Origin of the sequence: Agromyces sp. NPDC058104 (assembly GCF_042884835.1) — a bacterium.
GTDB lineage: Bacteria > Actinomycetota > Actinomycetes > Actinomycetales > Microbacteriaceae > Agromyces.
Genome location: NZ_JBHVTD010000003.1, coordinates 238,697 through 292,560 on the forward strand (window position 1 = coordinate 238,697; position 53,864 = coordinate 292,560).

The 53,864-nt window shown below is 70.7% G+C and carries 55 protein-coding genes, 2 tRNA genes and 2 pseudogenes (2 of these 59 running past the window's edge); 25 read left to right on the forward strand and 34 right to left on the reverse strand.

Annotation, left to right across the window (positions count from 1 at the left end):
• The 7 genes and pseudogenes from ACFVTH_RS14945 to ACFVTH_RS14975 all read right to left on the reverse strand — a co-directional run.
• On the reverse strand, positions 1-187 hold the beginning of the coding sequence (locus tag ACFVTH_RS14945) for a methyltransferase domain-containing protein (protein WP_387092487.1). The gene continues 497 nt to the left of window position 1, outside the view; the window shows 187 of its 684 coding nt (coding positions 1-187); the start codon lies at positions 185-187; its stop codon lies beyond the left edge, outside the window.
• A 54-nt stretch (positions 188-241) separates the two neighbouring features.
• Positions 242-970: a methyltransferase domain-containing protein gene (locus ACFVTH_RS14950; RefSeq protein WP_387093649.1), complete on the reverse strand. Its 729-nt coding sequence runs from the start codon at positions 968-970 to the stop codon at positions 242-244.
• 48 nt (positions 971-1,018) lie between these two features.
• Positions 1,019-1,141 (reverse strand): annotated as a pseudogene (locus tag ACFVTH_RS14955) (putative RNA methyltransferase); the annotation flags it as partial.
• Between the two features lie 32 nt (positions 1,142-1,173).
• Positions 1,174-2,781 (reverse strand): cytochrome bc complex cytochrome b subunit, encoded by a 1,608-nt coding sequence (locus ACFVTH_RS14960; protein ID WP_387092489.1) that lies wholly within the window; start codon positions 2,779-2,781, stop codon positions 1,174-1,176.
• A complete protein-coding gene (locus tag ACFVTH_RS14965; protein WP_387092492.1) occupies positions 2,778-3,854 on the reverse strand; it encodes a Rieske 2Fe-2S domain-containing protein in 1,077 nt (358 codons plus the stop codon). Before ACFVTH_RS14965 ends, ACFVTH_RS14960 begins: the two co-directional genes overlap by 4 nt.
• A 37-nt stretch (positions 3,855-3,891) precedes the next feature.
• Positions 3,892-4,686: a c-type cytochrome gene (locus ACFVTH_RS14970; RefSeq protein ID WP_386941780.1), complete on the reverse strand. Its 795-nt coding sequence runs from the start codon at positions 4,684-4,686 to the stop codon at positions 3,892-3,894.
• Positions 4,687-4,734: 48 nt separating this feature from the next.
• A complete protein-coding gene (locus ACFVTH_RS14975; protein ID WP_386941781.1) occupies positions 4,735-5,370 on the reverse strand; it encodes a heme-copper oxidase subunit III in 636 nt (211 codons plus the stop codon).
• 138 nt (positions 5,371-5,508) lie between these two features.
• Here ACFVTH_RS14975 and trpD point away from each other — a divergent pair, with 138 nt between their 5' ends.
• A complete protein-coding gene (trpD, locus tag ACFVTH_RS14980; RefSeq protein ID WP_387092495.1) occupies positions 5,509-6,561 on the forward strand; it encodes an anthranilate phosphoribosyltransferase in 1,053 nt (350 codons plus the stop codon).
• A 66-nt stretch (positions 6,562-6,627) separates the two neighbouring features.
• On the opposite strand, the gene glpK is transcribed toward trpD, so the two are convergent.
• Together glpK and ACFVTH_RS14990 are read right to left on the reverse strand one after the other, a co-directional pair.
• Entirely contained in the window at positions 6,628-8,142 is a 1,515-nt protein-coding gene (gene glpK, locus ACFVTH_RS14985; protein WP_387092498.1) for a glycerol kinase GlpK, read from the reverse strand.
• 101 nt (positions 8,143-8,243) lie between these two features.
• Entirely contained in the window at positions 8,244-9,002 is a 759-nt protein-coding gene (locus tag ACFVTH_RS14990; protein WP_387092500.1) for an MIP/aquaporin family protein, read from the reverse strand.
• A gap of 208 nt (positions 9,003-9,210) precedes the next feature.
• On the opposite strand from ACFVTH_RS14990, the gene dhaK reads away from it, so the two are divergent.
• From dhaK to dhaM, 3 genes are read left to right on the forward strand one after another with little or no spacing between them, the layout of a single operon-like run.
• Entirely contained in the window at positions 9,211-10,212 is a 1,002-nt protein-coding gene (dhaK, locus tag ACFVTH_RS14995) for a dihydroxyacetone kinase subunit DhaK (RefSeq protein ID WP_387092502.1), read from the forward strand.
• Positions 10,213-10,235: 23 nt separating this feature from the next.
• Positions 10,236-10,883 (forward strand): dihydroxyacetone kinase subunit DhaL, encoded by a 648-nt coding sequence (gene dhaL / locus ACFVTH_RS15000; protein WP_387092505.1) that lies wholly within the window; start codon positions 10,236-10,238, stop codon positions 10,881-10,883.
• Positions 10,880-11,605: a dihydroxyacetone kinase phosphoryl donor subunit DhaM gene (gene dhaM / locus ACFVTH_RS15005; RefSeq protein WP_387092507.1), complete on the forward strand. Its 726-nt coding sequence runs from the start codon at positions 10,880-10,882 to the stop codon at positions 11,603-11,605. The genes dhaL and dhaM overlap by 4 nt, the downstream gene beginning before the upstream one ends.
• A 58-nt stretch (positions 11,606-11,663) precedes the next feature.
• Here the strand turns inward: dhaM and ACFVTH_RS15010 are convergent, their stop codons facing one another.
• The gene (locus tag ACFVTH_RS15010; RefSeq protein ID WP_387092510.1) at positions 11,664-12,428 is read right to left on the reverse strand and encodes an SDR family NAD(P)-dependent oxidoreductase; all 765 of its coding nucleotides are present in this window, start codon (positions 12,426-12,428) and stop codon (positions 11,664-11,666) included.
• A gap of 59 nt (positions 12,429-12,487) precedes the next feature.
• Between ACFVTH_RS15010 and ACFVTH_RS15015 the strand changes: the two genes are divergently transcribed.
• On the forward strand, positions 12,488-12,823 hold the full coding sequence (locus ACFVTH_RS15015) for a hypothetical protein (protein ID WP_387092513.1): 336 nt from the start codon (positions 12,488-12,490) through the stop codon (positions 12,821-12,823).
• Positions 12,824-12,921: 98 nt separating this feature from the next.
• The gene (locus ACFVTH_RS15020; RefSeq protein ID WP_387092516.1) at positions 12,922-13,503 is read left to right on the forward strand and encodes an RNA polymerase sigma factor; all 582 of its coding nucleotides are present in this window, start codon (positions 12,922-12,924) and stop codon (positions 13,501-13,503) included.
• Positions 13,504-13,524: 21 nt separating this feature from the next.
• Here ACFVTH_RS15020 and ACFVTH_RS15025 read toward each other — a convergent pair whose 3' ends face one another.
• Positions 13,525-13,905, reverse strand: coding sequence for a YybH family protein (locus ACFVTH_RS15025; RefSeq protein WP_387092518.1), 381 nt, complete (start codon positions 13,903-13,905; stop codon positions 13,525-13,527).
• 211 nt (positions 13,906-14,116) lie between these two features.
• Between ACFVTH_RS15025 and ACFVTH_RS15030 the strand changes: the two genes are divergently transcribed.
• A tRNA-Gly gene (locus ACFVTH_RS15030) sits at positions 14,117-14,189 on the forward strand.
• A gap of 41 nt (positions 14,190-14,230) precedes the next feature.
• Positions 14,231-14,707, forward strand: coding sequence for a GNAT family N-acetyltransferase (locus tag ACFVTH_RS15035; RefSeq protein WP_387092521.1), 477 nt, complete (start codon positions 14,231-14,233; stop codon positions 14,705-14,707).
• A gap of 24 nt (positions 14,708-14,731) precedes the next feature.
• Here ACFVTH_RS15035 and ACFVTH_RS15040 read toward each other — a convergent pair.
• From ACFVTH_RS15040 to ACFVTH_RS15050, 3 genes and pseudogenes are all read right to left on the reverse strand, one after another.
• Positions 14,732-15,603, reverse strand: a pseudogene (locus ACFVTH_RS15040) (GyrI-like domain-containing protein).
• A gap of 91 nt (positions 15,604-15,694) precedes the next feature.
• Positions 15,695-16,264, reverse strand: coding sequence for a dihydrofolate reductase family protein (locus ACFVTH_RS15045; protein WP_387092524.1), 570 nt, complete (start codon positions 16,262-16,264; stop codon positions 15,695-15,697).
• Positions 16,265-16,291: 27 nt separating this feature from the next.
• Positions 16,292-16,888: a GNAT family N-acetyltransferase gene (locus ACFVTH_RS15050; RefSeq protein WP_387092526.1), complete on the reverse strand. Its 597-nt coding sequence runs from the start codon at positions 16,886-16,888 to the stop codon at positions 16,292-16,294.
• Between the two features lie 280 nt (positions 16,889-17,168).
• Here ACFVTH_RS15050 and ACFVTH_RS15055 point away from each other — a divergent pair, with 280 nt between their 5' ends.
• Positions 17,169-18,056 (forward strand): metalloregulator ArsR/SmtB family transcription factor, encoded by an 888-nt coding sequence (locus ACFVTH_RS15055; protein ID WP_387092529.1) that lies wholly within the window; start codon positions 17,169-17,171, stop codon positions 18,054-18,056.
• A gap of 89 nt (positions 18,057-18,145) precedes the next feature.
• Positions 18,146-18,562, forward strand: coding sequence for an arsenate reductase ArsC (locus ACFVTH_RS15060; RefSeq protein ID WP_387092532.1), 417 nt, complete (start codon positions 18,146-18,148; stop codon positions 18,560-18,562).
• 91 nt (positions 18,563-18,653) lie between these two features.
• Here the strand turns inward: ACFVTH_RS15060 and ACFVTH_RS15065 are convergent, their stop codons facing one another.
• Positions 18,654-19,979, reverse strand: a complete 1,326-nt coding sequence (locus ACFVTH_RS15065; protein WP_387092535.1) for an FAD-dependent oxidoreductase — start codon at positions 19,977-19,979, stop codon at positions 18,654-18,656.
• Positions 19,980-20,061: 82 nt separating this feature from the next.
• On the opposite strand from ACFVTH_RS15065, the gene ACFVTH_RS15070 reads away from it, so the two are divergent.
• Entirely contained in the window at positions 20,062-20,409 is a 348-nt protein-coding gene (locus ACFVTH_RS15070) for a metalloregulator ArsR/SmtB family transcription factor (RefSeq protein ID WP_387092537.1), read from the forward strand.
• 467 nt (positions 20,410-20,876) lie between these two features.
• Positions 20,877-21,062, forward strand: a complete 186-nt coding sequence (locus ACFVTH_RS15075; protein WP_387092540.1) for a hypothetical protein — start codon at positions 20,877-20,879, stop codon at positions 21,060-21,062.
• Between the two features lie 469 nt (positions 21,063-21,531).
• Here ACFVTH_RS15075 and ACFVTH_RS15080 read toward each other — a convergent pair whose 3' ends face one another.
• The 3 genes from ACFVTH_RS15080 to ACFVTH_RS15090 are packed head-to-tail and all read right to left on the reverse strand — an operon-like array spanning position 21,532 to position 24,766.
• Positions 21,532-22,200 carry a pentapeptide repeat-containing protein gene (locus ACFVTH_RS15080; RefSeq protein WP_387092543.1) on the reverse strand — a complete coding sequence of 223 codons (669 nt, stop codon included), beginning with the start codon at positions 22,198-22,200 and terminating at the stop codon, positions 21,532-21,534.
• Positions 22,197-24,557, reverse strand: a complete 2,361-nt coding sequence (locus ACFVTH_RS15085) for an ATP-binding cassette domain-containing protein (protein WP_387092546.1) — start codon at positions 24,555-24,557, stop codon at positions 22,197-22,199. Before ACFVTH_RS15085 ends, ACFVTH_RS15080 begins: the two co-directional genes overlap by 4 nt.
• Entirely contained in the window at positions 24,554-24,766 is a 213-nt protein-coding gene (locus ACFVTH_RS15090) for a hypothetical protein (protein ID WP_387092549.1), read from the reverse strand. The genes ACFVTH_RS15085 and ACFVTH_RS15090 overlap by 4 nt, the downstream gene beginning before the upstream one ends.
• A 156-nt stretch (positions 24,767-24,922) precedes the next feature.
• Here ACFVTH_RS15090 and ACFVTH_RS15095 point away from each other — a divergent pair, with 156 nt between their 5' ends.
• Positions 24,923-25,525 carry an HdeD family acid-resistance protein gene (locus ACFVTH_RS15095; protein ID WP_386941808.1) on the forward strand — a complete coding sequence of 201 codons (603 nt, stop codon included), beginning with the start codon at positions 24,923-24,925 and terminating at the stop codon, positions 25,523-25,525.
• A gap of 82 nt (positions 25,526-25,607) precedes the next feature.
• On the opposite strand, the gene ACFVTH_RS15100 is transcribed toward ACFVTH_RS15095, so the two are convergent.
• A complete protein-coding gene (locus ACFVTH_RS15100) occupies positions 25,608-26,375 on the reverse strand; it encodes an SDR family oxidoreductase (protein WP_387092552.1) in 768 nt (255 codons plus the stop codon).
• A 140-nt stretch (positions 26,376-26,515) separates the two neighbouring features.
• On the opposite strand from ACFVTH_RS15100, the gene ACFVTH_RS15105 reads away from it, so the two are divergent.
• From ACFVTH_RS15105 to ACFVTH_RS15120, 4 genes are all read left to right on the forward strand, one after another.
• On the forward strand, positions 26,516-26,983 hold the full coding sequence (locus ACFVTH_RS15105) for an NfeD family protein (protein WP_386941879.1): 468 nt from the start codon (positions 26,516-26,518) through the stop codon (positions 26,981-26,983).
• A complete protein-coding gene (locus tag ACFVTH_RS15110; RefSeq protein ID WP_387092555.1) occupies positions 26,983-27,972 on the forward strand; it encodes an SPFH domain-containing protein in 990 nt (329 codons plus the stop codon). Before ACFVTH_RS15105 ends, ACFVTH_RS15110 begins: the two co-directional genes overlap by 1 nt.
• A complete protein-coding gene (locus tag ACFVTH_RS15115) occupies positions 27,969-28,736 on the forward strand; it encodes a glycerophosphodiester phosphodiesterase family protein (protein WP_387092558.1) in 768 nt (255 codons plus the stop codon). The genes ACFVTH_RS15110 and ACFVTH_RS15115 overlap by 4 nt, the downstream gene beginning before the upstream one ends.
• A gap of 87 nt (positions 28,737-28,823) precedes the next feature.
• On the forward strand, positions 28,824-29,189 hold the full coding sequence (locus ACFVTH_RS15120) for an RNA polymerase-binding protein RbpA (protein ID WP_022888234.1): 366 nt from the start codon (positions 28,824-28,826) through the stop codon (positions 29,187-29,189).
• A 47-nt stretch (positions 29,190-29,236) separates the two neighbouring features.
• Here ACFVTH_RS15120 and lnt read toward each other — a convergent pair whose 3' ends face one another.
• The 9 genes from lnt to ACFVTH_RS15165 all read right to left on the reverse strand — a co-directional run bounded on the left by lnt (position 29,237) and on the right by ACFVTH_RS15165 (position 39,157).
• On the reverse strand, positions 29,237-30,787 hold the full coding sequence (gene lnt / locus ACFVTH_RS15125; protein WP_387092560.1) for an apolipoprotein N-acyltransferase: 1,551 nt from the start codon (positions 30,785-30,787) through the stop codon (positions 29,237-29,239).
• 50 nt (positions 30,788-30,837) lie between these two features.
• Positions 30,838-33,261: a DEAD/DEAH box helicase gene (locus tag ACFVTH_RS15130; RefSeq protein WP_387092562.1), complete on the reverse strand. Its 2,424-nt coding sequence runs from the start codon at positions 33,259-33,261 to the stop codon at positions 30,838-30,840.
• 12 nt (positions 33,262-33,273) lie between these two features.
• Positions 33,274-34,071 (reverse strand): twin-arginine translocase subunit TatC, encoded by a 798-nt coding sequence (tatC, locus tag ACFVTH_RS15135; protein WP_387092564.1) that lies wholly within the window; start codon positions 34,069-34,071, stop codon positions 33,274-33,276.
• Between the two features lie 5 nt (positions 34,072-34,076).
• A complete protein-coding gene (tatA, locus tag ACFVTH_RS15140; RefSeq protein ID WP_376945183.1) occupies positions 34,077-34,295 on the reverse strand; it encodes a twin-arginine translocase TatA/TatE family subunit in 219 nt (72 codons plus the stop codon).
• A 104-nt stretch (positions 34,296-34,399) separates the two neighbouring features.
• Positions 34,400-35,410: a helix-turn-helix transcriptional regulator gene (locus ACFVTH_RS15145; protein WP_387092566.1), complete on the reverse strand. Its 1,011-nt coding sequence runs from the start codon at positions 35,408-35,410 to the stop codon at positions 34,400-34,402.
• Positions 35,407-36,399 carry a helix-turn-helix transcriptional regulator gene (locus ACFVTH_RS15150; protein WP_387092568.1) on the reverse strand — a complete coding sequence of 331 codons (993 nt, stop codon included), beginning with the start codon at positions 36,397-36,399 and terminating at the stop codon, positions 35,407-35,409. Before ACFVTH_RS15150 ends, ACFVTH_RS15145 begins: the two co-directional genes overlap by 4 nt.
• Before the next feature lie 76 nt (positions 36,400-36,475).
• Complete coding sequence (locus ACFVTH_RS15155; RefSeq protein WP_387092571.1) at positions 36,476-37,420, reverse strand: FKBP-type peptidyl-prolyl cis-trans isomerase; 945 nt, start codon at positions 37,418-37,420, stop codon at positions 36,476-36,478.
• Positions 37,421-37,463: 43 nt separating this feature from the next.
• Positions 37,464-38,486, reverse strand: a complete 1,023-nt coding sequence (locus ACFVTH_RS15160) for a tRNA (adenine-N1)-methyltransferase (RefSeq protein ID WP_387092573.1) — start codon at positions 38,484-38,486, stop codon at positions 37,464-37,466.
• On the reverse strand, positions 38,483-39,157 hold the full coding sequence (locus tag ACFVTH_RS15165) for an HAD family hydrolase (protein WP_387092576.1): 675 nt from the start codon (positions 39,155-39,157) through the stop codon (positions 38,483-38,485). The genes ACFVTH_RS15160 and ACFVTH_RS15165 overlap by 4 nt, the downstream gene beginning before the upstream one ends.
• A gap of 108 nt (positions 39,158-39,265) precedes the next feature.
• On the opposite strand from ACFVTH_RS15165, the gene ACFVTH_RS15170 reads away from it, so the two are divergent.
• Entirely contained in the window at positions 39,266-40,141 is an 876-nt protein-coding gene (locus ACFVTH_RS15170; protein WP_386941881.1) for a proteasome assembly chaperone family protein, read from the forward strand.
• Between the two features lie 52 nt (positions 40,142-40,193).
• On the opposite strand, the gene ACFVTH_RS15175 is transcribed toward ACFVTH_RS15170, so the two are convergent.
• Together ACFVTH_RS15175 and ACFVTH_RS15180 are read right to left on the reverse strand one after the other, a co-directional pair.
• Positions 40,194-41,012 carry an undecaprenyl-diphosphate phosphatase gene (locus tag ACFVTH_RS15175; RefSeq protein ID WP_387092578.1) on the reverse strand — a complete coding sequence of 273 codons (819 nt, stop codon included), beginning with the start codon at positions 41,010-41,012 and terminating at the stop codon, positions 40,194-40,196.
• A 63-nt stretch (positions 41,013-41,075) separates the two neighbouring features.
• Positions 41,076-42,428 (reverse strand): M20/M25/M40 family metallo-hydrolase, encoded by a 1,353-nt coding sequence (locus ACFVTH_RS15180; protein WP_387092581.1) that lies wholly within the window; start codon positions 42,426-42,428, stop codon positions 41,076-41,078.
• A 245-nt stretch (positions 42,429-42,673) separates the two neighbouring features.
• Here ACFVTH_RS15180 and ACFVTH_RS15185 point away from each other — a divergent pair.
• A tRNA-Leu gene (locus ACFVTH_RS15185) sits at positions 42,674-42,757 on the forward strand.
• Positions 42,758-42,857: 100 nt separating this feature from the next.
• Here ACFVTH_RS15185 and ACFVTH_RS15190 read toward each other — a convergent pair.
• Positions 42,858-43,568, reverse strand: coding sequence for an SOS response-associated peptidase (locus ACFVTH_RS15190; protein ID WP_387092584.1), 711 nt, complete (start codon positions 43,566-43,568; stop codon positions 42,858-42,860).
• Positions 43,569-43,663: 95 nt separating this feature from the next.
• Here ACFVTH_RS15190 and ACFVTH_RS15195 point away from each other — a divergent pair, with 95 nt between their 5' ends.
• From ACFVTH_RS15195 to ACFVTH_RS15210, 4 genes are all read left to right on the forward strand, one after another.
• Positions 43,664-44,416, forward strand: a complete 753-nt coding sequence (locus tag ACFVTH_RS15195; RefSeq protein WP_387092586.1) for a hypothetical protein — start codon at positions 43,664-43,666, stop codon at positions 44,414-44,416.
• On the forward strand, positions 44,413-45,957 hold the full coding sequence (locus ACFVTH_RS15200) for a DNA polymerase Y family protein (RefSeq protein ID WP_387092589.1): 1,545 nt from the start codon (positions 44,413-44,415) through the stop codon (positions 45,955-45,957). Before ACFVTH_RS15195 ends, ACFVTH_RS15200 begins: the two co-directional genes overlap by 4 nt.
• Positions 45,957-49,403 (forward strand): error-prone DNA polymerase, encoded by a 3,447-nt coding sequence (locus ACFVTH_RS15205; protein ID WP_387092592.1) that lies wholly within the window; start codon positions 45,957-45,959, stop codon positions 49,401-49,403. Before ACFVTH_RS15200 ends, ACFVTH_RS15205 begins: the two co-directional genes overlap by 1 nt.
• Positions 49,404-49,477: 74 nt before the next feature.
• The gene (locus ACFVTH_RS15210) at positions 49,478-50,347 is read left to right on the forward strand and encodes a DUF3097 domain-containing protein (RefSeq protein ID WP_386941827.1); all 870 of its coding nucleotides are present in this window, start codon (positions 49,478-49,480) and stop codon (positions 50,345-50,347) included.
• A gap of 21 nt (positions 50,348-50,368) precedes the next feature.
• Here ACFVTH_RS15210 and ACFVTH_RS15215 read toward each other — a convergent pair whose 3' ends face one another.
• The 3 genes from ACFVTH_RS15215 to ACFVTH_RS15225 are packed head-to-tail and all read right to left on the reverse strand — an operon-like array spanning position 50,369 to position 53,047.
• Positions 50,369-51,193, reverse strand: a complete 825-nt coding sequence (locus tag ACFVTH_RS15215; RefSeq protein WP_387092595.1) for an SDR family oxidoreductase — start codon at positions 51,191-51,193, stop codon at positions 50,369-50,371.
• A gap of 41 nt (positions 51,194-51,234) precedes the next feature.
• Positions 51,235-52,296 (reverse strand): sensor histidine kinase, encoded by a 1,062-nt coding sequence (locus tag ACFVTH_RS15220; RefSeq protein ID WP_387092597.1) that lies wholly within the window; start codon positions 52,294-52,296, stop codon positions 51,235-51,237.
• A gap of 10 nt (positions 52,297-52,306) precedes the next feature.
• The gene (locus ACFVTH_RS15225) at positions 52,307-53,047 is read right to left on the reverse strand and encodes a response regulator transcription factor (protein WP_387092600.1); all 741 of its coding nucleotides are present in this window, start codon (positions 53,045-53,047) and stop codon (positions 52,307-52,309) included.
• An 88-nt stretch (positions 53,048-53,135) separates the two neighbouring features.
• On the opposite strand from ACFVTH_RS15225, the gene ACFVTH_RS15230 reads away from it, so the two are divergent.
• Positions 53,136-53,843: a M15 family metallopeptidase gene (locus ACFVTH_RS15230; RefSeq protein ID WP_387092602.1), complete on the forward strand. Its 708-nt coding sequence runs from the start codon at positions 53,136-53,138 to the stop codon at positions 53,841-53,843.
• A protein-coding gene (locus ACFVTH_RS15235) for a VanZ family protein (protein ID WP_387092605.1) crosses the window boundary here: on the forward strand, positions 53,840-53,864 show its 5' end (the start). 641 nt of this gene lie beyond the right edge of the window; only the first 25 of its 666 coding nucleotides appear in the window; the start codon lies at positions 53,840-53,842; its stop codon lies beyond the right edge, outside the window. Before ACFVTH_RS15230 ends, ACFVTH_RS15235 begins: the two co-directional genes overlap by 4 nt.

Sequence of the window (53,864 nt, forward strand, 5' to 3'; positions counted from 1 at the left end):
CACCGACGATGCCGACCTCGTCTGCGAGGTAGTCGACGATGTGCCGCTCGGAGGGCGTCAGCCCTCGCTTGGAGTACTGCCGGGCGATGCGCTGAGCGAAGCGCTCGTCGAACACCGCGTCGTAGCGGCCGTCCGCCAGACGGTCGGGCGCTCGCGACTCTCCGCCGGCACTGCAGCAGTCATCCACGCCGCCAGTATGGAGCCCGGCGCGCCCGGGCGCACGCGACTCGTGCCAGTCGTCTCAGGCGGGAGCCATGAGCTCGAAGCGCACGAGCTCGACCGAGACGGTGACCGGCTCGGTCGCGTCGCGCGACGCGGGCACCTCGGCGGCGTCGTCGTGGGCGAGCACGTCGGTGTGGTGCGCCGACGGGCCCATGTCGGCGAGCAGCAGGCGGGTGGGCCCGCTCGCCTCGAGCCGGTACTCGATCGGCGTGTTCGAACGCAGCGCGAATCCGGCGCCGGTGAACTGCTCGATGAGCCTGGCGGACTTGCCGCTGGGGATGTCGAGCACGAGCCCGTCGCGGCGCAGCTCCTGCAGGTGCCGTTCGGTCGGCACGACGACGAGCAGTTCGCCACCGGGGCGGAGGATCCGCGCGAATTCCTCGAGGTTGCGCGGCGCGAAGACGTTCAGGACGACGTCGGCGACATCGGTGCGGAGCGGCAGCGGCCGCCAGATGTCGAGCACGATCCCGGTCGCCGAGCGGAGCGTGCGGAGGCCGCTACGCACTGCGTCGGGGGAGCGATCCGCGAGAAGCAGCTCGAGCTCTGGGATGGCGCGCGCCAGCTCCGCCGAGTAGTGCCCAGTCCCGCATCCGAGATCGGCGACGCGGAACGGGAGGGTCGAGCCGGCAGCGTTCTGGCCGCCGTGCCCGCTCGGAGACTCGAGCGATGCACGCACCGCCGTGATGAGCGCATCGGAGATCGGGGCGAAGGCGCCGCTGCCGAGGAGGTCGGCGCGCGCCCTCAGCATTCCCGGATCGTCACCGATCGTTCGGGGAGCCTTCGGCGGAAGCAGCGTGAGGTAGCCGTGCTTCGCCCGATCGAATCGATGACCGGCCGCGCATCCGAACGTCCGATCGTCGACGGGGGAGAGGTCGAGGAAACAGTTCGGGCACCGAAGCCACGTCGAATCGATCGACATGGTTCGGTGCCCGGAACCGTCAGACGCGTGCGTCAGTGGTGGCCGTCGTGGCCGGACTCGAGCTCGCCCTTCGTGACCGGCGCGATGCGGTCTTCGAAGAACCAGCGCGAGAACGCGGCACGGATGCGCTGACCGACCGTGATCTTGCCACGGGCGTTCGGACGGATCATGAGCGGCTCGTAGCTCTCGAAGCTCACCAGACGCCAGCGCTCGTACTCGTCGAGCGGCTGGTGCACCTCGATGAACTCACCGCCGGGCAGCTTCACGATGCGACCCGACTCGAAGCCGTGCAGGACGATCTCGCGATCCTTCTTCTGCAGTGCGATGCAGACGCGCTTCGTGATGAAGTACGCGATGAACGGGCCGATGATGACCGTGGCCTGGAGCGCGTGGATCACGCCCTCCATCGTCAGCCAGAAGTGCGTGGCGAGGATGTCGGAGCTCGCCGCGGCCCAGAGGCCCGCGTAGAACGTCACGCCGGCGGCGCCGATCGCGGTACGGGTCGGATTGTTGCGGGGACGGTCGGCGATGTGGTGCTCGCGCTTGTCGCCCTTCACCCAGGCCTCGATGAACGGGTAGATGAGCACCGTGACGATGAATCCGCCGAGCACGATGAGCGGCACGAGGATGTTGAACGACCACGTGCGGTCGAGCCACACGAACTCCCAGCCCGGCGGGATGAGTCGCAGGGCGCCGTCGGCGAAACCGATGTACCAGTCGGGCTGGGTACCCGCGGAGACGGGCGACGGGTCGTAGGGACCGTAGTTCCAGATCGGGTTGATCGTGAACATCGAGGCGATGAGCGCGAGCACACCGAAGACGATGAAGAAGAACCCGCCGGCCTTGGCCGCGTAGATCGGGAGGATGGGCGGGCCGACCGCGTTCTGCTGGGTCTTGCCCGGGCCCGCGTACTGGGTGTGCTTGTGCACGACCACGAACACGAGGTGGAGCGCGACGAGCGCGACCACGAGGGCGGGGAGCAGCAGGATGTGCAGCGTGTAGAGACGTCCGACGATCGCGGTGCCGGGGAACTCGCCGCCGAAGAGGAGGAACGAGGTCCAGGTGCCGATCAGCGGGATGCCCTTGATCATGCCGTCGATGATGCGGAGGCCGTTGCCCGAGAGCAGGTCGTCGGGGAGCGAGTAGCCCGTGAAGCCCTCGGCCATCGCGAGGATGAAGAGGATGAAACCGATCACCCAGTTCAGCTCGCGCGGCTTGCGGAACGCACCGGTGAAGAAGATGCGCAGCATGTGGAGGCCGATGGCCGCCACGAAGAGCAGCGCGCCCCAGTGGTGCATCTGGCGCACGAACAGGCCGCCGCGGATGTCGAACGAGATGTCGAGGGTCGACGCCATCGCGACCGACATCTCGACGCCCTTGAGCGGCACGTAGGAGCCGTCGTAGTGGACCTCGGCCATCGACGCCTGGAAGAAGAACGTCAGGAAGGTGCCCGAGATGAGCACGACGACGAAGGCGAAGAGCGCGACCTCACCGAGGAGGAAGGACCAGTGGTCGGGGAACGCCTTGCGACCGAGCTCCTTGACGAAGCCGGCGACACTCGTCCGTTCGTTGACGTAGACGGAGGCTGCCGCGGTGAACGACCGCTTCTGCGGCGCTGTGGCGGACGGTGCGGTGCTCAATGGCGCTCCCAGAAGCTCGGGCCGACGGGTTCGGTGAAGTCGCTCTGCGCGATGAGGTAGCCCTCGTCGTCGACGGCGATCGGCAGCTGCGGCAGGGGCCGCTTGGCCGGGCCGAAGATGACCTCGCAGTGGTTCGCCACATCGAACTGCGACTGGTGGCAGGGGCAGAGCAGGTGGTGCGTGTGCTGCTCGTACAGTGCGACCGGGCAGCCGACGTGGGTGCAGATCTTGGAGTAGGCGACGATGCCCTCGTACGACCAGCTCTCACGCTCGGGGAGCTGGTTGAGCTCCTCGGGGTTCAGGCGCATGAGCAGCACTGCTGCCTTCGCCTTCTCCTCCAGCTTGCCGTGCTCGAGCTCGGTGAGCCCTTCGGGGATCACGTGGAACGCGCTGCCGATGGTGACGTCGGAGGCCTTGATCGGCGTTCCGGACGGGTCGAGCGCGAGGCGGGTGCCCTTCTTCCACATGGTGTGGCTCAGGAGCTCGACCGGGATCTGGTCCTGGGGGGCGAAGCCGCGGAAGAGCACGACGGCGGGGAGCGGGAAGACCAGCAGGGCGCCGATGAGGCTGTTGCGGATCGCCGCGCGGCGGGTGAAGCCCGACTCGCGGTCGGCGTCGGCGAAGACCTGCGCGGCCGCGGCCTGCGTCTCGGGCGAGCCGCCGATCGGGTGGCGCTCGTCGGCGAGCTCGACGTCGGTCATGATCGACTTCGCCCAGTGGACGGCGCCGAACCCGATGCCGAACAGGGCGAGCGTCGCGCCGAGGCCGATGAACATGTTGTTCAGTCGCACGTCGCCGACGTTGTTCGACTCCATCGGGAACAGCATGTAGGCGGCGATGGCCCAGACGCTGCCGAGGATCGACAGGTAGAAGAGCGTGTAGACGGTGCGCTGCGCACGCTTCTCGCGCTGGGGGTCCTCGTCGGTGACGCGGGGACGGTGCGGCGGGAATCCGGGGTTCTCGAACGCGTCGGCGGCGATGACCGCGGTACCCGGCGAGACGGCTGAATCGTGCGCGGCGTGCGACGAGTCGGCAGCGGCGATCTCCGCGCTGCTGTGGTCGTCCTGTGCCATGGTTCTCCTTCGTAGCTTCTTCAGTGCCGGGCGTGCGCTAGTTGGACTTCGCCGTGATCCACACGGTGATCGCGACGATCGCGCCGAGACCGAAGATCCAGATGAACAGGCCCTCCGCGACCGGGCCGAGCGAGCCGAGCTCGAATCCGCCGGGGGAACGGTTGTCCTGGACGTACTTGAGGTACGTGATGACGTCGCGCTTGTCTTCGGGCGAGATGTTCAGGTCGTTGAACACCGGCATGTTCTGCGGGCCCGTGACCATGGCCTCGTAGATGTGGACGCCTGAGACGTCGGTGAGCGGGGGAGCGAACTTGCCCTCGGTCAGTGCGCCGCCGGCGCCGGCGACGTTGTGGCACATCGCGCAGTTGATGCGGAAGAGCTCGGCGCCGTTCGCGGCGTCGCCGCCGCCGTTGACGAGGTGGTCGCTCGGGATCTCGGGGCCGGGGCCCAGCGAGGCGACGAAGTACGCGAGCTGCTTGACCTGCTCGTCGGTGAACTGCACGGGCTTCTGCTGCGCCTGCGGGCCCTGCATCTGCATCGGCATGCGGCCGGTGCCGACCTGGAAGTCGACCGAGGCTGCGCCGACGCCGATGAGGCTCGGTCCGTTCTCGGTGCCCTGGGCCTCGAGGCCGTGGCAGGTCGCGCAGTTCGCCTGGAAGAGCTTCTTGCCCTCCTCGATGGTCTGCTGCGAGTTCGGGTCGACTTCGGCCTGGGCGACGGTGCCGGTGCTGAGCGCTGCGTAGGCGCCGCCGGTGAAGACGAGTCCGAGCGCGAGGAGCGCGACGGTGGCGAGCGGGTGCCGGCGTCCGGCGCGTCGCTTCGAGCGAGTCATGTGGTTCTTCCTGTTCACGGGCATGAGGGTTGACGCTTCTGGGGCGGCTTACTTCAGTACGTAGATGACGAGGAAGAGGCCGATCCAGACGACGTCGACGAAGTGCCAGTAGTACGAGACGACGATCGCGCTCGTGGCCTCGCGGTGGCCGAAGTTCTTGACGGCGAACACCCGGCCGATGATGAGCAGGAACGCGATCAGTCCGCCCGTGACGTGGAGGCCGTGGAAGCCGGTCGTCAGGTAGAAGGCGGAGCCGTAGGCGTTGGAGTCGATCGCGATGCCCTCGGAGACGAGGGTTGCGTACTCCCAGACCTGGCCGGCGACGAAGATCGAGCCCATGGCGAAGGTGAGGAAGAACCACTCGACCATGCCCCACTTCGCGAGGTTGTACCACGCGCCGGTCGCGTACGGCTGCATGCGCTCCGCCGCGAAGACGCCGAACTGGCACGTGAACGACGAGAGCACGAGGATGATCGTGTTCGTCAGCGAGAACGGGAAGTTGAGTCGATCGGCCTCGAACGCCCAGAGCTCGGGCGACGTCGATCGCAGCGTGAAGTAGATCGCGAAGAGGCCGGCGAAGAACATGACCTCGCTGCCCAGCCAGACGATCGTTCCCACCGCTACGGTGTTCGGTCGATTGATCACGGGCGCGCTCGCCTGATAAGTGATTGAGGTGCTCGTCACCCCCCCATTATGGCCGAAATCAGGCCTGAGTTTTCGTCATCCGCGCGGACCGTGTCGTGCGAGACGAGTAAGGGAACCCTAAGTCGGGCTGTGGGAAGCCCGTGAATCCGCCGCGAATCGGGCGGATAAGATCGGGACATGCCCGCTCACCAGAATTGGCCCGACATCCTGAACTCCCTTCTACAGGGGGTAGATCTGAGCGTTTCGGATGCCGCGTGGTGCATGGAGCAGGTGATGACGGGCACTGCGACGGAGGCCCAGCTCGCGGCGTTCCTCGTCGCCCTCCGCATCAAGGGGGAGACGGTCGACGAGATCGTCGGCTTCCGCGATGCCGTCCTCGAGCACGCCGTGCCGCTCGAGGCCGACCCGATGGCGCTCGACATCGTCGGCACCGGCGGCGACCGCTTCGGCACGGTGAACGTGTCGACGATGGCTTCGATCGTCGCCGCGGCCGCGGGCGTGCCCGTGATCAAGCACGGCAACCGTGCAGCGAGCTCCGCGTCGGGTTCGTCCGACGTCCTGGCGGCGCTCGGGCTCGACCTCGCCCTTCCCGCCGAGCGCGTGACGCGGGTGCTCGACGAAGCGGGCATCACCTTCGCCTACGCCGCGGCGTTCCATCCTGGATTCCGTCACGCCGGGGCCGTGCGCGCCCAGCTCGGCGTGCCGACGGTCTTCAACTTCCTCGGCCCGCTCTGCAACCCGGCCCGCCCCGAGGCCTCGGCGGTCGGCGTCGCGCAGCTCGACCGGGTCCCGCTCATCGTCGGCGTGTTCCAGACCCGGGGCGCCACCGCACTGGTGTTCCGCGGCGACGACGGACTCGACGAGCTCACCACCACCGGACACAGCCACATGTGGGAGGTCTCGGGCGGCACCGTGAAGGAGCACGACCTCGATCCGCGCGACCTCGGCATCCCTCGCGCGAGCATCGACCAGCTCACCGGCGGCGACGCGGCGCACAACGCCGCGATCGTGCACGAAGTGCTCGGCGGCGCGAAGGGACCGGTCCGCGACATCGTGGTGTTGAACGCCGCGGCCGGTCTCGTCGCCTTCGAACTGGCGAAGGACCCGTCGCAGTTCCAGCGCCCCATCCTCGACCGCTTCCGCGACAAGATGGCGATCGCCGAGGAGACGATCGACCGCGGTGCCGCCGCCGCGAAGCTCGACGAGTGGATCGCGGCGACCAGGCGCTGAGCCCCGACCGACAGCGGCGCGGGCCCCGTGGCATCCACGGGGCCCGCGCTCGGTGTTCGGCGAGTGCTACTTGACGTCCTCGTCGACCCAGTCGAAGGTCTTCGAGACGGCCTTCTTCCAGAGCCGGAGCTGCCGGTCGCGCTCGGCGGCGTCCATCGCGGGCTCCCAGCGGGAGTCCTCCTGCCAGTTGGCGCGGAGCTCGTCGAGGCTCGACCAGAACCCGACCGCGAGGCCGGCCGCGTAGGCCGCGCCGAGCGCGGTGGTCTCGGCCACGACCGGGCGCACGACCGGCACCCCGAGGATGTCGGCCTGGAACTGCATGAGCGTGTTGTTCGCGATCATGCCGCCGTCGACCTTGAGCTCGGTGAGCTCGACGCCCGAGTCGGCGTTCACCGCGTCGAGCACCTCGCGGGTCTGGAACGCCGTCGCCTCGAGTGCGGCTCGGGCGATGTGCCCCTTGTTGACGAAGCGGGTGAGGCCGACGAGGGCGCCGCGGGCGTCGGGACGCCAGTACGGCGCGAACAGGCCCGAGAACGCCGGCACGAAGTACGCGCCGCCGTTGTCCTCGACCGACTTCGCGAGGTCTTCGACCTCGGGGGCGCTCGCGAAGAGGCCCAGGTTGTCGCGCAGCCACTGGATCAGCGACCCCGTGACGGCGATCGAGCCCTCGAGCGCATAGTGCGGCGCCTGGTCGCCGAGCTTGTACCCGAGCGTCGTCAGCAAGCCGTTCTTCGAGTGGACGATCTCCTCGCCGGTGTTGAAGATGAGGAAGTTGCCCGTGCCGTAGGTGTTCTTCGACTCGCCGGGGTCGAAGGCGGCCTGCCCGAAGGTCGCCGCCTGCTGGTCGCCGAGGATGCCGGCGACCGGCACCTCGCGGAGCAGGCTCGACGGCTCGACGGTGCCGTACACCTCGGACGACGACTTGATCTCCGGGAGCATCGAGCGCGGCACGCCGAACGCGGCGAGGATGCCGTCGTCCCACTGGAGTGTCTCGAGGTCCATGAACATCGTGCGGCTCGCGTTCGTGACATCCGTCGCGTGGACGCCGCCCTCCGGACCGCCGGTGAGGTTCCAGAGCACCCAGGTGTCGGTGGTGCCGAACAGCAGGTCGCCGGCCTCGGCCTTCTCACGGGCGCCGGGCACGTTCTCGAGGATCCAGACGATCTTCGTGCCCGAGAAGTACGTGGCGAGCGGGAGACCCACCTGCTGCTTGAAGCGCTCGACGCCGCCGTCGGCCGCGAGGCGGTCGACGATCGGCTGCGTGCGGGTGTCCTGCCAGACGATCGCGTTGTACACCGGCTCGCCGGTGTTCTTGTCCCACACGACCGCGGTCTCGCGCTGGTTCGTGATGCCCACCGCGGCGATGTCGTGGCGCGTCAGGTCGGCCTTGCCCAGGGCCTGGCCGATCACCTCTCGGGTGTTGCGCCAGATCTCGGCGGGATCGTGCTCGACCCAGCCCGCCTTCGGGAAGATCTGCTCGTGCTCGAGCTGCCCGGTCGAGACGATCGATCCGGCCTTGTCGAAGATGATCGCGCGGGAACTCGTCGTGCCCTGGTCGATAGCCAGGATGTAGTCGGCCATGACTTCCTCTCATTCATACGTGCGGGGCCGGTCGCCGCGCACGCTCGGTTCAGTGGCTGGGCGTTCGTGCGGCGGGGCCGAGCGGGCCCCGCCGCACGAGGTCACCCGAGCACGGGGAGCAGCACGAGTGCCGCCCAGCCGGCGATGAGTCCGCCGACGATCGGGCCGACGACCGGGACCCAGGAGTACGACCAGTCGCTGCCGCCCTTGCCCTTGATCGGCAGGACGGCGTGCGCGATGCGCGGACCGAGGTCGCGCGCCGGGTTGATCGCGTAGCCGGTCGGACCACCGAGCGAGGCGCCGATCGCGATCACCAGGAACGCGACGGGGATCGCGCCGAGCTCGGCCGGGGTGCCGCCGTAGCTGAACCCGAGGATGACGAACACGAGCACGAAGGTGCCGATGATCTCAGTGACGAGGTTCCAGCCGTACGAGCGGATCGCGGGGCCGGTCGAGAACACGCCGAGCTTGTTCGCGGCCTCGGGCTCGGCGTCGAAGTGCTGCTTGTACGCCAGCCAGCAGAAGATCGCACCGATGAAGGCGCCGACCATCTGCGCGCCGATATAGGTCGCGATGGATGCACCGTCGATGGGGATGCCGGGCACGAACTCGCCCTCGCCCTTGCCGAGCCGATTCACCGCGAGCCCGAGCGTGACCGCCGGGTTGAGGTGAGCCCCGGACGCGTACGACACGATGACGCCGGCGAAGACCGCGAGGCCCCAGCCGATGTTCACCATGAGGAACCCGCCGTTGTGGCCCTTGTTCCTGATGAGCGCGACATTGGCGACGACGCCGCAACCGAGCAGCACCAGCATCGCCGTGCCGACCATCTCCGAAAGGAAGATGACTCCGAGATTCATTTCAACCCCCTCCGATGCGGGAGCTTCGTCGCCCCCGCTCACTGGTCACGATAGCCGCGCGGCACCGTCGGGCGGAATGCCCCAGCCGGAATCGGCTCGAAGCCCCTTACGTCGGAGGCGGCCGCGGGCGTAGGTTTGCGAGGGAGTGCTGCGTCGGGGTCGATGCACGGTCGCACGACCGCAGGCAGCCGCGGCGGAAGGGGTGTCCGTGAAGAAGATCATCAACGACCCGAAGCGCGTGGTCGACGAGTCGGTCGCAGGGTTCGCGCTGGCGCATGCCGATCTGGTGAGGGTCGAGACCGACCCGATCCACGTCGTGCGTGCCGATGCGCCCATCGCCGGCAAGGTCGGCATCGTGAGCGGCGGCGGCAGCGGGCACGAGCCGCTGCACGCCGGCTACGTGGGCTTCGGCATGCTGGATGCCGCGGTGCCGGGAGCGGTGTTCACCTCGCCGACGCCAGATCCCATCCTCGCGGCGACGAAGGCGGTCGACGGCGGATCGGGCGTCCTCCACATCGTGAAGAACTACACGGGCGACGTGCTCAACTTCGAGACGGCCGCCGACCTCGCCGCGGCGGAGGGCATCACGGTGCGTGCGGTCGTCACGAACGACGACGTCGCCGTGAAGGACTCGCTGTACACGGCAGGGCGCCGTGGCGTCGCCGGCACGGTGCTGGTCGAGAAGATCGCCGGCGCGGCCGCCGAACGCGGCGACTCGCTCGACGAGGTCGCTGCGATCGCCGAACGCGTGAACGCCGGAGCCCGTTCCATGGGGCTCGCCCTCACCCCGTGCATCGTGCCGCACGCCGGCGAGCCGAGCTTCACGCTCGCCGAGGACGAGATCGAGATCGGCATCGGCATCCACGGCGAACCGGGGCGCGAGCGCGTCGCGCTCGAGCCGGCCGACCGGCTCGTCGACCGGCTGCTCGAGCCGATCCTCGACGACCTCCCGTACGCGGCCGGCGAGCGCACGCTGCTGTTCGTGAACGGCATGGGCGGCACGCCGCAGATCGAGCTCTACCTCGCCTACCGGAGGGCGGCCGAGGTGCTCGCGGAACGCGGCATCCCGATCGCACGGTCGCTCGTCGGCAACTACATCACCTCGCTCGAGATGCAGGGGATGTCGATCACGCTGCTGAAGCTCGACGACGAGATGATCGAACTCTGGGATGCCCCGGTGCAGACGGCTGCACTCCGGTGGGGCCGGTAGGCAGGGAAGGCGAGGGGGAACCGGTGGGATTGGACATCACCTGGGCGGTCGACTGGGTCAGGCGGAGCGCGGACGGCATCTCCGAGCACCGCGTCGAGCTCATCACGCTCGACCGGGAGATCGGCGACGGCGACCACGGCGAGAACATGGATCGGGGATTCCAGGCGGTGGTGGCGAAGCTCGACGACCTGCCCGCGGGCTCGACTCCCGGCGACGTGCTGAAGCTCGTCGCGACGACCCTGATCTCGACGGTCGGCGGGGCCGCGGGGCCGTTGTACGGCACGGCGTACCTCAAGGCCTCGGGCGCGGTCGGCGGTGCGACGTCGCTCGACGGCGCCGCGGTCGCCGGGTTGCTCGCCGCCGCGCGAGACGGCATCGTCAGCCGGGGCAAGGCGGAGCCGGGCGACAAGACGATGGTCGACGCGTGGACTCCGGCGGTCGACGCGGCCGAGGCTGCGGCGAGCGCGGGTGCCGATGCCGCCGAGGTGTTCGCCGCGGCCGCCGCCGCCGCGGAAGCCGGCGCGGTCGCCACCGAGCCGCTCGTCGCCCGCAAGGGCCGGGCGAGCTACCTCGGCGAGCGGTCGGCCGGGCACCGCGACCCCGGCGCCGAGTCGAGTGCACTTCTCCTGCGGGCCGGGGCCGACGCCGCGGCCGACGGGGCAGGGGCATGAGCGGGGGAGCCCAGGGCAAGGTCGGTCTCGTCTTCGTCTCGCACTCGTCGCAGATCGCGGCGGGGCTCGTCGAACTCGCGCGCCAGATGGCACCGACGACGGCGCTCGCACCAGCCGGCGGCACCGACGACGGGCGCATCGGGACGAGCTTCGACCTCGTCTCGACGGCGATCGTGGCGGCCGACTCGGGCAGCGGCGTCGTGGTGCTGTGCGATCTCGGCTCGGCCATCCTGACGACCGAGACCGCGCTCGACTTCCTCGACGACGAGCTGCGCGCCCGCGTGCGCCTCGTCGATGCGCCGCTCGTCGAGGGCGGGGTGGCCGCCTCGGTGGCCGCCGAGGCCGGGGATCCGCTCGATGCGGTGGTCGCCGCAGCCGAGTCGGCGCGCGGCGTCCCGGTCGACGACTCGTCTGCCGGGCCGCCCACGGGTGAAGCGCAGCAGGCCGGCACCGGCACCGAGGCATCCGGCTATTCGCGGAGGGTGACGCTCGTGAACGCCGATGGCCTGCATGCGAGGCCGGCGGCCGAGCTCGTGAAGCTCGCCGCGACCTTCGACCACCGGGTGACGGTGAACGGCGCCGACGCGAAGAGCCTGCTGGGCATCATGTCGCTCGGCCTCACGAAGGGTGCGGAGGTCGAGATCGCCACCGACGACGTGGCCGGTGCGGCCGAGGTCGACGCCCTCGCAGAGCTCACCGCGTCGGGGTTCGGCGAGCACTGAGCCCGTCGCAATGCCCGCACGCCCGTGCGACGGTCGGCGCGCGGGCGGTGCGGAGCGCTCAGTTGCCGCCCGCGATGCGGATGTCGGCCCCAGTGGTGTAGCTCGCGTCGGAGGACAGCAGGTAGGCGACGGCGCCGGCCATCTCGTGCGCTTCGCCCGGGCGGCGCATGGGGATGCCGGGCGCGCGCTCGTCGGGCGCGTCGGGGCGGCCGGCCGCGGCGTGGATCTCGGTGCGGGTCGTGCCGGGCGAGACCGTGTTCACGCGCACGCCGACCGGGGCGAACTCCTTCGAGGCGCCGGTGGTGAGCGCATTGAGCGCGGCCTTGCTCATCGCGTAGGGGATGTAGGTGTTCGGGGAGCCCGACTTCGCGGCACCGGAGGAGATGTTGACGATCGATCCGCCGGCGCCGCCGCGGTCGGTGGCCATGTGCTCGATCGCGGCGCGCGTGAGCACGATCGGGGCGAGCACGTTCACCCGGAAGAGGAGCTCGGTCTCGTCGAGCGGCGCGTCGAGGAAGGGGCCGATGCGGCCGGTGATCCCCGCGTTGTTCACGAGGCCGGTGACGCGCCCGAACGCGGCGATCGCGGCGGGCACGATCCCTGCCGCCGCGTCGAGGTCGCCGAGGTCGGCCTGGAGGAGGAGGACCTTGGCCCCCGCGGCGCTGCAGCGCTGCGCGATCGCATCGGCCTCGTCGGCCCGTTCGCGATAGGTGAGCACGAGGTCGTGCCCCTCGGCGGCCAGGCGCTCGGCGATGGCGGCGCCGATGCCACGGCTGGCGCCGGTGATGATGGTGACCGGGCGGGGGAGCGAAGCATCCGTCATGGGGCAAGCCTACGGCGCGCCTCTGGTCATGAGGATGCCTCAGGCGTACCATCTGCGGTATGGCACGCGACGCAGCGAGCCGCCCTGACGACGGCAACGCATTCACCAGGTTCTTCGATCGAGTCGATCACGCACTCGAGCCGATCTTCGGCGCCCCGCCGCTCACCGAGGGGGTCGAACAGGACGACCCGGCCGAGCTGCAGGCGAGACCGTGCCCGGTCTGCGGGCACGCGATCGCCGAGCATCGCTTCGACGATACGAATGGCAACATCGTGATGACGTGCCCGACCGACGAGCGGCTGCCCGAGCGGGCGACGAATGCGCCGCTCAACGAGCTCGGCATGCCGTTGACGGGGCGTCGAGCCGAGCGCACGGCATCCTCGTCCACGCCCTGAACGACGGCACTCGCTTCGCGCGAGGAGCGCGAACTCGGTCATCCGGCCGATAGCATGCAAATGCATGAATCGATCCGGATGACTCGGAGGTCACCTGCATGGGCGAGGACAGCGCGACCGGGCAGCACCCGCGGGGTGGACTCGCCGCCGCCGACCGTCGGCAGGCGCTCACCGCGATGCTGGCAGCAGAGCCGCATCGGCTTCGGCGCCGCAGCATCTCGCTGGGGGTGCGGCCCGACGACGCCGACGACGCGGCGCAGATCGCCGCGATGCGCGCGTGGCGATCGATCGACGCGCTCGAGGCGACGGATCCCGGTGCGATGTGCTCCTGGCTCGACGTGATCGCGCGACGCACGGCCATCGACCTCCACCGCCGTACCCCGCCGACCGACGGCGAGGTGGAGTGCGATCGGCTCCTGGCCGCGCAGGACGTCGAGCGCGAGGTCGAGACGCAGGCGCGCCTCGCCGCGGCGCTGCGTTCGATCCGCGCGCTCGCGCCCGAGCTGCGCGAGCCGCTGCTCATGAGCGCGGTCGACGGGCTCTCGTCGGGGGAGATCGCGGATCGCCTCGGCATCAGCGCGGCGGCGGCGCGACAGCGGGTGTCTCGGGCGCGCAAGGCGCTGGCGGGGCATCCGGTCGCCGCTCGGAAGTCGAGCGCGTCTCGCCGGCCCGCGGACTGACCGCGGGCCGGCGAGTCTCGATCACGCGGTGCCGAAGGGGTTGTCGATGACGAAGCGCCACCCCGCGACCTCGTCGTAGGCGGCGACGTCCGAGGTGGTGCCGCCGAGTGCGATCTCGTTCCCGTCTGGGCCGGTGCCCTGCATCGTCCAGTCGGCGATCGCGAGTCCCGTGGAGCCGCTCACGATGGCGTGCCGGACCGTCATGTCGATCGGCAGGCCGAGGGCGAGGAACTGCTCGAGTGCGGCGCGCACCTGCTGGGTGCCCTGGACCGGCTGTCCGGGCGCCGGCACGAAGACCGCGTCGGGCGCGTTCAGCGCCAGGAGTCCCTCGACGTCTCGGGCGTTGAACCGTGCTGCGAACGCGAGGTTGAGCTGGTCGAGGGAGGTGATCGGCGTCGTCATGTTCGATGTCCTTTCAGGGAGGCGAGCCCGGCTCGTGCGGGGCTCGTGAAGAAGGACGCGGGACACCGGCGCCTGTGACGGATCGCGCCGAACTCGGCGTCCGGCGTCGCCACGCCAGCGCGACACATGCCGAGTGGTGAATGGGCGTATCCCGAAAGCGGTATACTGAAGGAGTCGGCCCGAGCGGCCGACGCGGGGCGAAGTCCCCGATGCGGACGTAGCGCAGCTGGTAGCGCGTCACCTTGCCAAGGTGAAGGTCGCGGGTTCGAACCCCGTCGTCCGCTCAGATTCCCGAGCCGCCTCCATCGTGTGCCAGCATGGCGTGATGGCGACCGTGACCGTACGTGTGATGACGCAGGACGAGTACGACGACTGGCAGCGCGACATCGCCGAGGCCTATGCCGACGAGCAGGTTTCGGCGGGCCGATGGCCCCAGGAGGGCGCCGTGCAACGTGCGCGCGACGAAAATGCCCGGCTGCTGCCGCAGGGGCCCGAGACGCCGCGCATGCTCGTGCTGCGCGGCATCGACGGAACGGGAGAACCCGTCGGGCGCGCCTGGGTCGGCCTCGACCACCCGCGCGGCGCGCCCGACGTCGCCTTCCTCTACGACATCGAAGTCCTCGCGTCGCGACGGGGGAGCGGCTACGGCCGGGCACTGCTCGCCGCGGTCGAGGACGTCGTGCGCCAGGCCGGCGTCCCCGCCCTCGAGCTCAACGTCTTCGGCCCGAACCGCGCCGCGATCTCGCTCTACGACTCCGCCGGCTACGAGGTCACGACGCAGCAGATGCGCAAGTCCCTCTGACCGGCACGCGCGACCGCTCGCCGTTCACCGCTCGGAGCGCTCGACGGGCAGCCACAGCTCGCACGTGGCCGTGCTGAAGTCGGGGGAGCGGTCGAGCACCGCGACGATCGACGGACCCGGACGCAGTCGCCACGGGTTCGACGGGAACCACTCGGTCGCCGTCGCCGCCCACGTCGACTGCAGTACGCCGGGATACGCGCCCTCGGCGTCGAACACCGCCAGGTCCCCGCCGGCACGTCGATCACGTCGAGGTCCTCGGGGAACTCCGCACCGTCGCCGACCGCGACGCCGTGCAGGTAGGTGAGCTCACTGCCCTCGGTGTAGTCGGGGTCGACGTCGGCGCTGACCTGCAGCAGGCCGGCGGGATCGCTGCTGCTCAGGCGCTTCAGGCGGGCGTGCTCCTCGACGGGGAGCGCGGCGATGTGAGCCTGGATGTGAGGGTTGACGCCCTCGTGGATGAGCGGCACGCGAACGGCGTGTCCGACGAGACGGAATGCGGGGCGATCTGAGATGCGGGTGTCCATCGGGGTGTTCCCTTCTACGGTCAGGCGGAACCTGAGCTGCGGTTGCGTGCGAAGGGGGCCGCCGTCACGACGGACGTCGCTCGGGCCGGCACCGTGCACCGCCCGGAACGCGCGACCGAATGCCTCGGTCGAGCCGTAGCCGTAGCCGACCGCGATGGTGAGCAGCTCGCCGTCGCCGAGCACCTCGGCGACGGCGACGGTCATGCGCCGTCGCCTGACGTACTCGGACAGCGGCATGCCGGCGAGCGACGAGAACATTCTGCGGACGTGGTACTCGGTGGTGCCGAGGCTGCGCGCGAGCGCCGCGAGATCGAGGTCGCCGGCGAGGTGACGCTCGACCTCGTCGACGACCCGGTTGAGTATCGCGATCACGGTCCCTCCTTCGACGTCCAGCCTCGCCGCGGCTGCGCGTTCGCACCCGATTATCGCGGTTCGATGCGATCGGGTGGCGGAGGGGCGCAGCTCACTCCGCCGCTCGCGCCGGACGGAATCGCATCGCGACCGCACCTGACCGGAACTCCCGCCGATCCACGAGCTCGAGCCGGATGCGCTCGCGGAGACCGGCGAGCAAGGTCGGTCCGTGTCCGGCGAGCACCGGCTGCACGAGGAACTCGTACTCGTCGATCAGGCCGAGATCGGCCAATGCCAGGGGGAGTGTCACGCCGCCGACCCACAGGCCCTCGCCCGGCTCCTGCTTGAGCCGGCGAACCGCGTGGGCCAGGTCTTCACGCACCAATTCGGCGTTCCAGTCGACCTCGTCGAGTGTGCTCGACACGACGTGCTTCTCGGCTCCGTCGATGGCCTCGGCGAACGGGATCTCCCACTCATCCATCCAGTCGGGCCACGAGCCGGTGGCCGGCCTCCGCCAGGCGGCCTCCATCATCTCGTAGGTCACCCGTCCGAAGAGCAGCGCATCGGCTCGCTCCATCTCAGCGGTCCAGTAGCGCATCGATTCCTCGTCAGGGGGCAGTCCCGCCTCGTGATGGCAGCAGCCGTCGAGCGTGACGTTGATCGAGTAGCGAAGCGGTCTCATCTGTGGCTCTTCTCGTCGAGGGACCGGTCAGCCGCGGGCGGGCGGCACCGTCTTGCGCATCACGGTCTTGCTCTTGCCGATGTGGCGTTCGAAGGTGAATCCCGCCTTCTCGAACATGGCCCGCGTGCCGTTGTGGAGGAATGAGGACGACGTGCGCTTGCCGGGGACGAGCTCGTTCGGGAACGAGACCACCTCGCCGCCTCCGGCCGCCGCGATCAGCGCGAGCGCGCCGTCCAGCGCCTCCCGTGCCACGCCCGACCTCCGGTGGTCGCGGTCGACGAAGAAGCACGTGATGCGCCAGGGTGCGGGCCGGGTCTCGCCGGCGTCGTACTGCTTGCGGTGGTAGATGTTCGGCAGCTCGGCCGGACTGCCGTACTCGCACCACGCGATGGCGTCGTCGCCGTCGAACACGAGCGCGGCGTGCGCGACTCCCTCCGCCACGAGTCGCCGCTTGAACGTCGGGCGGTCGACCTCCTCCTTGACGGTGTGCTCGGTGTCGTCGTGGAAGTACGAGCAGTAGCACCCGCCCCAGACGCCGTTGTGCTTCTGCGCGAGTGCGAGCCAGGCGGGGAAGGTGTCGAGCGTGAGCGGCTTGATCACATGCGCAGGCGTCGTGGTCGTCATCGCAACGTCACGCTCCGCGCGTCGCCGCCCGTGCGGCGCGCAATCGCGGTCCGCGGTCGCGGCACGGCTTTCGCCGGCGTGCTTCCGGTGGGAACGTCCTCAACGGCCACGGCAGGCTCCTCGGCTCGGTGCTGCCAGTCTGCCGACCTCGTCCGACATTTCACAAGGGAGGCGATCCGACTGCACGTCGGCGAGGGGCCGCGCCGTCGCTCGCCGTACCGCGGGGCGTCGATCGTGTCGGCACGCCCCATCTCGCGCAGGTCAGCATAGACTCCTGTCTATGGGTTCGCTTCCGCTCGCGCCCGCGCTCGTCTCAGACCCGACCCGCGCTCGCATGCTCCGACTGATCCTCGCCGAATTCGACGGGCGGTCGACCGTGACGCGGCTCGCGGGCGAGCTCGGCTTGAGGCAGCCGACGATCACGCACCATGCTCGGGTCTTGACCGAGGCGGGTGTGCTCGAGCGACGTCCCGAGGGCAGGCGGGTCTGGTACTCGGTGTCGGCGGAGCACCTCGATCGGGTGGTCGAGGTGCTCGGTGGCCCCGGCCCCGAAGAGACCGACCCGGCCGTGTTCGAGCGGATCGCAGAGGACCTGTCCGACCGATTCGCCGGGATCTTCAACCGCGAGACGGTGGCGCGATTCGTCGAGGAGAGCCGTGCGCTCCTCGAGCCATCGGTCGATTCCGGCCGCCGGGCATCGCGCACGGCCGAGTTCGCCGCTCAGCGTCTCGAGGCGGTCGCCGCACGGAACGCGCGGCCGGGTCGGGTGCCCGAAGTCCTGTTCGTCTGCGTGCAGAATGCGGGACGCTCGCAGATGGCGGCAAGCCTCCTCCGCCGGCTCGCCGGCGACCGAGTGCGCGTACGCACCGCCGGCTCGGCGCCCGCGGCCGTGATCGCTCCCACGGTCAGGGCCGTCCTCGAAGAGGTGGGCGTCTCGGTCGGCGGCGACTTCCCGAAACCGTTGACCGACGAGGTCGTGCGGGCGGCGGATGTGGTGGTCACGATGGGCTGCGGCGACGCCTGCCCCGTCTACCCGGGCACGCGATATCTCGATTGGAAACTCGACGATCCCGTCGGGCAGCCGATCGAGCGAGTTCGCGAGATCCGCGACGAGATCAACCTGCGCGTGCGTGGACTCATCTCCGACCTGGTGGGGCCCGCTTCGTGAACACTCACTGAACGACGCCGGCTCAGCTCGATTGATATATAGATCATGATCTATGGTTAACAGGGTCGAGCCTGAGGAAAGGGTCTGTGATGTCCGAGAAGCCCACTGTTCTGTTCGTGTGCGTGCACAACGCCGGTCGCTCGCAGATGGCCGCCGGCTTCCTGCGCGAGCTCGCGGGAGACCGCGTCGACGTGCTTTCGGCCGGCTCCGAGCCGAAGCACCGGATCAACCCCGTCGCGGTGCAGGCGATGGCCGAGGAGGGCATCGACATCACGAACAACGTGCCGAAGGTGCTCACCACCGAGGCGGTCCGCGACTCCGACGTCGTGATCACGATGGGTTGCGGCGACGCGTGCCCGATCTTCCCCGGCAAGCGGTACGAGGATTGGAAGCTCGACGATCCGGCGGGCCAGGACATCGAGGCCGTGCGCCCGATCCGCGACGAGATCCGCGGACGCGTCGAGGCGCTGCTCGCCGAGCTGGTTCCACAGGAGGCGAGCGGGTGACGGGCGCACCCGTTCCTGCTCGCGATGGCCACGGATGCCCCGGTCGAGGACCTCATCGACCGGGGGCCCTCATTCGCGAGTCACGGGCGCATCAGCACCCGGAGCCAGCGCAGCAGCTCGACGAGCCGCCGAGGTCGGTCGAGCAGACGCCGGTCGCGGGCAGTACGAGTTCGACGTTCATCGCCGATGCGAGATCGCCCGCGAGCCACGCAGTGACCGAGCGCACCTGCTCGTAACCCGTCGCGAGCAGGAAAGTGGGCGCGCGGCCGTACGACTTCATGCCGACGATGAAGAATCCGCTCTCGGGATGGGCGAGCTCGGCGAAGCCGTGCGGCTCGACCGTGCCGCACGAGTGCACGTTCGGGTCGATCAGCGGGGCCAGTCGCTTCGGCGCCTCGACGATCTCGTCGAGCTCGAGCCGGACCTCGCGCAGCAGATCGAGGTTCGGTCGGAAGCCGGTCGCGTTCACCACGAGGTCCGTCGTGTGCACCGCGAGCTCCCCGGACCGCTGCCCGACGAGTTCGACCCCGTCGCCGGAGCGGCGAGCGCGGAGGATCTCGAACCCGTCGACGAGCTCGATGTCGCCGCGTCGCACCGCCCCGTCGACGCGGCCGCCGAGCTTCGCGCGGTCGGCGAGCTCGTCGTCGGCCGACGACGACACGCGCACAGCCTGCGCGTTTCGAATGAGCCAGGTGACGCGGGTGCTCGGCACCTCGCGGGCGAGCTGCACGAGCCCGAGCAAGGTGTTGGCGGCGGAGTGCCCGGCGCCGACGACGGTCGTGTGCAGCCCCGCGAAGGCGTCACGGTCGCGGCCGAGCACGTCGGGGAGCGCGGGCTGCACCCGGTCTGCGATGTCGTCGAGGCCGAGCAGGCCCAAGCCCGACGAGCCCAGCGAGTTCGGGGTGCGATACGTGCCGGAGGCATCGATCACGGCGCGGGCGGTCAGCTCCTCGATCCCGGACGCAGTGCGCAGGCGCACGAGGAACGGCGTCGCCGACCGGTTCGTCGTGCGCGTGCGGTCCATGCCCTCGCGGCTGACGGCGACGACCTCGGCGCCGGTGCGGATGCGCGAGGCGATCGCCTCGAGGCGACTGAGCGGCACGAGATACGCGTCGACGAGCTCAGTACCAGAGGGCGCGCGCTCGGGTGCGGGCAGTTCCCACCCCTCGGCCTCGAGCAGGCGGCGCGAGGCCGGATCGACGAGATGCTTCCAGGGGGAGAACAGGCGGGTGTGGCCCCAGGCTCGCACACTGTCCGCAATGTCTGCGCCGGCTTCGAGAACGACGAAGTCGATGCCTCGCTCGACGAGGTTCGCCGCCGCGGCGAGCCCGATCGGGCCGGCGCCGATGATGACGACGGGAAGAGTGGAGAGCCGGTCGTTCGTCACGGGCCGGGTCGTCAAGTCGAGCAGCGTCACTGCATCCTCCTGATATTGATGGATTTCGATATCAGAATGACTCGCATATCGATGATTGTCAATATCGAGTAGTATCGATGTCATGGTCACGATGCTCGAGGTCACGGATGTCACTGCCGACGTGTGCTGCGCACCGCTCGTACGCGAGCCGCTCGCTGCCTCCGACGCCGAGCAGCTCGCCCAGAAGATGAAGGCGCTCGCCGACCCGACCCGCCTTCGCCTGTTGTCGATCGTCGCCGCTCATGACGAGCAGGAGGCGTGCGTCTGCGACCTCATCGAACCGGTCGGCTTGAGCCAGCCCACCGTGTCGCATCACCTGAAGATCCTCAGCGAAGCGGGCTTCCTGTCGCGGACGCGCCGTGGCTCGTGGGCATACTACAAGCTGGTCCCGGGCGCGCTCACCGGCGTCGCGCAGTTCCTCGACGCCTGACGGCCCACATCCGACGGAGCGTCCTGGCCGGGGGAGCGGTGTCGGCTGTTCCGACCGGAATGACCGACCTGCATCTCGAGTCGGATCTCGGGGCTGGACGGAACGCGGCCGACCGTTCGTCGATCAGTTGCGGCTGTCCGGGAAACGTGAGCATCGTCCGCATCTCCGCCTTTTTGTCGCAGCCGACTTTAGGGCGGAGGACTTCAGCAGGTGCGCGGTTTACAGAAACCACAGATCACACCGAGGAAAACAACCTCGCGGCGGTGGCCGGATGGGGAGGCGGTTCAGCGCCCGAATCGTGCATCCGCTGCAAACAATGCCTTCTTGTTCCGACATAATGTGCATTATCGGTTCTGACACTGGGCCATTTCCTGGGTGCATCGGCTCAGATCCGACCGACGCATGATCGCTGAAACTCGTTCTCTGGACCGGTGTCGCGCAGTCCGCCCCACCGCTAGGTTCGACGCATGTACGAACTCGTCGACTTCAGTGCGCTCTACAGTCTTGTTTGGGTCGTCTTCGCCCTCGTGGTGCTCGCCGCGGTCGTGAGTCTCATCGTCTTCCTCATCGCTGCGGCGAAGGCGGTGTCCGCGCTCGCCCGCTACCGGCACGTGCAGACCGAACTGCTGCTCGCCGAGGCTACGCGCGACTGAAGCGTCCGGGCTCACGTCGACGACCCGTTCGGACATAATCTGCAGATTTCACCGCCGGGGCATGTCCCGCGTCCGCCGGCCGCGTCAGCGTCAGCTCTTGGGCCCGTCTCGCGATCGCCGCGTCGAGGGGCGCTCGGCGGTGGTCTCGCAGCGAGATCAGCGTCGCGAGGCGAACGCCCACCACGATGAAGCCGAGTAACCAGAAGACGACATCCATCAGGCGAACTCCCCCGTCGGCCGATGGCAACGCGCGAGATCGGGCCTGACCAGCGATCGGAACCGATCGAGCGGCCGCTTCACTGTGAAGCCACCCCTGAGGCGAGAGCGCCACCGGGCGGATGCCCACCCACTCCCCCGCGTCGTCGACGCCTCGCGAGAAGGCCGGTGGAAGCTGCGCCGAGTGTTCGCGCGCCACAGGGTACTCCGTACGAGTCCTCCCCGCGGATCGCGCGTGCTTGGAAATACCTGATCAGTCTATGATTCGGATTCCCAGGTGGTTCGCGAGGCTCGGCGCCAGCAGCGCGACCTGCATGCTGTCGAGCGTCGCGCCGCGGAGGCCGGCGACGCCCTCGAGCGACGACATCGCGGCGAAGTCGAGCCCTCGAAGGTCGACATCGCGAAGCGTCGCCCCGGTCACTGCGAGCGCCCGCAGTTCGCATCCGTCGAACGCCACCCGCTCAGCACGCGCGTTTCCGAGGTCGAGCTCTTCGATGTCGCAATCGGTGAAGCGAACGTCACGGATCTCGGAACCCCGGAGGTTCACGAACCCGAGCTTGCACCCCACGAGCCGCACCGACTGCCACCGGTTGTCGATGAACTCGACCGAGCCGAGCCGTGAGCCCGTGATGACGACGTCGCGCAGCTCGGCGCGAGGGGCGTGCAGCACCGGTGCTTCGAGCCGCTCGATCAGCGTCTCCCTGATGACCACGCCGCGCAGCCTCGTCTCGTGAGCCGCCACTCCCCCGAACTCGCACTCGTCGACCCGGAGGCCGGTCAGATCGCGCTCGCTGAGATCAGCGGCGGCAAAGCGACGACCCTCGACGACGGCGCCGGCCACCAGATCGGCGTCGTCGCCGTCGCCGAGGTCGGTCAGGACGAGTGCATCGATGCGGGGGGATGCGGGGCGGGCCTGCTTCATGCGCCGACGTAGTCGGCGAGGTGCTGCCCCGTGAGTGTCGAGCGCGACGCCACGAGGTCGGCGGGCACGCCCTCGAAGACGATGCGGCCGCCGTCGTGGCCGGCGCCCGGGCCGAGGTCGATGATCCAGTCGGCGTGCGCCATCACCGCCTGATGGTGCTCGATGACGATCACCGTCTTGCCCGAGTCGACGAGGCGGTCGAGCAGGCCCAGCAGGTTCTCGACGTCGGCGAGGTGCAGGCCGGTCGTCGGCTCGTCGAGCACGTAGACCTCGCCGGGCTCCCCCATCGCGATGGCGAGCTTGACGCGTTGCCGCTCGCCGCCCGACAGCGTCGAGAGCGGCTGACCGAGGGTGAGGTAGCCGAGCCCGACGTCTTCGAGGCGGCTGAGGATCTTCACGGCCGCGGGGAGCTTCGCCTCGGCCGAGTCGAAGAAGCGGTGGGCCTGCGCGACCGGCAGGTCGAGCACCTCGGTGATGTCGAGCCCGCCGAGCTTGTAGTCGAGCACGGCCGCCTGAAAACGCTTGCCGCCGCAGTCCTCGCAGGGCGTCTCGATCGTGTCCATGAAGCCGAGCTCGGTGATGATCACGCCCGCGCCCTTGCAGCTCGGGCACGCGCCCTCCGAGTTCGCGCTGAACAGCGCCGGCTTCACCCCGTTCGCCTTGGCGAACGCCTTGCGGATCGGCTCGAGCAGCCCGGTGTAGGTGGCGGGGTTGCTGCGCCGGGAGCCCTTGATCGCGCCCTGGTCGATCGAGACGACGCCCTCGCGCCCCGCGACCGAGCCGTGGATGAGCGAGCTCTTGCCCGACCCGGCGACGCCGGTGACGACTGTGAGCACGCCGAGCGGGATGTCGACGTCGACGTCGTCGAGGTTGTTCTCGTCGGCGCCGCGGACCTCGATCGCGCCCTCGGAGCCGCGAACCTCGGCCTTGAGCGTCGCGCGGTCGTCGAGGTGCCGCCCGGTCAGGGTGCCGCTGGCCTTGAGGCCGTCGACGGTGCCCTCGAAGCAGATCTCACCGCCGTTGCGCCCCGCACCGGGGCCGAGGTCGACGACGTGGTCGCCGATCGCGATCGTCTCGGGCTTGTGCTCGACGACGAGCACGGTGTTGCCCTTGTCGCGCAGCTGCAGGAGGAGGGTGTTCATGCGCTGGATGTCGTGCGGGTGCAGCCCGATGGTGGGCTCGTCGAAGACGTAGGTGACGTCGGTGAGCGAGGAGCCGAGGTGGCGGAGCATCTTGATGCGCTGCGCCTCACCGCCCGACAGGGTGCCGCTCGGCCGCTCGAGGCTGAGGTAGCCGAGGCCGAGGGTGACGAAGGCGTCGAGGTTCGCACTGAGCGCCGCGAGCAGCGGGCCCGCTTCGGGCAGCTCGAGCCCCCGCACCCACTCGGCGAGGTCGGTGACCTGCATGCGGCAGGCGTCGGCGATGCTGACGCCGTCGATCTTCGACGAGCGGGCGCCCTCGGTCAGGCGGGTGCCGTCGCACTCGGGGCAGCGCGCGAAGGTGGCGACCCGTTCGACGAATGCACGGATGTGCGGCTGCAGCGCGTCGAGGTCCTTCGACAGCATGGCCTTCGTGATCTTCGGGATCAGCCCCTCGTAGGTCATGTTGATGCCGCTGATCTTGACCTTCGTGACCTCGCCGTAGAGGAACAGGTGCCGTTGCTTCTCGGTGAACTGCTCGATCGGCTTGTCGGCCGGGTAGAACCCCGACTGGGAGAAGCCCTTCACCATCCAGCCGTCGGCCGTGTAGCCCGGCACCATGATCGCACCGTCGTCGAGCGACTTCGACTCGTCGACGATCTGGGCGAGGTCGAGGTCGGAGACCGAGCCGCGCCCTTCGCACCGCGGACACATGCCGCCGAGGTAGATCGCGTCCTTCACGATCTTCTTCTCGCCGCCGGGGCCGGTCATCACCCCGCTCGCCTTCTGCGTCGGGATGTTGAACGAGAAGGCGGTGGGCCCGCCGATGTGGGGCGTGCCCAGCTTCGAGAAGAGGATGCGCAGCATCGCGTTCGCATCGGTCACGGTGCCGACGGTCGAACGGGGGTTCGCCCCGAGCCGTTCCTGGTCGACGAGGATCGCGGTCGTGAGGCCGTCGAGCACGTCGACGTCGGGGCGCGGGACCGAAGGCATGAACCCCTGCACGAAGGCGCTGTACGTCTCGTCGATCATGCGCCGCGACTCGGCGGCGATCGTGTCGAAGACGAGCGAGCTCTTGCCCGAGCCCGAGACGCCGGTGAACACGGTCAGCCGGCGCTTCGGGATCTCGACGTCGACGTCCTTGAGGTTGTTCTCGCGCGCCCCCTGCACGCGGATGAGGTCGTGGCGGTCGGCCTGGTGCGGTGAGGCGGTGCTCATCGGGTCTCCATCGCGAGTCGTGGGTCGGGCACGCGCGCATCCGGCGCGCGGTGCTCACCCGGTTCGAGGTCGATCCCTCGATCTAAGCAGTTCGCACCGACATCGGCGGGTGCCGCGTTCGCGCCTTCGGCGAACGCGGGATGGTCGGCGGGCAGGTCACGGGCGCGGACGATGAGGCACATGCCGTCACGGTAGTTCGCACGTGGCATCCGGTGCTTCTCGATTCATGACCGATCGGCGTCGCGACCGGCGTCCTCACTGCCGTTCGTCGCACTCCGTCGCATTGCGACGCGCGCATTCACATCCGATGCACAGCTTGCATTCGGTCATAGCCTTGCCTCAACCTGCCCACGAAAGGACACACCATGTCGAACCCGCAGAGCACCGGGCTCTTCGCCACGTTCTCGCTGGACTCCGAAGAGCTCTCGAAGTCCGCGATCAACACCGTCCGCGCGACCCTCGGGATCAGCGGCGCGGTCGCGCTCATCGTCGGAATCCTGATCACCTTCTGGCCGAAGGACTCGGCGGTCGTGCTCACGGCGATCCTCGCGGTGTACTTCCTCATCGCCGGTATCGCCTACCTGGGCCTCGGCATCTTCTCGAGGGGCATCTCGGGCGGCGCGAGGGCGCTGGACATCATCCTCGGCGTCCTGTTCATCCTCGGCGCGGTGCTCGCCTTCGCGAACCTCGGTGCGACGACCGCGTTCCTCGCGGTCTTCATCGCCATCCTGATCGGCGTCCTGTGGATCGTCGAGGGCGTCGTCGCCCTCGTCCAGATCGGCGACGCGCCCTCGAAGGGCTGGGCGATCTTCTTCGGCCTGCTCAGCATCCTCGCCGGCATCGTGCTGCTCTTCTCGCCGATCTGGGGCGCGGTCGTGCTCTTCGTCATCGCGGGCATCGCGCTCATCGTGCTCGGCATCGTGCAGATCGTGCGCGCCTTCACCTTCGGCCGCGGCGCGAAGGTCTGAACGACCGCCGCACTGCGATGAAGAAGGCCGGTCCCGGATGCTCCGGGGCCGGCCTTCTTCTCGTGCTGCGACCGAGGCGGGGTCAGGCCTCGGGAGCGAAGCCCGACACGTCGCCGACGTAGCGCGTGTGGTCGGCGGGCACGGGGTCGACGACGGCCGCCGCGACCTCCGCGGCGAACTCCGCCACGTTGTAGAGGCGGCCCGCGTCCTGCTTGCGTGCGTCGATCGCGCCGGGGTTCGCGCGCTCGAGGAGCGTCGCCGTGATGGTGCCCTCGATCATGTCGCCGGACACGACGACGAACTCGACGCCCGCGGCGTCGAACTCGGGGAGCTTCGCGCGCAGCGCGTCCTCGCCGGCGCGCTTCGAGAGGGCGACGGGCTCGTACTCGGGCATCGTCGGCGTGGTGCGGATGAAGTGCGCCTGGTGGCTCGTGACGAAGACGATGCGGGCGCCCTCGGCGAGGTGCGGCAGCGCACCCTCGACGACGTTGACCTGCGCGTCGCGGTTGAGGCGCATCGCGTAGTCCTCGCCCATGCCGGTCTCCATGCCGCCGGAGGCGTTCAGGACGAGCACGTCGATGGGACCGAGCTCGGCGACCGTGCGCTCGAACATCGCCGCGACCGACGCGGGGTCGGTGAGGTCGGCGCCGACGGCGATCGCCGTTCCGCCCGCGGCGGTGATCTCGGCGACCACCTTCTCGGCGCGGGGCGCCTTGCTGCGGTAGTTGACGACCACCGAGGCGCCGGCGGCGGCGAGGGATCGGACGGTGTCGGCGCCGATTCCGCGCGACGAGCCGGTCACGAGTGCGACGCGGCCGGCGAGCGAGCCGGGAGCGAGAGGGTTGGTCACTGGAGGTCTCCTCGAAGTTCAGAGCGGGCCGGCGCACGAGCGTCGGCGCGGCGAACCGAGACTATCAACTCCCCCATGCCGACCCCGGCACTGATAGTTTCGAATCAGCCGGCCGCGTGCGAAGGAGACCCGATTTGGATGTGCTGACCCAGTACGCGTGGATCGCATGGCTCGTGCTGATTCTCGCGTTCGCCACGATCGAGGTGTTCACGCTCGAGATGACCTTCCTGATGCTCGCGCTCGGCAGCGTGGCCGGGCTCCTGTCTGGTCTCTTCGGCATCCCGTGGTGGGCGCAGTTCGTCATCGCCGCGGTGGTCTCGGTCGCCCTGATCCTCGTGCTCCGACCGCCGTTGCTCCGCGCGCTCCGACGCGGCTCCGACCCTGCGCGCAGCAATATCGATGCGCTCATCGGGGCGGAGGGCACCGTCGTGCACACCGTGGGCTCCGCGGGCGGCCAGGTCAGGCTGCAGAACGGCGAGACCTGGACGGCCCGGTTGTCGCCGGCGACCGAGCAGGCGGATGTCGCGGTCGGCGGGCGCGTGCTCGTCACGGGCATCGATGGCGCGACGGCCGTCGTCGTGCCGGTAGAGAGGGGAACAGCCGAGTAATGGACGTGTCCGGCATCATCGTGTCGATCGTCGTCGCCGCGATCGTCATCTTCGTGATCGTCGTCATCGCACGATCGGTCCGCATCATCCCGCAGGCCTACGCGGGCGTCGTCGAGCGGCTCGGTCGCTACCACAAGACGCTCACGCCCGGCCTGAACATCCTCGTGCCGTTCATCGACCGGCTCCGTCCGCTCGTCGACATGCGCGAGCAGGTCGTCTCGTTCCCGCCGCAGCCGGTCATCACCGAGGACAACCTCGTCGTCTCGATCGACACCGTCGTGTACTTCCAGGTGACCGACGCCCGGGCGGCGACCTACGAGATCGCGAACTACCTCGGCGCCGTCGAGCAGCTCACGACCACGACGCTCCGCAACGTGGTCGGCGGCCTGAACCTCGAAGAGGCGCTCACCTCCCGCGACAACATCAACGGCCAGCTCCGCATCGTCCTCGACGAGGCCACCGGCAAGTGGGGCATCCGCGTCTCCCGCGTCGAGCTCAAGGCCATCGACCCGCCCGTCTCCATCCAGGACTCGATGGAGAAGCAGATGCGCGCCGAGCGCGACCGTCGCGCGCTCATCCTCACCGCCGAGGGCACGAAGCAGTCGGCGATCCTCACCGCCGAGGGCGAGCGGCAGGCCGCCATCCTCCAGGCCGAGGGCGACGCGAAGGCGGCCGTGCTGCGGGCGCAGGGCGAGGCCGAGGCGATCCTCACGGTCTTCGACGCCATCCACAAGGGCGACCCCGATCCGAAGCTGCTCGGTTACCAGTACCTGCAGATGCTCCCCCAGCTGGCGCAGGGCGACGCGAACAAGCTCTGGGTCATCCCGAGCGAGCTGACCGAGGCGCTCAAGGGCATCGGCCGGGCCTTCACTCCCCCGGCTGCCGGTCCCACGCCCGCGGCCGGTCCCGGCACGGTGCCGTCCGCGCCGTCTGCTCAGGCCGCGCCGCCCGTGGCACCGCCGCCGGGCACGTACCCGCCCCAGGCGTGAGCGACCGAGTGGCCTCGACCTACTTCGAACCCGCAGGGCCCCGAGTGCTGGCGCACCGGGGCCTTGCGCTCGACGCACCCGAGAACACCCTGCTCGCGTTCGCGAAGGCGATCGCGGTCGGTGCCGACTACCTCGAGACCGACGTGCACGCGAGCCATGACGGCATCGCCGTGGTCTCGCACGACCCGTCGCTCGAGCGGGTGGCCGGGCGCAAGGTCGACGTCGGGCAACTCACCATGCACGAGCTCGGACGCATCGACCTCGGGCACGGTCAGAACTTCTCCTCGCTCGAAGCGGCGCTCGACGCGTTCCCCGACGCTCGCTTCAACATCGACGTGAAGGAGTCGGCGGCGGTCGAGCCGACCATCGCGGCGATCGCGCGCACGCGATCGGCGGGCCGAGTGCTCCTGACGAGCTTCTCCGAGCGCCGGCGGCGGCGACTCGCCGAGCTCGCGCCGGGTGCCGTCACCTCCGTCGGCGGCGCGGGCGTCCTCCGGTTCCGCAACGCCGCCTTCCTCCGCTCCCCCGCCTCGGCGACCCGTGCACTCCGCGGGGGCCTCGCGCTGCAGATCCCCGAACGGACCGGCCCCCTGCGGCTCGTCACGCGTCCGCTCGTCGACCTCGCCCACCGCGTCGGTGCGGAGGTGCACGTCTGGACGGTGAACGATCCCGACGACATGACGAGGCTCCTCGATCTCGGCGTCGACGGGCTCGTGACCGATCGCGCCGACCTCGCGATGGAGATCGTCTCCGCCCGAAGCTGAGAATTCCCCGCAAAACTTCAGCCCGCGGAAAGGGAACGCCCAGCTTGATCGTTGACAATGTCAGACGATCGAGTAGAGGAGCACACCATGGCGGACCGGAGCCTTCGAGGCATGCGAATCGGCGCACAGAGCCTGCAGAGCGAAGACGGCGTGGTGTTCGCCGACCGTGCGGAGCACACGTATCGATGCGAGGCCTGCGGCCACGAGACGGTGATGACCTTCTCGGCCGACGCCGAGCTCCCCGAGACGTGGGAGTGCCGTCAGTGCGGTGCCGCCGCCACCCTCCTCGTCGACTCGAAGCCCGTCGAGATCGACCGCTCGGGCGAGAAGGTCGCCCGCACCCACTGGGACATGCTGCTCGAGCGTCGCACGCGCGCCGAGCTCGAGGAGCTCCTCGAGGAGCGACTCACCTACCTGCGGGCCCGTCGCGGCCAGCAGAAGATCGGCGCCTGAGCCGAGGGTCTGGGCGAGGACCCGGTCGCGCCAGTCCGCGACGAGCGTCAGTCGCGCTTCGACCGACGCGGTGCGTTCCGCGTCGCGAGCACGCCCGCCGCGACGAGGCCCGCGAGCGACGCCAGCACGATCGTGATCGGCACCCATCCCGCGAGTGCCACCGACGGCGTGATGCCCTCGCGCAGCTCGACGTCGGTCACCATCGCGCCGGGCTCGTCGGCCGGCAGCGCGTCGATCGTGCGACCCGCCGGGTCGATCACCTGACTGGTGCCGACCGTCGAGATGTTCACCACCGAGCGGCCCGTCTCGATCGCACGCAGCCGTGCGATCGCCAGCTGCTGCTGGTTCTCGTCCGTTCCGCGGAAGTCGGCGTTGTTCGTCTGGAACAGGTACACCTCCGCCCCGTCGCGGGCGCCCTCCCAGATGACCTCGTCGTAGATCACGTCGAAGCAGATCGCGAGGCCCGCGACGGCGGTGCCGAGGTCGAACACGGGCGGGTTCACGCCGGGCGAGTAACCGCGCTGCACCAGCCCGGTGAGGTCGGGCACGATCGCGTCGTAGAACCAGCGGTCGGGGATGTATTCGCCGAAGGGCACCGGATGCCGCTTGTCGTAGCTGTCGACCGCTCCCTCCCCCGCACGCCAGAGCAGCGAGGTGTTGAAGTACTCGTCACCGCGCACCGTGACGGTGTTGAGCACGACCGGGGCGTCGAGCGCGGTGCCGAGCGAGTCGAACACCTCGGCTGCGGCGGCACTGCGGGTCGGATCGATGTCGGAACCGCCCTCGGGCCAGAGCAGGACGTCGACGCCCTCCTCGTCGAGGATCGGCTCGGTCGCCTCGAGCTGGGCGGCGAGCACGTCGCCCTGGGTCCGCTCGTCGAAGTAGCCGGAGGGACCGTTGCCCTGCACGCTCGCGACCCTGAGCTCGCCGATCGCGGTCGTCGGCCAGGCCGGAAGCACGACGGCGACGACGAGCAGCGCGGTGACCGGGATCGCCGTACGCAGGTCGCGCCACCCGCGCATCCGCACCCACTCGATGAGGCCGGCGACGATCGCGACCATCACGAAGCCGAGACCGGTCGAGCCGACCCATGAGACGAGTTCGGCGAAGGGGCTCTCGGCCTGGCTGAGTGCGGCACGGCCCCACGGGAAGCCGCCGTAGGGCAGCGTGCCGTTCGCCGTCTCGCGGACGATCCAGAGGCCGGCCACGAGCAGCGGAAGCACGAGCAGCCGGACCCAGCGCGATCCGCTCGCTCGCGGCACCCACCGGTACGCGAGCGTGATCAGGACCGCCCCGCCCGCGACGAAGAGCGACTCGAGGAGCGAGAGCGCGAGCCACGGGATCGGCCCGAGGTAGAGCGACGTCCACGACACCTGCTGCAGGTAGAACGCGAGTCCGAACACGAGTCCGACGAGGGCCGCACCCCAGGTTCGTCGGCCGATGAGGCTGAGGAGCGCGAGCGCGATGCCGACGAAGGCGAGCGGCCAGATGCCGAGCCCGGGGAACCCCATGTCGTAGACCGAGCCGCCCACCGCGGCGGCGAGCACGGCGGCCCAGAGCGGCAGGGGCAGGAGTCGGCGTGTGGGGCTCTCGGGCACCAGATCAGCCTAAGCGACGCGCCCCGGTGCCATGCGCCGGAGCGGCGGCGTCAGGCGACCGAGCCGTACGCAACGACGCCGCGGCGGACGGCATCGATGGCCGCGCGCGCCGTGGCGCCGAGGTCGGCGTCGGCGACGATCGAGATCTGATCGAGGAGGTCGACGACCTGCTTCGTCAACCGGACGAAGTCGCCCGCCGCGAGCTCGGTGTCCTCCAGGACTCCGCCGAGATCGCCGCCGCGCGCCCAGGAGAACATCGCGGAGGCGAGCGCGGGAGACGGCTGGTCGCTGCCGGGCAGTCGATGGTCGCGTTCGAGGTCGTCGAGCTCGCTCCAGACGTCGAGCGTGCGATCGAAGGCCTCGCGGAACCCACCGCGCGGCAGCCGGAAGTCGACGTTGCGATCGTCGCGCCGCGGCTCGTAGACGAGCGACGCCGCCATCGCGGCGATGCCCGCGACGTCCAGTCCGTTCCACAGGCCCTGGCGGAGGCACTCGGCGACGAGCAGATCGCGTTCGCCGTAGATGCGCTTGAGCGTCCGACCCGCCGCGGTCGAGACGACCTCCCCACGCGAATCGCGCTCGAGATAGCCGAGCCGCGTCAGCACCTCGGCGACCTTGTCGAAGCGCTTCGCGACCTGCCCGGTCCGCGTCCGGATCTGTCGGAGCAGATCGTCGTGCTCCTGCTTCAGCCGCCACCAGCGTTCGGCCCAGCGCGCATGCTGCTCGCGCTCCGCGCAGCCGTGGCACGGGTGGGCGCGGAGCGCCTTGCGAGCGGCGACGAGCTCGCGCTGCAGGCGCTCGCGCTGCGCGTGCGACGGGTTGCCCTTCGAGCTCTGCCGCTCGAGCCGGCCGATCTCCCGTCGCAGGCTCGCGTACTCGGCGAAGTCGCCGAGATGGCAGCGCATCGCCTCCTCGAACCCGGCCATCGACTCCTCCTGCTTGCGCAGGGTGCGGGCGAGATCGACGACGGCGCGGTCGGCCTGGAACTGCGCGAAGGAGAGCTCGAGGATCTGGCGTGTTCGGTCGCGGCCGAACTGGTCGATGAGGTTCACCGCCATGTTGTACGTCGGTCGGAAGCTCGAGTTCATCGGGTAGCTGCGCCGCGAGGCGAGGGCCGCGACGGACTCGGGGTCGAGCCCGTCGACCCACTGGATGACCGAGTGCCCCTCGATGTCGATGCCGCGCCGGCCCGCACGGCCGGTCAGCTGGGTGTACTCCCCCGGCGTGATCGGCACCCGCGCCTCGCCGTTGAACTTCTCGAGCTTCTCGAGCACGACGGAACGGGCGGGCATGTTGACCCCGAGGGCGAGCGTCTCCGTCGCGAAGACGACCTTCACGAGCTTCTGCTGGAAGAGGTCCTCGACGATCTCCTTGAACGCGGGCAGCATCCCGGCATGGTGGGCGGCCACGCCGCGCTCGAGGCCCTCGAGCCATTCCCAGTAGCCGAGCACCGCGAGGTCCTCGTCGCGAAGCATCCGGGCCCGTTCCTCGACGATCGCCCGGATCTCGCTGCGCTCGTGCGCCTCGGTCAGCCGGATGCCCGATCGGAGCACCTGGCGTACCGCCTGGTCGCATCCCGCCCGCGAGAAGATGAACACGATCGCGGGCAGCAGGTTCTTGCTCTGCAGGAGCGCCACCACCTCGGGACGGTCGAGCCGCCCCGAACCGGGGCCGCCCTGGTGGAACCGTCCGCGATCGCCGCCGCGCTGCGACCGCTGCGAGATCGAGCGCCCGCCGCTCATGCGCGCCAGCTGCTTGAGCTCGGGGTTCACCCGGTGGGTCGCCGCCTGCCCCGACGAGTCGAAGAGGTCGACGAGCTTCTGCTTCACCAGCACGTGCTGCTCGAGCGGTACCGGGCGATCCTCGGAGACGATGACGTCGGTGTCGCCGCGCACGGCCTGCAGCCAGTCGCCGAACTCCTCGGCATTCGACACCGTCGCGCTCAACGAGACGAGCCGCACGGCCTCGGGGAGGTGGATGATGACCTCCTCCCACACCGCCCCGCGGAAGCGGTCGGCGAGGTAGTGCACCTCGTCCATGACGACGTAGGCGAGCCGGTCGAGCAGGGCCGACTCGGCGTAGAGCATGTTGCGCAGCACCTCGGTCGTCATGACGACGATGCGGGCGCCCGAGTTGACGTTGGTGTCGCCGGTGAGCAGGCCGACGTTCTCGGCGCCCCAGGCGTCGACGAACTCCTGGTACTTCTGGTTCGAGAGCGCCTTGATCGGCGTCGTGTAGAACACCTTGGCGCCGGGCTCCTGCATGGCGAGGTAGACCGCGAACTCGGCGACGACGGTCTTGCCAGCCCCGGTCGGTGCCGCCACGAGCACGCTGCGGCCCTCGTCGAGCGCCGCACAGGCGGCACGCTGGAACGGATCGAGGTCGAAGCGCACCGAGGCAGCGAATTCGGCGAGCCGGGGCTGCCGACGCTGTTGGCGGGACAGCGCATAGCGCTCGGCCGGCGAGAGGCTCATCACCCCTCCAGCCTAGACAGGCTCGCCGAACTCCAGGCGGTTGCGACGCTCGACACGGCGATCATGCAGGCTCGCGATGAACCACGCCGCGAAGTACAGCCCGATCATCGGGATGGCGAGCATGAACATCGACACGACGTCGGCCGAGGGCGTCGCGATCGCCGTGAACAGCACGATCACGAGGATCGCGACGCGCCACGACTTGATGATCGAGGCCGCACTGATCACCCCTGCGAAGTTCAGCAGCACGATGAACACCGGCACGACGAACGCGATGCCGATCGCGACGACGAGCTTCAGCACGAAGTCGATGTACTCCTTCGCGGTGAGCAGGGTCTCGCCGCCCTCCGGCACGAAGCTCGTCATCAGCTTCACGATGTTCGGGAGCACGAACCACCCTGCGAAGCATCCCGCGAAGAACAGCGGGATCGCCGAGGCGAAGAAGGCGAAGGTGAACTTCCGCTCACGACTGCTCAGGCCGGGCACCAGGAACGCGAAGATCTGGTAGAGCCAGACCGGACTCGAGATCACGATGCCGAGCGTCAGCGAGATCTGCAGCATGAGGTCGAACGAACTCGAGATCGTCTGGAAGACGATCGCCGTGTCATCCCCTCGCGCCTCGGCGACCCGCTGCACCGGGTCCTGGAGTGCGTCCCACACGTACAGGTCGGTGAGCACCCAGCCGGCGACCATGCCGACGACGATCGCGATCGCGGAGATGAACAGTCGCTTGCGCAGCTCGATGAGATGCGCGCCGAGCGACATCCGCTTCTCGCGGTTCTTCTCTCCGCGATCCTTCACCGCGGTCATCGAGGTCAGGCGCTCTTGCCGGAACCCGGCTCTTCGGACTTCGTCTGCTCGTCAGCAGGCGCGGCTGCGTCGCCGTCGCCCTTGTCGGAGCGCACTTCGGTCTTCAAGATCTTCATCGACTGCCCGAGGCTGCGGGCGAGTGCCGGAAGCTTGGGGGCGCCGAACAGCAGCAGAATGACCACGAGGATGATCAGCGCGTGCCAACCGGTGAAGCCTTGCCACATAGGTATTCGTCCGTTTCTCGGGGGATGTTGGCGACAGTCTACCTGTCGGAGGTTTCCGTGCGTCCACTCCTGTGGACGGATGCCCGCGCGTCGCGCCGGCCGGATCAGCGCGGAGGGTCGTCGGGGCGCGCGGATGCCTCGGCGTCGGTGTAGCCCGCGAGCCCCGCGTCGGCCCACCCGGCCACCGCGGCGCGAGCCTCGGGAGGGCCGACGACGGTCACCAGACCGGGCAGACCCGCCACGAGCCGCTTGAGGCCGTGCACGTGCGCGAGTCGCAGTGTGACGCGGAGGCGACCGTCGACCTCGGCGGTCGTCGAATCGGCGAGGTAGTCGGCCAGGAGCGGCAGCGCCTCGGGCGCGACGTCCACGACGACGTCGACGTCGGACTCGGAGGTCTGGAACAGCGTGTCGGGGACCTCGCGCTCGGGGTGCTCGTCGATCGGCTCCTCGGACACGACGAGCTCGCTCATGCGGTCGACCCGGAAGTTGCGCACGTCCTCACGGGTGTGGCAGTAGGCCTGCAGGTACCAGTCGGCGTCCTGCGAGAGGATGCGGAGCGGGTCGACGCGGCGGCGCCCCGCGACGCCGAGCGCGTTGCGGTAGTCGAACTCGAGCTGGCGGCCGCCCGCGACCGCCTCGCGGATGCGCGCGAGCGAGGCGTCGGCCTCCGACTCGGCGACGGCGAGCCGGCTCGGCACCGCCGACGCCCCGGCGGTCAGCTTCTGCATGAGCGCCGCGAGCGACGCGCTGCCGGCGTTCTCGGGGAGCGCGGAGAGGTACTGGAGGCCGGCAATCAGCGCGGACGCCTCGCGTGCGGAGAGCCGCGGCGCGTCGTCGATCGCGACGTGGTGCACGATGACGATGACGTCGTCGTCCTCGAAGGAGTCCCAGTCGATGTCGAAGAGGTCGTTCGGCTGGTACGTGCCGGTCGCGCCGGGCAGTCCCGACGTCGCGATCAGCCGCACGGCGTCACGGATCTCCTCCGCGCCGATGCCGAAGTGCGCGGCGGCCTCGTCGACGTCGACGACCTGCTGCTCGAGCAGGTACGGCACGAACGAGAGCAGGAAGACGAGCTTGTCGGGGGCCTTCAGCGGGCGAGCGCGCTTCGCACTCATCGGATGTCTCCTTCGCGATGGGCCTCGGCGACTGCCCTGAGCCGCTCCCTGACGGCGTCGCGGAGCGACTTCGGTGAGAGCACCCTGACCTCGGGGCCGTAGGCCGCGAGCTCGTCGGCGAAGATCGCCGCGTCGGTGTAGTGCAGCCGGATGACCCCGGCATCCTCGTCGCGGAGCGCCGCGCGCTTGCCGAGGCGCACCTCGGCGTCGCTGCCCGCGGTGACCGCGAGATCTGCTGCGTTCGCGAGGCGCAGGGCGCTGAGGTCGGCGATCACCTGGTCCTGGATGCCGGGAGGCGGCGCCTCGAAGCTCGAGCCGGGCACCGTGGTCACCTCGCCGACGATGCGCGAGAGGAGGAAGGTGCGGGCCTCCTGCGCGTCGAGGTCGAAGGCGTGCAGATGCCAGCGGCCCTCGTGCAGCACGACCGCGAGCGGGTTGACCGTGCGCTGGCGCGGGGCCTGCTCGCCTGGCTTGAAGTAGCGGAACCGCACCGCCTGACGGCGATCGAGCGCCTGCCGGAGCGGTTCGAACGCCGCGTCGCGGACGCGGAGCCGCGGCGCGTAGCCGATGACCGGTTCATGCGGCTCGATGCCGAGCGAGCGCAGCTTCGTGAGGGCGCGCTGCGAATCGGCCGAGAGGGATGCCTCGCGCCAGACCTCGGCCGCGAGCCCGAGGAGCGCGAGCTCGTCGGGGGTGAACCGCACCTCCTCGGGCAGCTCGTACTGCCCCTTCGGGATGCGGTAGCGCAGCGCCTGGTTGTCACCGGGCCGGTCGGGCGACTCCACGGTCTCGAGCGGGATGCCGAGCTCGCGGATGTCGTCTTTGTCGCGCTCGAACTGCCGCTCGAGATTGGCGTTCGCGCCCGAGGCGTCGAAGCGCTCGGCGTAGCCGCGCACCGTCGAGAGGATCTCGGACTTGAGGAGCCCCGTCTCGGTCGCGAGCAGTGCCAGCACCAGACTGAACAGACGGTCCTCGACCGGTACCTTCACTTCGCTCCTGCGCTCTCCCCCGGCCACAGGAGCGATCATACTGAACCGCTCGCGCAGCTCGGACGCGCAGGCGCGATCAGAGCACGCCCAGGATGTCGACGACGAAGAAGAGCGTCGATCCCGCGGGGATCTTCGCGTTCGCCTGGTCGCCGTAGCCGTCTTCGGGCGAGACGATGACGCCCACCTGCGAGCCGACGGTCTGGCCGATGATCGCCTTCGAGAAGCCCGGGATCACCTGCGCCCCTTCGCCCTCGGCGACGGTGAAGGTCACGGGGCTGCCGTTCTCCCAGCTGGAGTCGAAGACGCTGTTGTCGTCCCAGAGGACGCCCGTGTACTGCACGACGACCGTGTCGCCCGACTCGACGACCTCGCCGTCGCCCTGCTTGAGCACCTCGACCTCGGTCTGCTCGGGCGGGTCGTTCTTCGGCACCGTGATGCCGGGACGCCCGTCGGGCGCGAGCACGACCGCGGGGAAGCCGTCGCGCGTGAGCCGCACGGCGCCGTCGGCGCGCGACGGGAAGGCCTGCTTCACGTCGATCACCATGACGAGGCTGTCGCCGGGGGCGATGCCGATCGACTCGTTGCCGTTCGGCCCGAAGCCGTCCTTCTCGGGGATGACGACCGCGACGCGCGAGCCCTCGCGGGCGCAGGTGAGGCCCTGCTTCAGGCCCGGCAGCGTCGTGTCGGAGACCGTGAGCGGCACCGGGTCCTCGTCGCCGAAGCCCGTGACCTGCAGCTCGTCGCCGGTCGCGCCGTTGTAGACGGCGAGTCCGACGAGGCTCATCTGCCCCTCGGTGAGCAGCGGACCCTCGCCCTCGATGATCTCGGTGCACTCCGTGTCGCTCGGCGTGAGCGGCGTCGGGAAGTCGACCTTCGGCGCCGAGCCGAACTCACCGGTCGCCTCGACGAGCTCGGACGAGCCGCCGGTGGTGGCCTCGGGCGCGGGCGCCGGGGCGGTGCAGCCGGAGAGGGCGACGGCGACGAGGCCGGCCGTGGCGATGAGCGCGAATGACGAGCGCACTGATCCTCGATTCTTCGATGGGTCGCGGAGGGGCGTTGAAAGCCTACCCGTCCGAGTCGGACGATTCGGCGTCGGCCTCGGCCTCGGCGGCACTGGACTTCCGCGCGGCGGCGCCCGCCGCGCGAACGCGCTTGCGGAGACTCTTGTCGCTGACCTGCCGTTCGCCGAGGGCGCCGGGCGTCCACGCCTCGACGTCCTCCTCGCTGAACTCGGTCTTCGACGGGCGTCGCTTGAGCTCGGGCAGCACCGTGTCGGGCGCGAGACGGCGAGCCGTGATGAGGAACCCGGTGTGCGCGATCATGCGGTGGTCGGGTCGCACCGCGAGGCCCTGCACGTGCCAGCCGCGCACCATCGTCTCGGACGACTGGGGCTCGGTGTACTCGCCCGTCGCCCGGATCGCCTCGGCCACGCGCGAGAGCTGAGTCGCCGTTGCGATGTAGCAGAGCAGCACCCCGCCGGGCTTGAGGGCGGCCGACACGGCGCCGAGGCACTCCCACGGGGCGAGCATGTCGAGGACGACCCGGTCGACCGACGCGTCGTCGACCGACTCGGGCAGCACCTCGGCGAGGTCGCCGAGGCCGATCGACCAGTTCTCGGGCACCGCGCCGTGGAAGGTCGCGACGTTGCCGCGGGCCACCTCGGCGAAGTCGTCGCGCCGTTCGAAGGAGTGGAGTCGCCCGGTCGCGCCGATCGCCCGCAGCAGCCAGAGCGAGAGCGCCCCCGAGCCGACGCCGGCCTCGACGACCGTCGCGCCCGGGAAAATGTCGGCCTGCGCGAGGATCTGGGCGGCGTCCTTCGGGTAGACGATCGCCGCGCCGCGCGGCATCGACATCACGAAGTCGCTCAGCAGGGGGCGCAGCGCGAGGTACTCGATGCCGACCTGGTTCGCGACGACCGAGCCGTCGGGCCGGCCGATGAGGTCGTTGTGCGCGATGAGGCCCTTGTGCGAGTGGAACATCTGCCCGGGCTCGAGGGTGATCGTGTGCATGCGCCCCTTGGGGCCGGTGAGCTGCACCCGGTCGCCGACGCGGAACGGCCCGCTCTGCTCGCCACGGCTCGCGTTCATCGTGCGACCTCCTCTGCGGTGAGGAGCGCGGCGACGTCGGCGACGGACGCCCCCTCGAGCGTCGGCCAGATGACCGTCGAGGGCACGTCGTCGAGCTCGAGGATGTTGGGGATGCCGACGGCGATCGCGCCGGCGGCGAAGGCCGAGGTGAGCCCCGCGGGCGAGTCCTCGAACGCGACGCACTCGGCGATGTCGACGCCGAGCATCTCGGCGGCCTGGAGGTACGGCTGCGGGTGCGGCTTCGGGTGCTCGACCGAGTCGCCCGTGACGATCGCGTCGAACGCGGTGAACGGGATGGCCGAGATGATCTCGTCAGCCATCGAGCGCAGCGACATCGTCACGAGCGCGGTCGGCACGGAGGCTTCGCGCAGCGCCTCGAGCAGCTCGCGGGCCCCTGGACGCCAGGGAACGCCGTGCTCGACGAGCATCTCGCTGACCCGTGCGGTGAGGCGATTCACGATCGTGTCGGCGTCGAGGTCGACGCCCTTCGCCTGGAAGACCCGGGCCGACTCCCACAGCCCGCTGCCGACGAGCGCGAGGGCCTCCTCGTGGCTCCAGCTGCCGCCGAAGGCCTCGACGAGCTCCTCCTCGGCGGCCATCCAGTAGCGTTCGGTGTCGACGAGGGTTCCGTCCATGTCCCAGAGGGCGGCGGCAGGCAGGCGTGTGGTCACAACCCCCAAGTCTACGGGCACGCCCTATTGTGGAGAGGACCCCGGGCGTCCGGGGCGGGAAGCGGGGCACCACCAGTGAATCAGCCGGCCGGGTTCGAAGCTCGAAGGCTGCTCGTCGTGGCCTTCGAGGGCTGGAACGACGCCGGTGAGGCGGCGACCGGAGCCGCGAAGCTCCTGAGCGAGCGCCTCGGCCTCGTCGAGATCGCCGCGGTCGACCCCGAGATCTACTTCGACTACCAGTTCACGCGCCCCACGATCGTCACCGGCGACGACGGCGCGCGCCGGCTCGAGTGGCCGGGCGCCGCGATCCTCGGCCCGAGCGGCCGGGTCGATCTCGACGACCCGGTGACCGGCCCCGGGGCATCCGGCCTGCACGTGCTCATCGGCGCGGAGCCCGCGCGCAGCTGGAAGGGATTCGCCGCCGAGCTCGTCGACGCGGCGCTCGCCGCCGACGTCGACGGCGTCGTGCTGCTCGGCGCCATGCTGGCCGACGCCCCGCACACCCGACCCCTGACGGTCTTCGCCTCGAGCGAGAACCCCGAGGTGCGCGGTGCGCTCGGCGTCGAGCGCTCGACGTACGAGGGGCCCGTGGGCATCCTGAGCGTCATCGCCGACCAGGCCGAGCGCGCAGGCATCCCGACCGTGTCGCTCTGGGCGTCCGTCCCGCACTACGTGCACAACGCGCCGTCGCCGAAGGCCGTGCTCGCCCTCCTCGGCAAGCTCGAGGAGCTCACCGGCCTCTCCATCCCGCGCGGCAGCCTCGAGGTCGACGCGCAGGCGTGGGAGGCCGGCGTCGACGCGCTCGCCGCCGAGGACGAGGAGATGGCGGGCTACATCGCGCAGCTCGAGCAGGCGCGCGACGCGGTCGACGCTCCCGAAGCCAGCGGCGAGGCGATCGCGCAGGAGTTCGAACGCTACCTCCGCCGCCGCGGCGACGGCCCCGAGGGGCGCGCCGACGGGCGGGGCGGCCCGGTCGCTCCCTGAGGGGCGTGCGACGCACGCGTGCCGCGATGCGGCCGCACGGTCGCGGCGGCGGTCAGGCCTGGATGACGCCGGTTCCGAGCATCGCGAACAGCGCGCCGCCGAGCACGATGCGGTAGATCACGAACGGCAGGAAGCTGTGCTTCGAGATCCAGCTCATGAAGAACGCGATCACGAGGATGCCGACGACGAACGCGACGAGGGTCGCCGCCGCGGTCTCGATCGGGCCGTAGACCGTGGGCTCGTCGAGGCTCTTCACGAGCTGGAAGAAGCCGCTGCCGAACACCGCCGGGATCGCGAGGAGGAAGGCGTAGCGGGCGGCGGCGGCACGCTCGTAGCCGAGCAGGAGCCCCATCGTGATCGTGCCACCGGACCGCGAGACGCCCGGGATGAGCGAGAGCGACTGCGCGAAGCCGTACAGCACGCCGTGCGGGTACGTGAGCTGGTCGAGCTTGCGGCGCTTCGCCCCCGCCCAGTCGGCCAGGCCGAGGATGATGCCGAAGACGACGAGCATCGTCGCGGTGATCCAGAGCGATCGGAGCGTCGACTCGATCGCGTCCTGGAAGAGGATGCCGAACACCACGATCGGGATCGAGCCGATGATGATGAGCCAGCCCATGCGCGCGTCGGGATCGTTGCGGGGCACGCGACCGGTGAACGAGCCGAACCAGTGCGAGATGATGCGCACGATGTCTCGCCAGAAGAACACGACGACTGCCGTCTCGGTGCCGAGCTGGGTGATCGCGGTGAAGGCGGCCCCCGGATCCTGCGCCCCGGGCAGGAACTCCCCCAGGATGCGCAGGTGGGCGCTCGAGGAGATCGGGAGGAACTCGGTGAGGCCCTGGACGAGTCCGAGGATGAGCGCTTCGATCACGTGGTTGTTGTCGCCTTCCGTCTCCGCGCGCGGCGGATCTCTGCTTCGGCCTCGACGGGCCGGTCAGTACTCGAGGAGCAGGTCGCGGAGGACCTGCCTCCCGAAGACTAGTGCGTCGAGCGGCACCCGCTCGTCAACGCCGTGGAACATCGCAGGGAAGTCCAAGCCTTCGGGCAGCCGGAGCGGCGCGAAGCCGTAGCCGGCGATGTCGAGCCGGCTGAGAGCCTTGTTGTCGGTGCCGCCCGAGAGCAGGTACGGGAACACCGGGGCTCCCGGATCGTGCTGCTCGAGCGAGCGCTTCACCGCGTCCACGAGGCTGCCGGAGGTCGGGCTCTCGAGCCCCACGTCGCGGTGCACGATCTCGATCTCGACGTCGTCGCCGACGAGCGCCTGCACCTCGGCGAGCACCGCCTCCTCCTCGCCCGGGAGGGTGCGGATGTCGATGAGCGCCTCGGCCCGGTCGGGGATGACGTTGTGCTTGTAGCCCGCCTCGAGGAGGGTCGGGTTGGAGGTCGTGCGGAGCGTCGCCGTGATGAACCCCGATGCCGAACCGGTCGCGAGGGCGAGCTCGTCGGGCGAGACCTGCTCGGGGTCGACGCCGAGGACGCCCGCGATCTCGCCGAGGAGCTCGCGCGTCGTGTCGGTCAGCCGGATCGGCCAGTCGGTCCGGCCGAGCACCGCGACCGCCTCGGCGAGGCGCGTGATCGCGTTGTCGCGGATGCGGCGAGACCCGTGCGCCGCGACGCCGCGCGCGACGAGCTTGATCCAGAGCAGCGACTTCTCCCCCGTCTGCAGCAGGTAGGCACGCCGCCCGCCGACCGTGATCGAATAGCCGCCGACTTCACTGATGGCCTCGGTCGCCCCCGCGAAGAGCTCGGGGTGGTGATCGACGAGCCAGCTCGAGCCGGCGCCGCCGCCCGCCTCCTCGTCGGCGAAGAAGGCGAACACGAGCTCGCGCTCTGGCAGCCGCCCCGAGCCCAGGATGTCGCCGAGTGCGGCGAGCATCATCGCGTCCATGTCCTTCATGTCGACGGCGCCACGGCCCCAGAGCAGCCCGTCGCGGATCTCGCCGGCGAAGGGGTCGACGCTCCAGTTGCGCGCGTCAGCGGGCACGACGTCGAGATGGCCGTGCACGACGAGCGCCGGCTTCTCGGGGTTGCGGCCGGGCACGCGTGCGACGACGCTCGTGCGCCGGGGTTCGGGTTCGAACAGCTGCGGCGCCAGCCCGAGGGCGGCGAGCCTGGCCTCGACGTACTCGGCGGCCTCGCGCTCGCCGTTCGCGCGGCCCGAACCGTAGTTCGAGGTGTCGAAGCGGATGAGATCGCGGGCGATCACGGCCGTCTCGTCGAGCACCGGCGGTGTCGCCGCCGTGTCCGTCGCTGCGTTCGTCTCTGGGGTCGCGGATGCCTCGGCCATGCGTCCACGGTACTGGGTGCTCCCCCGTCGTGGCTCGCAGGCGACCCGTGCTGACCCGGCCGGTCCCGCCCGCCCGGCGATCCGGGCCTCCGCAGCGGTCGTCGCGGGCGCCGGAAACCTGTTTTCTCCGGCGCGATCCGGGGTTTCGCCTTCCATGGGCACCGCAGCACGCCGTTTGGTCAAACACCCCCTCGGAACCGTGCTAATCTCTTCTACGGCCGCTGAGAGATCAGCGGAAGACACAAGCGCGGGTGGCGGAAATGGCAGACGCGCTAGCTTGAGGTGCTAGTGCCCTAACGGGCGTGGGGGTTCAAGTCCCCCCTCGCGCACGCTTGTGTCGAGAAGGCCGGATCAGATGCTGATCCGGCCTTCTCGCGTTTCAGGGCTCTCCCCGTGCATGGCTCGGAGCCGTCGCGAATACGGAGCCGGTCAGAGCGTCTCGCTCGGCTCGACGGGCGCGATGAGCTCAGGACCGTTGTCGCCGAGCGGGGCGACCTCGTGGAACCGCAGCTCGGGCACCATCGGCCGAAACGCGGCGACCGCCTGGTCGACGAGCGACTGGTCCCCCTTCGTCTCTGGATCGAGCCACGTCGACCAGAACTCGGGCGGCAGCATGACCGGGATGCGGTCGTGGATGTCGGCGAGCCCGCCCGTCGCGTCGGCGGTCATGATCGTCGCGGTGAGCACCCAGCGGTCGGGGTCGTCGTCGGCCTTCGAGCGGTCGCGCCACCACGAGTACAGCCCCGCGAAGGCGATGGGCCCCTCTTCTGCGTGGATGAAGTACGGCGTCTTGCGCTTGCCGACGGTGTGCCACTCGTAGTAGCCGTCGGCGGGGATGAGCGCCCGCTTGCCCTGCAGCGAGGCCCGGAACGCCGAGGAGGTCGCGACCCCCTCGGAGCGCGCGTTGAAGGTGGGGTACTTGAGCTTCAGCTCTTTCGAGAACGAGGGCACGAGCGACCAGCGGGCCGACTCGAGGCGCCGCACCACCGGCCCCTCCTTGTTCGACTCGATGACGACGGGGATCTGCTCGGTCGGCCGCACGTTCCAGCTCGGCTCGGGCAGCCCCTCGCCGACCGTGTCGACGTCGAAGAGCTCGACCAGGTCGGGGGCGGTATCGGAGATGACGAAGCGTCCGCACATGCGGTCAGGCTACCCCGCCCCGCCGACATCCGAGCCGGGTGGACGGACGGTGCATCCGACTTGCCACCTTCGAACATTTGTTCGAAACTGAAGTGGTGACACCGGCTGCTCCGCTCCCCTCCTCGACCGCTCGCCTCGAGCGCGTCGACGAGCTGCAGGCGCGCATCCACGGCATGCAGTCGATCCGGCTCGAGACCCGCGCGGTGCCCACCCACCCGGCCTTCGCGGGGCTCCTGCCGGGCGGCAGCCTCCGTGAGGGCACCGTCGTCGAGGCGCAGGGGTCGACCACCCTCGTGATGGCCCTGCTCGCGGCGCCCTCGGCGAGCGGGCGCTGGGTCGCCGTCGTCGGCATGCCCGAGTTCGGCGTCGAGGCGGCCGACCGGTTCGGCATCGAACTCGACCGGCTCGTGCTCGTGCCCGAGCCCGGCCGGCAGTGGCTCGCGGTGGTGGCGGCCCTGGCCGACGTCATCCCCGTCGTCGCCGTCCGGCCTGCCGAGCGGGTCAGCCCCGCCGAGGCGTCGCGCCTCTCGGCCCGCCTGCGCGAGCGCGGGGCCACGCTCATCGCCGCAGGGGCCTGGCCCGGCGCCGATGCGAGCCTCGGCGTCGAGGTGAGCGAGTGGCACGGCCTCGAGCTGGGGCACGGGCTGCTCGACGAGCGCGAGGTCGTCGTGAGCGCGGCCGGCCGGGGCGGGTTCGCGAAGCGGCGACGCTCGAGGCTTCGCCTGCCCGACCGTGCGCTCGGGTTCGCGGTGGCCGCCGACGCGGCGGGCGACGCAGGCCCGGCCCGCCCGGCAGCGGCCCCGAGGCTCGCCCCCGTGCTCCACCCCGACTTCCGGAGGCCGGCATGACCGCCGTCTCCGCCGCCCGTGCGATCGTGCTCTGGTGCCCCGACTGGCCGGTCTTCGCGGCCGCCCGCGAGGCGGGGCTCGACCCTGGGGCGCCGCTCGCGCTGACCGAGGGCGGTGCAGTGCACTCGTGCTCGGCGGCCGCACGTCGCGACGGGGTCGTGCGCGGGCTGCGGCTGCGCGAGGCGCAGTACCGCTCCCCCGCGATCACGGTGCTGCCCTACGACCCGGTGCTCGACGTGCGCGCCTTCGAGCCGGTGGTGCGGCAGGTCGAGCAGACCGTGCCCGGGGTGCAGATCGTGCGGCCGGGCACGCTCGCGATGCGGGCGCGCGGGCCGGCGAGGTACTACGGCAGTGAGGATGCCGCGGCGCAGGCGCTCCTCGAGACCGTCGAGCGGCTCGGCGTCGAGGGCGCCAGGGTCGGCATCGCCGACGGCCCCTTCGCGGCCGAGCAGGCGGCACGGGCCGTGCGCTCCTCGCCCGTGGGCATCGTGGCGGCGGGCGGCTCGGCCGCGTTCCTCGCACCCCTGCCCGTGGGCCTCGTCGTCGACGAACGCACCCGCACGCTGCTCAACCGGCTCGGCGTGCGCACCCTCGGCGAGTTCGCGGCGCTGCCGCAGGGCGACGTACGCCGGCGTTTCGGCGCGGCCGGGGCGTTCGGCCATGATCGGGCCGCCGGGCGCGAGGCGACCGCGGTCGCGGCGCGCACCCCTCCGCCCGAGTTCGAGACGACGGCCGAGTTCGAGCCGCCCCTCGACCGCATCGACCAGCTCGCCTTCGCGTTCCGCGTGCCGGCCGAGCAGTTCATCGACCGCATGCGGGCGGCGCGGCTCGTGTGCACGGCGATCAGGGTCGAGCTCGACGACGAGCGCGGCGGGCACTCCGCCCGCAGCTGGCTGCACCCGCGCTGGTTCACCCCTGCCGACGTGGTCGACCGGGTTCGCTGGCAGCTGCAGGGCGCCGGCACCGCCGACACCGGGCTCGCCTCGCCGATCACGAGGCTGCGGGTGATCCCCGAGCGGGTCGACGGCACCGCGAACCACGAGACGGGGCTCTGGGGCCAGGGCCCCGACGAGCGCGTGCACCACGCATTGACCCGGGTGCAGAGCATGCTCGGGCACGAGGGGGTGGTGACGGCGGCGGTCGGCGGCGGTCGGATGCTCGCCGACCGTCAGGTGCTCGTGCCCTGGGGCGATCGCCCGCCCGAGCGCCGTGAGGCGCCGTGGCCCGGCAGCCTGCCCGAACTCGCACCGGCGAGCGTGTTCCGCGAGCGGCATCCGGTCGCCCTGCTCGATGCGGCGGGCGCCCCCGTCGCGATCGACGACCGCGGTGCGATCTCGGCGCCGCCCGAGCGCTTCGCGGTCGGCCGCGGCGCCCCCGCGCAGGTGCGGGCGTGGGCGGGGCCGTGGCCCGTCGTCGAACGCTGGTGGGACGCCGAGCGCGCCCGTCGCGTGCACCGCTTCCAGCTCGTCGACCACGACGGGTGCGCGTGGCTGCTCGTGCGCGACGACGAGGGCTGGTGGGCCGAGGCGAGGTACGACTGATGGGCTGGAACAACCCCGAGATCCCCTGGTCCGAGCTCGAGCGCACGCTCTCCGACCGGCGCCGCCCGAACCCGGGCGCGTCGAAGCTCATCGCCGACGGCGGCGACGGCCCGGCGTTCAGCCGCAAGCGCCAGCCGTATCGACCGAGCGAGGGCCTCACGGCACCCGTCGGGCCCGTGGTGCCCTACGCCGAGCTGCACGCGCACTCCAACTACAGCTTCCTCGACGGCGCCTCGGCACCCGAGCAGCTCGTCGAGGAGGCGCATCGCCTCGGGCTTTCGGGCATGGCGATCACCGATCACGACGGCTTCTACGGCATCGTGCGCTTCGCCGAGGCCGCCGAGAGCTTCCCCGAGCTCGCCACCGTCTTCGGCGCCGAGCTCTCGCTCGGGCTCAGCGCCCCGCAGACGGGTGCGGCCGACCCCGAGGGCGAGCACCTGCTCGTGCTCGCCCGGCGCGAGGAGGGCTACCACCGGCTCGCCTCTGCGATCACCGCCGGGCAGCTCGCGGGCGGCGAGAAGGGCCGCCCGGTCTACGCGCTCGAGGCGCTCGCCGAGCACGCGGGCGGCGAGTGGGTCATCCCCACCGGCTGCCGCAAGGGCGCCGTGCGCCGTGCCCTCGCCGACGGCGGCGCCGATGCGGCGTGGCGCGAGCTCGACCGCCTGGTCGCGCTCTTCGGGCGCGAGCAGGTCGTCGTCGAGCTCTTCGACCATGGGTCTCCGGCCGACCAGCGCGCGAACGACGTGCTCGCCGGCCTCGCCGAACGGGCAGGGCTCCCCCTCCTCGCGACGAACGCCGTGCACTACGCGACCCCGCCCGAGCACCGGCTCGCGAACGCCCTCGCCGCGGTGCGCGCCCGGCGCAGCCTCGACGAGCTCGACGGATGGCTGCCGGCCTCCGACTGCATGCACCTGCGCAGCGGCGCCGAGATGCAGGCCCGCTTCGCCCGCTACCCGGGCGCGGTCGCGCACTCGGTGGTGCTCGCCGAAGAGCTCGGCTTCACGCTGCGCAGCGCGCGTCCGCGGCTGCCGAGACAAGAGGTGCCCGAGGGGCACACCCCGATGAGCTGGCTGCGCGAGCTCGTCTGGCAGGGGGCCGCCGAGCTCTACCCGGGCGTGCCCGAGCACGTGCGCGCGCGCCTCGAGCACGAGCTCGCGGTGATCGAGCAGAAGGACTTCCCCGGCTACTTCCTGATCGTGCACGACCTCGTGAGCGAGGCCCGGCGACGGGGCATCCTCTGCCAGGGGCGCGGCTCGGCCGCGAACTCGGCCGTCTGCTACGCGCTGCGCATCACCGCGGTCGACTCGATCAAGTTCGACCTGCCCTTCGAGCGCTTCCTCTCGGCGCTGCGCGACGAGGAGCCCGACATCGACGTCGACTTCGACTCCGACCGCCGCGAGGAGATCATCCAGTACGTCTACGCGAAGTACGGCAGGCAGAACGCCGCGCAGGTGGCGAACGTGATCAGCTACCGGCCGAAGGTCGCGGTGCGCGACATGGCCAAGGCGCTCGGCTACGGCACCGGGCAACAAGACGCGTGGTCGCGCCAGGTCGAGCGCTGGGGCGCCGTCGTCGAGACCGACGACCACGACATCCCCGCGCCCGTGATCGCGCTCGCCGAGCAGGTGCTCGGCTTCCCGCGGCACCTCGGCATCCACTCGGGCGGCATGGTGCTCACCGACCGGCCGGTGGGCGAGGTCTGCCCCATCGAGCACGCCCGCATGCCGAACCGCACGGTCCTCCAATGGGACAAGGACGACTGCGCCTGGATGGGGCTCGTGAAGTTCGACCTGCTCGGGCTCGGCATGCTCGCCGCACTGCAGTACACCTTCGACCTCGTGCGCGAGCACACGGGCGAGGTGTGGGAGCTGCAGTCGATTCCCAAAGAAGAGGCCGCCGTATACGACATGCTCTGCCGTGCCGACTCGATCGGCGTGTTCCAGGTCGAGAGCCGGGCGCAGATGGGCACGCTCCCCCGGTTGAAGCCGCGCCGCTACTACGACCTCGTCGTCGAGATCGCCCTCATCAGGCCCGGCCCGGTCCAGGGCGGCGCGGTGCACCCGTACATCAGGCGGCGCACCGGCGAAGAGGAGGTCAGCTACCTGCACCCGAATCTGAAGCCGGTGCTCGAACGCACCCTGGGGGTGCCGCTCTTCCAGGAGCAGCTCATGCAGATGGCGGTCGCGGTCGGCGGCTGCACCGCCGCCGACGCCGACCTGCTGCGGCGGGCGATGGGCTCCAAGCGCGGGGTCGAGAAGATCTCGAAGCTGCGCGCGAAGCTCTTCGAGGGCATGGCGCAGAACGGCCTCTCCGACGACGACGCGATGGCGATCTACGAGAAGATCGAGGCCTTCGCGAACTTCGGCTTCGCCGAGAGCCACGCCCTCGCCTTCGCGCTGCTCGTCTACACGAGCTCGTGGCTCAAGCTGCACTACCCCGCCGCGTTCCTGGCCGCGCTGCTGCGCGCGCAGCCGATGGGCTTCTACTCGCCGCAGACCCTCACCGCCGACGCACGGCGCCACGGGGTGCGCGTGCTCCGCCCCGACGTGCTGCGCTCGGGTGCGCACGCCGGGCTCGAGGTGCTCGGTGCAGACGGCGGGGCGGATGCCGCGTGGTCGCCCGACGACCGCCGCCGTCCGCCGAGCGGGCTCCACGCGTGCACTGATGCCGAGCAGCCGCCGATCGGCGACTTCGACCGTTCGGCGCCCGACCGTTCTGCCGAGCACCGGCGCGATGCCGCCTTCGCCGTGCGGCTCGGCCTCGCCGATGTGCAGGCGATCGGCGAGCAGGTGGCGCAGCGCATCGTCGACGAGCGCGAGGCCAACGGGCCCTACCGCGACATGGCGGATGTCTCGCGGCGGGGCGGGCTCGACACCGAGCAGCTCGAGGCGCTCGCCGCCGCCGGCGCCTTCGACGGCTTCGGGCTCGCCCGGCGCGAGGCGCTCTGGCTCGCCGGCGAGGCGGCGCAGGACCGCGCGGAGTTCCTGCCGGGCTCGGTCGTCGTGGTGCAGCCGCCGCTCCTGCCGATGCTCTCGCCCGCCGAGCAGGTCGTCTACGACCTCTGGTCGACCGGCATCTCCCCCGACGACCATCCGATCCGGCACATCCGCGAGCGACTCGACGAGCGCGGGGCGATCCGCATCGACCGTCTCCGCGACGTCGAGTCGGGTCGGCGGGTCGAGGTCGGCGGCGTCGTGACGCATCGACAGCGCCCCGCGACCGCCTCGGGCATCACCTTCCTCAACCTCGAAGACGAGTCGGGCACCCTCAACGTGATCGCCGGGGTCGGCGTCTGGAACCGGTACCGGCGCATCGCCCGCGAGGCGCCCGCGATGGTGGTGCGCGGCATCCTCGAGCGGTCGAAGGAGGGGGTGACGAACCTCGTCGTCGACCGCTTCGAGTCGCTCACCGTCGCGGCGCCCGCGCGATCGCGCGACTTCCGGTGAGCGTCGCCGAGCGGCTGCGGGGCACCTGCTCGTGTCGCACGGACACGACGCCCGGCCTCCGATAGCCTCGACCGGTGCCCGCAACGCCTCCCTTCGACCACGACCCGACCGACCGCTACGGCGCCGATGTGCTCTCGGGCGACTGGCGCGCGCGCGGCCGCACGGTGATCCCCACGGTCGAGGCCGAACCCGAGCTCGTCGTCGAGCTCGCCGAGTCGGGCTTCTGCGGCGCAGTGGTCGGCGTCGCGAAGGGCACCGTGACCCTCGAGGACCGCTTCGGCAAGCACCGGATGTTCCCGCTCGGCCACGGCTTCCTCGTCGACGGGCGAGCCGTGCAGCTCGTCGCACCCAAGCCGAAGGCGCCGACGGGCCGGTTGCGCACGGCCTCGGGCTCGTTCGTCGCGGAGGCCGCACCCGCGCGGGTCGCGCTGCCCAGCCGCATCTTCGTCGAAGGACGCCACGATGCCGAGCTCGTCGAGAAGATCTGGGGTGCCGACCTCCGCGTCGAGGGCGTCGTCGTCGAGTACCTCGAGGGCGTCGACGTGCTGCCCGAGACACTGGCCGAGTTCCGCCCGGGAGCCGGGCGCCGGGTCGGCGTGCTCGTCGACCACCTCGTTCCCGGCTCGAAGGAGCAGCGCATCGCCGACGCCGTGGCGCGCGGCCCGCACGGCGCGCACGTGCTCGTGGTGGGGCATCCGTACATCGACGTCTGGCAGGCCGTGAAGCCCGCGCGCATCGGCAAGGCGGAGTGGCCGACGATTCCCCGCGGCACCGAATGGAAGCACGGCATCTGCGAGGCGTTCGGGTGGCCGCACGAGGACCAGGCCGACATCGCGCGCGCCTGGCAGCGCATCCTCGGGCAGGTGCGCGGCTACGGCGATCTCGAGCCGGCCCTGCTCGGCCGGGTCGAGGAGCTCATCGACTTCGTCACGACGCCCGCCTGAGGCGTCGCGCGGCACGACGGCTCAGATCGAGAATCCGCCGTCGCTGTGCATGAGCTGGCCGGTGACCCAGCGCGCCTCGTCGGAGACGAGGAAGCGCACGAGCCTGGCCGCGTCCTCGGGAATGCCGAGCCGACCCGTGGGCTGCTGGGCGGTGAGCGCCTCGCGGGTCGCGTCGTCCATCCAGCCGGTGTCGACCGGGCCCGGGTTCACGAGGTTCGCGGTGATGCCGAGCGGCGCGAGCTCGCGCGCCGCGGCGATCACGATGCGGTCGAGCGCCCCCTTCGAGGCGCCGTAGGGCACGTTGCCGACCACGTGGTCGCTCGTGAGGGCGACGATGCGACCGCCGACGCGCTCGTGGCCGCCTTCCCCCACCGCGTCGCCGCGGACGTCGCGGTCGGCACCACCGTCGGCGTCGCCGTCGGCACCTTCGAGCTGCGCGGCGAACCCCTGCACGAGCAGCAGCGCGGCGCGCGCGTTCACGGCGACGTGCCGGTCGAAGCTCTCGACCGAGGTCTCGAGGATGCCCGAGTCGACGCTCTGCGCGTGCGAGAGCACGAGCGCGCGCACCGGACCGAGCTCGGCCGCGCGCGCGAGGAGCCGGGCGGGCACCTCGGGGTCGGCGAGGTCGGCGTCGAGCGCGACCGCACGGGCGCCGAGCGACCGCAGTTCCGCCTCGAGCGCGGTCGGGTCGCGATCGGGGTCGCCGCCGAGCGGCATCCGCCGGTCGTAGTCGCCGAGGTGGCTGAACGCGATGTCCCAGCCGTCGGCGGCGAGTGCGGTCGCGATCGCCCAGGCGATCGTGTTGCGGCGGCCTGCACCGGTGATGAGGGCGACGGGGCGGGTCATGGTCCTCCTCGAGAAGCTCGGTCGCGTCGGCGACGAACGCGTCAGGGCGAGGAGGGCAGCGTCACGACGACGCGGAGCCCTCCTCCGTCGCGAGCCGCGAGCTCGAGCGAGCCGCCGTGCGCGCGGACGATGCTCTTCACGATAGCGAGGCCCAGGCCGACGCCGGCCCGATCGCTCCTGAGGCGTTCGCCGCCCCGCCGGAACGGTTCGGTGAGCGTGGAGATGAGCTCGGCTTCGAGCGGCGCGCCGGTGTTCTCCACCGCCAGGGCGGCCGCCCCGGGGCGCGACGCCGTCGTGACCCGCACCACGCCGCCGTCGGGCAGGTTGTGGACGATCGCGTTGTGGACGAGGTTCGTGGTGAGCTGCAGCAGGAGCGCCGGCGAGCCCTGGGCGACCGCGACCTCGCCGGAGGTGTCGAGGGCGATGCGCCGCTCCTCCGCGAGCGGCAGCAGGGTCTCGGCGGCCTGCTCGGCGAGCAGCGAGAGGTCGACCGGCTCCCGGGCGAACGACTGCTGGTCGGCGCGGCTGAGCAGGAGCAGCGCCTCGGTCAGGTCGATCGCCCGGGTGTTGACCGCCTGGAGCCGCTCGAGGAGGGCCGCGGCATCGTGCTGCGGGTCGTCGCGGGCGACCTCGAGGAGCGCCTGGGAGATCGCGAGCGGCGTGCGCAACTCGTGCGAGGCGTTCGCGGCGAATCGGCGCTGCTCGTCGAGGTGCGCCTCGAGCTGCGCGAGCATCGCATCGAAGCTGTCGGCGAGCTCGCGGAACTCGTCGCGGCGGCCCTCCAGCTCGATGCGGTGCGAGAGCGAGCCCGTCGCCGCCCTGCGCGTGGCCTTCGTGATGCGGCGCAGCGGTGCGAGCATCCGCCCGGCGAGGAACCATCCGCCCGCGAGCCCGAGCACGAGGAGGAAGAGCAGCGCCCACGCGACGGCGGGCACGAAGGCGCGGATGAGGTCGTCGCGCCCCGGCACGAACCCGCCGATCGTCACGATGGCCTCGGCGGGCACGTAGCGGAGGAGGAAGAGCCACACGACCGAGAGCAGCAGGGCTCCGGCGACCATGAGGAATCCCGCATAGCTCAGGGTGAGCTTGAGGCGGACGCTCATTCCCGGCGCCCTATCCATGTCGTCCTGCCCCGTCGTCCTCGGTCCGACCGGCGGGCGATCCACCGCTCGCCCGCCCGTCGTCGGCCGCCGGTCCGGTGTCGATGCGATAGCCGACACCCGGAACGGTGGCGATCACCCACGGCTCGCCGAGGCGCTTCCGCAACGCGGAGACGGTGATGCGCACGGCGTTGGTGAACGGGTCCGCATTCTCGTCCCATGCCCGCTCCAGCAGTTCCTCGGCGCTGACGACCCCGCCCTCCGCGGCGACGAGCACCTCGAGCACGGCGAACTGCTTGCGGGTGAGGGCGACGTAGCGGCCGTCGCGGTGCACCTCGCGCCGGAACGCATCGAGCCGCAGGCCCGCGAGCTCGCGCACCGGCGGCCGGTTGTGCGCACGTCGACGGTCGAGCGCCCGCAGGCGCAGCACCAGCTCCCGCAGGGCGAAGGGCTTCGTGAGGTAGTCGTCGGCGCCGAGCTCGAATCCCGAGGCCTTGTCGTCGAGGCGATCGGCCGCGGTGAGCATGAGGATGGGGATCCCGCTGCCGGAGGCGACGATGCGCCGGGCCACCTCGTCGCCCGACGGGCCGGGGATGTCGCGGTCGAGCACCGCGAGGTCGTAGGCGTTCACGCTCAGCAGCTCGAGCGCGGTGTCGCCGTCGCCGGCGATGTCGGCGGCGATCGCCTCGAGCCGCAGGCCGTCGCGAATGGCTCCGGCCAGGAGTGGTTCGTCCTCGACGATCAGCACGCGCACGCTTCCGATGGTACGAGGCGGCGCATATCGCCGGCGTATGCGAATCCGCATACGCCCCGGCAACACGCGCCCGCGTTGGCTGGAGCGCATGAACTCGATGCTCCGCCCCGCCGACTCGGCATTGCGCCCGGCCGACTCCGCACCGCGCCCCACTGCCCGACGTCGCGGCCACCCGTTCGCCCTGCTCATCGTGCTCGCGATCGCGATCGGCGCGACGCTGCTCGTCACGGCGGTCGTCGGTGCTCTCGGAGGATCGTCGACGGCTGCGCCGGGTGCAGGCGGCGGAGCATTTCCAGGAACAGGAGCAGAAGCAGGAGCAGCAGACGGCGGCGACGCGCTCATGGCCGGTGACGGCCGGGTCGGCGACGGCGTGACGGTCTTCGACGACGGCGAGTCGGCGATCGCCAACCTCGACCCCGCCCTCCTCGACGCCGTCCGCCGGGCGGCGACGGATGCCGAGGCCGCCGAGGGCATCGTCTTCGTCGTCAACAGCGGATGGCGGTCGGCCGTCTACCAGGACGAACTGCTGCGAGATGCCGTCGCCGAGTACGGCTCGGCGGAGGAGGCCGCGCGCTGGGTCGCGACCGCGGAGACCTCGCCGCACGTGCACGGCGACGCGATCGACCTCGGCCCGTTCGACGCCACCTACTGGCTCTCGCAGCACGGCGCCGCCTACGGCCTCTGCCAGATCTATGCGAACGAGTCGTGGCACTTCGAGCTGCGCCCCGCGGCGATCGACGACGGATGCCCCGTGCCGTACGCCGATCCCACCGAAGACCCTCGGATGCAGCGATGACCGCGACGACCGCGCGCGGTC

What these genes read in the sequence shown, in the direction of transcription:
- ACFVTH_RS15110 (WP_387092555.1), top strand. Translation starts at nt 26,983, where the DNA reads ATGGACGTGTCCGGCATCATCGTGTCGATCGTCGTCGCCGCGATCGTC.
- ACFVTH_RS15050 (WP_387092526.1), bottom strand. Translation starts at nt 16,888, where the DNA reads ATGACGACCACGACGCCTGCGCATGTGATCAAGCCGCTCACGCTCGAC.
- ACFVTH_RS15145 (WP_387092566.1), bottom strand. Translation starts at nt 35,410, where the DNA reads ATGAGTGCGAAGCGCGCTCGCCCGCTGAAGGCCCCCGACAAGCTCGTC.
- ACFVTH_RS15160 (WP_387092573.1), bottom strand. Translation starts at nt 38,486, where the DNA reads ATGAACGCGAGCCGTGGCGAGCAGAGCGGGCCGTTCCGCGTCGGCGAC.
- ACFVTH_RS14970 (WP_386941780.1), bottom strand. Translation starts at nt 4,686, where the DNA reads ATGACTCGCTCGAAGCGACGCGCCGGACGCCGGCACCCGCTCGCCACC.
- ACFVTH_RS15035 (WP_387092521.1), top strand. Translation starts at nt 14,231, where the DNA reads ATGGCGACCGTGACCGTACGTGTGATGACGCAGGACGAGTACGACGAC.
- ACFVTH_RS15070 (WP_387092537.1), top strand. Translation starts at nt 20,062, where the DNA reads ATGGTCACGATGCTCGAGGTCACGGATGTCACTGCCGACGTGTGCTGC.
- ACFVTH_RS15010 (WP_387092510.1), bottom strand. Translation starts at nt 12,428, where the DNA reads ATGACGGATGCTTCGCTCCCCCGCCCGGTCACCATCATCACCGGCGCC.
- ACFVTH_RS15180 (WP_387092581.1), bottom strand. Translation starts at nt 42,428, where the DNA reads ATGGCCGAGGCATCCGCGACCCCAGAGACGAACGCAGCGACGGACACG.
- ACFVTH_RS15220 (WP_387092597.1), bottom strand. Translation starts at nt 52,296, where the DNA reads ATGAGCGTCCGCCTCAAGCTCACCCTGAGCTATGCGGGATTCCTCATG.
- ACFVTH_RS15055 (WP_387092529.1), top strand. Translation starts at nt 17,169, where the DNA reads ATGGGTTCGCTTCCGCTCGCGCCCGCGCTCGTCTCAGACCCGACCCGC.
- trpD (WP_387092495.1), top strand. Translation starts at nt 5,509, where the DNA reads ATGCCCGCTCACCAGAATTGGCCCGACATCCTGAACTCCCTTCTACAG.
- ACFVTH_RS15060 (WP_387092532.1), top strand. Translation starts at nt 18,146, where the DNA reads ATGTCCGAGAAGCCCACTGTTCTGTTCGTGTGCGTGCACAACGCCGGT.
- ACFVTH_RS15020 (WP_387092516.1), top strand. Translation starts at nt 12,922, where the DNA reads ATGGGCGAGGACAGCGCGACCGGGCAGCACCCGCGGGGTGGACTCGCC.
- ACFVTH_RS15200 (WP_387092589.1), top strand. Translation starts at nt 44,413, where the DNA reads ATGACCGCCGTCTCCGCCGCCCGTGCGATCGTGCTCTGGTGCCCCGAC.
- ACFVTH_RS15090 (WP_387092549.1), bottom strand. Translation starts at nt 24,766, where the DNA reads ATGCCACGTGCGAACTACCGTGACGGCATGTGCCTCATCGTCCGCGCC.
- ACFVTH_RS15190 (WP_387092584.1), bottom strand. Translation starts at nt 43,568, where the DNA reads ATGTGCGGACGCTTCGTCATCTCCGATACCGCCCCCGACCTGGTCGAG.
- tatA (WP_376945183.1), bottom strand. Translation starts at nt 34,295, where the DNA reads ATGTGGCAAGGCTTCACCGGTTGGCACGCGCTGATCATCCTCGTGGTC.
- ACFVTH_RS15025 (WP_387092518.1), bottom strand. Translation starts at nt 13,905, where the DNA reads ATGACGACGCCGATCACCTCCCTCGACCAGCTCAACCTCGCGTTCGCA.
- ACFVTH_RS15215 (WP_387092595.1), bottom strand. Translation starts at nt 51,193, where the DNA reads ATGACCCGCCCCGTCGCCCTCATCACCGGTGCAGGCCGCCGCAACACG.
- ACFVTH_RS15120 (WP_022888234.1), top strand. Translation starts at nt 28,824, where the DNA reads ATGGCGGACCGGAGCCTTCGAGGCATGCGAATCGGCGCACAGAGCCTG.
- ACFVTH_RS15075 (WP_387092540.1), top strand. Translation starts at nt 20,877, where the DNA reads ATGTACGAACTCGTCGACTTCAGTGCGCTCTACAGTCTTGTTTGGGTC.
- ACFVTH_RS15230 (WP_387092602.1), top strand. Translation starts at nt 53,136, where the DNA reads ATGAACTCGATGCTCCGCCCCGCCGACTCGGCATTGCGCCCGGCCGAC.
- tatC (WP_387092564.1), bottom strand. Translation starts at nt 34,071, where the DNA reads ATGACCGCGGTGAAGGATCGCGGAGAGAAGAACCGCGAGAAGCGGATG.
- ACFVTH_RS15085 (WP_387092546.1), bottom strand. Translation starts at nt 24,557, where the DNA reads ATGAGCACCGCCTCACCGCACCAGGCCGACCGCCACGACCTCATCCGC.
- ACFVTH_RS15015 (WP_387092513.1), top strand. Translation starts at nt 12,488, where the DNA reads ATGGCACGCGACGCAGCGAGCCGCCCTGACGACGGCAACGCATTCACC.
- ACFVTH_RS15205 (WP_387092592.1), top strand. Translation starts at nt 45,957, where the DNA reads ATGGGCTGGAACAACCCCGAGATCCCCTGGTCCGAGCTCGAGCGCACG.
- ACFVTH_RS14950 (WP_387093649.1), bottom strand. Translation starts at nt 970, where the DNA reads ATGCTGAGGGCGCGCGCCGACCTCCTCGGCAGCGGCGCCTTCGCCCCG.
- ACFVTH_RS15130 (WP_387092562.1), bottom strand. Translation starts at nt 33,261, where the DNA reads ATGAGCCTCTCGCCGGCCGAGCGCTATGCGCTGTCCCGCCAACAGCGT.
- ACFVTH_RS15080 (WP_387092543.1), bottom strand. Translation starts at nt 22,200, where the DNA reads ATGAAGCAGGCCCGCCCCGCATCCCCCCGCATCGATGCACTCGTCCTG.
- ACFVTH_RS15095 (WP_386941808.1), top strand. Translation starts at nt 24,923, where the DNA reads ATGTCGAACCCGCAGAGCACCGGGCTCTTCGCCACGTTCTCGCTGGAC.
- ACFVTH_RS14990 (WP_387092500.1), bottom strand. Translation starts at nt 9,002, where the DNA reads ATGAATCTCGGAGTCATCTTCCTTTCGGAGATGGTCGGCACGGCGATG.
- dhaM (WP_387092507.1), top strand. Translation starts at nt 10,880, where the DNA reads ATGAGCGGGGGAGCCCAGGGCAAGGTCGGTCTCGTCTTCGTCTCGCAC.
- ACFVTH_RS14965 (WP_387092492.1), bottom strand. Translation starts at nt 3,854, where the DNA reads ATGGCACAGGACGACCACAGCAGCGCGGAGATCGCCGCTGCCGACTCG.
- ACFVTH_RS15045 (WP_387092524.1), bottom strand. Translation starts at nt 16,264, where the DNA reads ATGAGACCGCTTCGCTACTCGATCAACGTCACGCTCGACGGCTGCTGC.
- glpK (WP_387092498.1), bottom strand. Translation starts at nt 8,142, where the DNA reads ATGGCCGACTACATCCTGGCTATCGACCAGGGCACGACGAGTTCCCGC.